General features: G+C 60.1%; 50 protein-coding genes (2 of these 50 only partly in view). 34 read left to right on the top strand and 16 right to left on the bottom strand.

Annotated elements, in window-relative coordinates; translation table 11 throughout:
* Positions 1-613 carry the 5' portion of an arsenosugar biosynthesis radical SAM (seleno)protein ArsS gene (gene arsS / locus JQR87_RS11575; RefSeq protein WP_407297044.1) on the bottom strand. Its footprint begins 356 nt before the window's first position, so only the first 613 of its 969 coding nucleotides appear in the window; its start codon is at positions 611-613; its stop codon lies beyond the left edge, outside the window.
* 323 nt (positions 614-936) lie between these two features.
* Here arsS and JQR87_RS11570 point away from each other — a divergent pair, with 323 nt between their 5' ends.
* On the top strand, positions 937-2,751 hold the full coding sequence (locus tag JQR87_RS11570) for a YbhB/YbcL family Raf kinase inhibitor-like protein (RefSeq protein ID WP_407297046.1): 1,815 nt from the start codon (positions 937-939) through the stop codon (positions 2,749-2,751).
* Positions 2,752-2,898: 147 nt separating this feature from the next.
* Here JQR87_RS11570 and JQR87_RS11565 read toward each other — a convergent pair whose 3' ends face one another.
* Positions 2,899-4,374 (bottom strand): FAD-dependent oxidoreductase, encoded by a 1,476-nt coding sequence (locus JQR87_RS11565; protein WP_407297048.1) that lies wholly within the window; start codon positions 4,372-4,374, stop codon positions 2,899-2,901.
* A 253-nt stretch (positions 4,375-4,627) separates the two neighbouring features.
* Here JQR87_RS11565 and grxB point away from each other — a divergent pair, with 253 nt between their 5' ends.
* The 10 genes from grxB (at position 4,628) to JQR87_RS11515 (ending at position 13,773) form a co-directional block, all read left to right on the top strand.
* Positions 4,628-5,272 (top strand): glutaredoxin 2, encoded by a 645-nt coding sequence (grxB, locus tag JQR87_RS11560; protein WP_407297050.1) that lies wholly within the window; start codon positions 4,628-4,630, stop codon positions 5,270-5,272.
* 248 nt (positions 5,273-5,520) lie between these two features.
* Positions 5,521-6,600 (top strand): endonuclease/exonuclease/phosphatase family protein, encoded by a 1,080-nt coding sequence (locus JQR87_RS11555; protein ID WP_407297052.1) that lies wholly within the window; start codon positions 5,521-5,523, stop codon positions 6,598-6,600.
* A gap of 314 nt (positions 6,601-6,914) precedes the next feature.
* Entirely contained in the window at positions 6,915-8,036 is a 1,122-nt protein-coding gene (locus JQR87_RS11550) for an aldo/keto reductase (protein WP_434157814.1), read from the top strand.
* Positions 8,037-8,157: 121 nt separating this feature from the next.
* Positions 8,158-8,931: an SDR family oxidoreductase gene (locus tag JQR87_RS11545; protein ID WP_407297055.1), complete on the top strand. Its 774-nt coding sequence runs from the start codon at positions 8,158-8,160 to the stop codon at positions 8,929-8,931.
* Positions 8,932-9,020: 89 nt separating this feature from the next.
* Complete coding sequence (locus JQR87_RS11540) at positions 9,021-10,466, top strand: phospholipase D-like domain-containing protein (protein ID WP_407297057.1); 1,446 nt, start codon at positions 9,021-9,023, stop codon at positions 10,464-10,466.
* A gap of 79 nt (positions 10,467-10,545) precedes the next feature.
* Positions 10,546-11,286 carry a ZIP family metal transporter gene (locus JQR87_RS11535; RefSeq protein WP_407297059.1) on the top strand — a complete coding sequence of 247 codons (741 nt, stop codon included), beginning with the start codon at positions 10,546-10,548 and terminating at the stop codon, positions 11,284-11,286.
* A gap of 173 nt (positions 11,287-11,459) precedes the next feature.
* The gene (locus JQR87_RS11530) at positions 11,460-12,005 is read left to right on the top strand and encodes a c-type cytochrome (protein ID WP_407297062.1); all 546 of its coding nucleotides are present in this window, start codon (positions 11,460-11,462) and stop codon (positions 12,003-12,005) included.
* A 13-nt stretch (positions 12,006-12,018) separates the two neighbouring features.
* A complete protein-coding gene (locus tag JQR87_RS11525) occupies positions 12,019-12,474 on the top strand; it encodes a DUF305 domain-containing protein (RefSeq protein ID WP_312342400.1) in 456 nt (151 codons plus the stop codon).
* On the top strand, positions 12,474-13,013 hold the full coding sequence (locus tag JQR87_RS11520) for a hypothetical protein (RefSeq protein WP_407297063.1): 540 nt from the start codon (positions 12,474-12,476) through the stop codon (positions 13,011-13,013). The genes JQR87_RS11525 and JQR87_RS11520 overlap by 1 nt, the downstream gene beginning before the upstream one ends.
* An 85-nt stretch (positions 13,014-13,098) precedes the next feature.
* Complete coding sequence (locus JQR87_RS11515; RefSeq protein ID WP_407297064.1) at positions 13,099-13,773, top strand: haloacid dehalogenase type II; 675 nt, start codon at positions 13,099-13,101, stop codon at positions 13,771-13,773.
* Between the two features lie 19 nt (positions 13,774-13,792).
* On the opposite strand, the gene JQR87_RS11510 is transcribed toward JQR87_RS11515, so the two are convergent.
* Positions 13,793-14,275, bottom strand: coding sequence for a DUF1641 domain-containing protein (locus JQR87_RS11510; RefSeq protein WP_407297066.1), 483 nt, complete (start codon positions 14,273-14,275; stop codon positions 13,793-13,795).
* On the bottom strand, positions 14,275-17,238 hold the full coding sequence (gene fdhF / locus JQR87_RS11505) for a formate dehydrogenase subunit alpha (protein WP_407297068.1): 2,964 nt from the start codon (positions 17,236-17,238) through the stop codon (positions 14,275-14,277). The genes JQR87_RS11510 and fdhF overlap by 1 nt, the downstream gene beginning before the upstream one ends.
* Before the next feature lie 286 nt (positions 17,239-17,524).
* On the opposite strand from fdhF, the gene JQR87_RS11500 reads away from it, so the two are divergent.
* From JQR87_RS11500 to JQR87_RS11445, 12 genes are read left to right on the top strand one after another with little or no spacing between them, the layout of a single operon-like run.
* Positions 17,525-18,181, top strand: a complete 657-nt coding sequence (locus tag JQR87_RS11500; protein ID WP_407297070.1) for a cytochrome c3 family protein — start codon at positions 17,525-17,527, stop codon at positions 18,179-18,181.
* Positions 18,182-18,184: 3 nt separating this feature from the next.
* On the top strand, positions 18,185-21,145 hold the full coding sequence (locus JQR87_RS11495; protein ID WP_407297072.1) for a TAT-variant-translocated molybdopterin oxidoreductase: 2,961 nt from the start codon (positions 18,185-18,187) through the stop codon (positions 21,143-21,145).
* The gene (gene nrfD / locus JQR87_RS11490) at positions 21,142-22,530 is read left to right on the top strand and encodes an NrfD/PsrC family molybdoenzyme membrane anchor subunit (protein ID WP_407297074.1); all 1,389 of its coding nucleotides are present in this window, start codon (positions 21,142-21,144) and stop codon (positions 22,528-22,530) included. Before JQR87_RS11495 ends, nrfD begins: the two co-directional genes overlap by 4 nt.
* Positions 22,523-23,050, top strand: a complete 528-nt coding sequence (locus tag JQR87_RS11485; protein WP_407297075.1) for a DUF3341 domain-containing protein — start codon at positions 22,523-22,525, stop codon at positions 23,048-23,050. Before nrfD ends, JQR87_RS11485 begins: the two co-directional genes overlap by 8 nt.
* The gene (locus JQR87_RS11480) at positions 23,050-23,571 is read left to right on the top strand and encodes a c-type cytochrome (protein WP_407297077.1); all 522 of its coding nucleotides are present in this window, start codon (positions 23,050-23,052) and stop codon (positions 23,569-23,571) included. Before JQR87_RS11485 ends, JQR87_RS11480 begins: the two co-directional genes overlap by 1 nt.
* Positions 23,568-24,578, top strand: coding sequence for a hypothetical protein (locus tag JQR87_RS11475; RefSeq protein WP_407297079.1), 1,011 nt, complete (start codon positions 23,568-23,570; stop codon positions 24,576-24,578). Before JQR87_RS11480 ends, JQR87_RS11475 begins: the two co-directional genes overlap by 4 nt.
* A complete protein-coding gene (locus tag JQR87_RS11470) occupies positions 24,575-25,006 on the top strand; it encodes a hypothetical protein (protein WP_407297080.1) in 432 nt (143 codons plus the stop codon). The genes JQR87_RS11475 and JQR87_RS11470 overlap by 4 nt, the downstream gene beginning before the upstream one ends.
* Complete coding sequence (locus tag JQR87_RS11465; protein WP_407297082.1) at positions 25,006-25,818, top strand: SCO family protein; 813 nt, start codon at positions 25,006-25,008, stop codon at positions 25,816-25,818. The genes JQR87_RS11470 and JQR87_RS11465 overlap by 1 nt, the downstream gene beginning before the upstream one ends.
* Positions 25,808-26,812 (top strand): cytochrome c oxidase subunit II, encoded by a 1,005-nt coding sequence (coxB, locus tag JQR87_RS11460; RefSeq protein ID WP_407297083.1) that lies wholly within the window; start codon positions 25,808-25,810, stop codon positions 26,810-26,812. Before JQR87_RS11465 ends, coxB begins: the two co-directional genes overlap by 11 nt.
* On the top strand, positions 26,809-28,434 hold the full coding sequence (locus tag JQR87_RS11455; protein WP_407297085.1) for a cytochrome c oxidase subunit I: 1,626 nt from the start codon (positions 26,809-26,811) through the stop codon (positions 28,432-28,434). The genes coxB and JQR87_RS11455 overlap by 4 nt, the downstream gene beginning before the upstream one ends.
* Positions 28,421-29,068: a cytochrome c oxidase subunit 3 gene (locus JQR87_RS11450; RefSeq protein WP_407297087.1), complete on the top strand. Its 648-nt coding sequence runs from the start codon at positions 28,421-28,423 to the stop codon at positions 29,066-29,068. The genes JQR87_RS11455 and JQR87_RS11450 overlap by 14 nt, the downstream gene beginning before the upstream one ends.
* Positions 29,065-29,328: a hypothetical protein gene (locus JQR87_RS11445; protein ID WP_407297089.1), complete on the top strand. Its 264-nt coding sequence runs from the start codon at positions 29,065-29,067 to the stop codon at positions 29,326-29,328. Before JQR87_RS11450 ends, JQR87_RS11445 begins: the two co-directional genes overlap by 4 nt.
* Before the next feature lie 22 nt (positions 29,329-29,350).
* On the opposite strand, the gene JQR87_RS11440 is transcribed toward JQR87_RS11445, so the two are convergent.
* From JQR87_RS11440 to JQR87_RS11410, 7 genes are all read right to left on the bottom strand, one after another.
* Positions 29,351-32,428: an error-prone DNA polymerase gene (locus JQR87_RS11440; protein WP_407297091.1), complete on the bottom strand. Its 3,078-nt coding sequence runs from the start codon at positions 32,426-32,428 to the stop codon at positions 29,351-29,353.
* Positions 32,425-33,837 (bottom strand): Y-family DNA polymerase, encoded by a 1,413-nt coding sequence (locus JQR87_RS11435; protein WP_407297734.1) that lies wholly within the window; start codon positions 33,835-33,837, stop codon positions 32,425-32,427. Before JQR87_RS11435 ends, JQR87_RS11440 begins: the two co-directional genes overlap by 4 nt.
* Before the next feature lie 2 nt (positions 33,838-33,839).
* The gene (imuA, locus tag JQR87_RS11430) at positions 33,840-34,457 is read right to left on the bottom strand and encodes a translesion DNA synthesis-associated protein ImuA (RefSeq protein ID WP_407297093.1); all 618 of its coding nucleotides are present in this window, start codon (positions 34,455-34,457) and stop codon (positions 33,840-33,842) included.
* A 110-nt stretch (positions 34,458-34,567) separates the two neighbouring features.
* Entirely contained in the window at positions 34,568-34,891 is a 324-nt protein-coding gene (locus JQR87_RS11425) for a DUF3325 domain-containing protein (RefSeq protein ID WP_407297095.1), read from the bottom strand.
* Positions 34,888-36,402, bottom strand: a complete 1,515-nt coding sequence (locus tag JQR87_RS11420) for a PepSY-associated TM helix domain-containing protein (protein ID WP_407297096.1) — start codon at positions 36,400-36,402, stop codon at positions 34,888-34,890. The genes JQR87_RS11425 and JQR87_RS11420 overlap by 4 nt, the downstream gene beginning before the upstream one ends.
* Entirely contained in the window at positions 36,399-36,695 is a 297-nt protein-coding gene (locus JQR87_RS11415; RefSeq protein WP_407297097.1) for a DUF3649 domain-containing protein, read from the bottom strand. Before JQR87_RS11415 ends, JQR87_RS11420 begins: the two co-directional genes overlap by 4 nt.
* A 13-nt stretch (positions 36,696-36,708) precedes the next feature.
* Positions 36,709-38,868: a TonB-dependent siderophore receptor gene (locus JQR87_RS11410; protein WP_407297099.1), complete on the bottom strand. Its 2,160-nt coding sequence runs from the start codon at positions 38,866-38,868 to the stop codon at positions 36,709-36,711.
* Positions 38,869-39,195: 327 nt separating this feature from the next.
* Between JQR87_RS11410 and mtnA the strand changes: the two genes are divergently transcribed.
* The 8 genes from mtnA (at position 39,196) to rpsA (ending at position 51,511) form a co-directional block, all read left to right on the top strand.
* Positions 39,196-40,272: an S-methyl-5-thioribose-1-phosphate isomerase gene (mtnA, locus tag JQR87_RS11405; RefSeq protein ID WP_407297101.1), complete on the top strand. Its 1,077-nt coding sequence runs from the start codon at positions 39,196-39,198 to the stop codon at positions 40,270-40,272.
* 115 nt (positions 40,273-40,387) lie between these two features.
* Positions 40,388-43,192 (top strand): DNA gyrase subunit A, encoded by a 2,805-nt coding sequence (gyrA, locus tag JQR87_RS11400; RefSeq protein ID WP_407297103.1) that lies wholly within the window; start codon positions 40,388-40,390, stop codon positions 43,190-43,192.
* Between the two features lie 143 nt (positions 43,193-43,335).
* A complete protein-coding gene (serC, locus tag JQR87_RS11395; protein ID WP_407297105.1) occupies positions 43,336-44,421 on the top strand; it encodes a 3-phosphoserine/phosphohydroxythreonine transaminase in 1,086 nt (361 codons plus the stop codon).
* Positions 44,421-45,518: a prephenate dehydratase gene (gene pheA / locus JQR87_RS11390; RefSeq protein WP_407297107.1), complete on the top strand. Its 1,098-nt coding sequence runs from the start codon at positions 44,421-44,423 to the stop codon at positions 45,516-45,518. The genes serC and pheA overlap by 1 nt, the downstream gene beginning before the upstream one ends.
* A 98-nt stretch (positions 45,519-45,616) precedes the next feature.
* Complete coding sequence (gene hisC / locus JQR87_RS11385; RefSeq protein WP_407297109.1) at positions 45,617-46,726, top strand: histidinol-phosphate transaminase; 1,110 nt, start codon at positions 45,617-45,619, stop codon at positions 46,724-46,726.
* A gap of 26 nt (positions 46,727-46,752) precedes the next feature.
* A complete protein-coding gene (locus tag JQR87_RS11380; RefSeq protein ID WP_407297736.1) occupies positions 46,753-48,969 on the top strand; it encodes a bifunctional prephenate dehydrogenase/3-phosphoshikimate 1-carboxyvinyltransferase in 2,217 nt (738 codons plus the stop codon).
* On the top strand, positions 48,966-49,652 hold the full coding sequence (cmk, locus tag JQR87_RS11375) for a (d)CMP kinase (protein ID WP_407297110.1): 687 nt from the start codon (positions 48,966-48,968) through the stop codon (positions 49,650-49,652). Before JQR87_RS11380 ends, cmk begins: the two co-directional genes overlap by 4 nt.
* Before the next feature lie 173 nt (positions 49,653-49,825).
* On the top strand, positions 49,826-51,511 hold the full coding sequence (gene rpsA / locus JQR87_RS11370) for a 30S ribosomal protein S1 (protein WP_083380720.1): 1,686 nt from the start codon (positions 49,826-49,828) through the stop codon (positions 51,509-51,511).
* Positions 51,512-51,665: 154 nt separating this feature from the next.
* On the opposite strand, the gene JQR87_RS11365 is transcribed toward rpsA, so the two are convergent.
* Complete coding sequence (locus JQR87_RS11365; RefSeq protein ID WP_407297112.1) at positions 51,666-52,109, bottom strand: MarR family winged helix-turn-helix transcriptional regulator; 444 nt, start codon at positions 52,107-52,109, stop codon at positions 51,666-51,668.
* A 79-nt stretch (positions 52,110-52,188) separates the two neighbouring features.
* On the opposite strand from JQR87_RS11365, the gene JQR87_RS11360 reads away from it, so the two are divergent.
* Positions 52,189-53,355 (top strand): PLP-dependent aminotransferase family protein, encoded by a 1,167-nt coding sequence (locus JQR87_RS11360; protein ID WP_407297114.1) that lies wholly within the window; start codon positions 52,189-52,191, stop codon positions 53,353-53,355.
* Between the two features lie 87 nt (positions 53,356-53,442).
* Positions 53,443-53,997, top strand: a complete 555-nt coding sequence (locus JQR87_RS11355; RefSeq protein ID WP_407297116.1) for a glutathione S-transferase family protein — start codon at positions 53,443-53,445, stop codon at positions 53,995-53,997.
* A gap of 48 nt (positions 53,998-54,045) precedes the next feature.
* Here JQR87_RS11355 and folE read toward each other — a convergent pair whose 3' ends face one another.
* The 4 genes from folE to JQR87_RS11335 all read right to left on the bottom strand — a co-directional run bounded on the left by folE (position 54,046) and on the right by JQR87_RS11335 (position 56,333).
* On the bottom strand, positions 54,046-54,591 hold the full coding sequence (gene folE / locus JQR87_RS11350; protein ID WP_407297118.1) for a GTP cyclohydrolase I FolE: 546 nt from the start codon (positions 54,589-54,591) through the stop codon (positions 54,046-54,048).
* Positions 54,592-54,702: 111 nt separating this feature from the next.
* Positions 54,703-55,260 carry a Smr/MutS family protein gene (locus JQR87_RS11345; protein ID WP_407297120.1) on the bottom strand — a complete coding sequence of 186 codons (558 nt, stop codon included), beginning with the start codon at positions 55,258-55,260 and terminating at the stop codon, positions 54,703-54,705.
* Positions 55,261-55,338: 78 nt separating this feature from the next.
* Complete coding sequence (locus tag JQR87_RS11340) at positions 55,339-55,656, bottom strand: hypothetical protein (protein WP_407297122.1); 318 nt, start codon at positions 55,654-55,656, stop codon at positions 55,339-55,341.
* Positions 55,657-55,739: 83 nt separating this feature from the next.
* Positions 55,740-56,333, bottom strand: coding sequence for a cysteine hydrolase family protein (locus JQR87_RS11335; protein ID WP_407297124.1), 594 nt, complete (start codon positions 56,331-56,333; stop codon positions 55,740-55,742).
* 187 nt (positions 56,334-56,520) lie between these two features.
* Here JQR87_RS11335 and prmB point away from each other — a divergent pair, with 187 nt between their 5' ends.
* A protein-coding gene (gene prmB / locus JQR87_RS11330; protein WP_407297126.1) for a 50S ribosomal protein L3 N(5)-glutamine methyltransferase crosses the window boundary here: on the top strand, positions 56,521-56,944 show its beginning. 497 nt of this gene lie beyond the right edge of the window; the window shows 424 of its 921 coding nt (coding positions 1-424); its start codon is at positions 56,521-56,523; its stop codon lies off the right edge, out of view.

Raw genomic sequence — 56,944 nt, 5'->3', positions numbered from 1 at the left:
GATGGTTGAAATCAATGCCGAAGTCCTGCTTGAGGCGGCTTTTATAGTCTGCCTCCAGTTTGCTCTGGGGCGGCGGCAGGCTGGGGCCCTGCGGGTTGTAGACGAGATTCAGCACGAGGCCGCTTCCGTCTCGACCGTAGCCGAGCCGATTGAGTGTTTGTAGACCGGTAATGCTGGCCTCGAACACGCCATCGCCACGCTGCTTGTCCACGTTTTCCCTGGAGTAGCAGGGCAGGGAGGCAGTGACCTCGACGGCTTGATTGGCCAGGAAGTCAGCGAGATCTTCATAACCCGGTTCACTCAAGATCGTCAGGTTGCAGCGGTCGATTACCCTCAAGCCCTCCCGTCGCGCATGGATGACGATCTCACGGAAGCGTGGGTGCATTTCAGGCGCGCCGCCGGTGAGGTCGAGCGTCTGCACGGGATGCGCGTCGATAACGCTATGCAGCAGGCTTAGGCTCTCGTCGGTCATCGCTTCCTTGCGAGTCGGCCCGGCGTTCACATGGCAGTGCAGACAACGCTGGTTGCACTGGTATGTGAGATTGACTTGCAAGGCCTCAAGCGACCCGCGACGAAGTGGGGGAAACGTCAAGTCGTTCAAGAGAGGGAGCATGGTACGCATGGTAATGGCTGCCCTGTTTTGTAGTGGTGCGCATTGGAATCGTAAGCCGACGTAGCGTTGCATATTTCTGCTTAACGAAAACTAGCCAGTACATCCAGGGGGCGCGCGGTCGGTTCGTCGGTATGGACCGAGCGTTACCTTCGAGTCGTCTATCCAGCGGCAGCGCTGTCGCCTGTGTTTAACCGTACCGTTTGGCTGGTTAGGCGAGTAAGGCAGCTGGCATCGTGACTTCCGACCAACGGTGGAACTCGTTCGTCAGCAGCGTACTCGCAAATGAACCGCACAATACTTCATCTTCCGATAGAGGTTTCGCCATGCGTTCCGTCCCGTTTGCTCTCGCCATGTTTCTGCTACCTGGGGCAGCCTCGGCTGAAAGCCTCCCGGCACAATTGAAAGACCCAAAGTCCTCCGACGTGAAGATCATTGGGCATATCGTTCAGCCAGAGCCGAAGACCATCCCTGTTTCACAGCTCGACGTGCCGCCGGGCTTCGAGGTCCAGATTTTTGCAGAGGATCTGGTCAACCCGCGAATGTTGGCAGTGCACGACAGCGGCACGGTGTATGTCACCCGGCGCAAGCTTGGCGACGTGCTCATGCTGCGCGACACGGATGGCGATGGGCGCGCGGACGAACGCAGGATCGTGGCCAACCGCCCGAATGCCCATGGCATCGCCATCGACGGCGATACCCTCTATCTGGTAACCATCAAGGAACTCTACAAGACCCGCATCCAGCCCGACGGCAGCCTGGCGCCTTTGCAACGGCTGCTTGCCGACCTGCCCGATGCCGGGCAGCATCCCAACCGCACACTGGTCGTCGGTCCGGATAAACAGCTCTATCTGTCAGTCGGTTCGACCTGCAATGCCTGCGCCGATGACAATCCCGAGAACGCCACGCTGCTGCAGGTCAAGCCCGATGGCTCGAGCCGGAAGATCTATGCGAGCGGTCTGCGCAACACCATCGGTTTCGGTTTCGAACCCTCCAGCGGCGCGCTTTATGGCATGGATCACGGCATGGACTGGCTCGGAGATAACGTTCAGCACGAAGAGCTGAATCTGATCCAGCAGGGCAAGAACTATGGCTGGCCCTACATCTACGAGGAAGATGGGATCAATCCTGCCGATCAGCCCCCCGGCAAGCTCACACATAAGCAATGGGCGGCGCGCAGTGTGGCACCGGTCGGGCTTTATGTACCGCATTCGGCGCCGATGCAAATGGCGTTCTACACGAGCGATCAGTTTCCCGAAGACTATCGCGGCGATGCGTTCGTGGCCATGCGCGGTTCCTGGAATCGTCGCCCTCCGTCGGGTTATGAAGTGCTGCGGATCCGTTTCGAGGACGGCAAGCCGACCGGTTTCGAGCCGCTGGTCAGTGGCTTTCTGGTCGAGGACGGTGATGGCTGGGCACGATCGGCGCGGCTGGCCGGCATCGCGCAAGCGAAGGACGGCGCGTTGCTGGTCTCGGACGACGACAACGGGGTGATCTACCGCGTCAGTTATACCGGACAAGCGACCGCGGATGGCGCCACTTCTGATCGACAACCGACCTATGCCGAGGGCACGCGCGTGGGCATGCTGGAAGGTCCGCAGTCGAAGCTTGAAGCAAAGCCGGAAAAACTGGCGAAGCTCAGCCGGGTGATCCTCGAAGCTCAGGGCTCATCGCTGCAACTCGAGTCCGCAACTTTTCAGGACGGCACTACACTGCCCAGCGAACAGGCGGCCGAGCAGGACAATGTTTCGCCAGCGCTGCGTTGGAAAGCGGGCCCCGACGGCACCCAAAGCTACGCGGTGATCATGGAAGACCCGGACGTATCGAGTGAACCACCCTTCGTCCACTGGCTGCTCTACAACCTGCCGGCAGACACCACTGAGCTGTCGTCTGGCGTGCCTGGTGCGGCCGCCCTGGAAATGCCCGATGGCGCGCTGCAAGGGCGTAACGATCATGGCAGCCTTGGCTATTACGGACCGCGCCCGCCCAAAGGTGCGCCCGCTCATCACTACCATTTCCAAGTGTTCGCGCTCGATCGCCAACTGGATCTGCCACACGCCGCCAGTCGCGCTGAACTGCTCGAGGCCATGCGTGGTCATGTGCTGGCGAGTGACGAGTTGGTCGGGCGGTATTCCCGGTAAGGGTAAGCCCATAGTCGGAGCTAGCGCTGAGGGAAAGGATTCCCTAGCCCTGGCTCCGCGCTCGCTGCCCCTTACCCAATCGCTCGCACATGACAGCAAGCGACCCGCTCAGGCAGGTCGCTTGATCTATAGGTAAGTCGCTGCCGTTCAGAGCGTCTTTGCCGCCAATGGCTGAATGGCCGGGCCGTGAATCACTTCACCATCAGCCTGGAAGATCGAGCCGTGGCAAGGGCAGTCCCAGGTGCGATCGGCGTTGTTCCAGGTCACGCTGCAGCCCATGTGCGTGCAGGCCGCGGAGACGCCGTGCAGCACGCCGGAGTCATCCCGCCACACCGCGATCTGCTCGTCGCCGCGGGTAATCACGCCGCCTTCGCCAGGGCCGATCGCATCCAGATCATCGACCTTCGACTGGCTCTCGCCGCTCTGGTTGAAGTCATCCGGAGACGGCCGCCTGGGGTCGTAGAGCGTTTTCCACGGGCGCCGCCCGGTGATGATCTGACGGGCGATACCGAGGCCCGCAGCGGTGCCGTTGCTGATGCCCCACGCGTTGAAGCCGGTGGCGACGAACAACCCGGGCGCCTGCTCAGGATCCGCCTCGCCGACATAGGCCATGCGGTCTGCGGTGTCGTAGTCCTCATTGCACCATTGCCACACCGCCTCGCCAACGGGGAGGTTGCTGCGTGCCCACTGTTCGAGATCGACAAAGCGCTGCGCCACGTCACCGTCCTGCCCGGTGTTGAAGCGTGGGCCGAGCACGAGCAGCAGCGGGCCCTGGTCGTCGCGGCCCATGCGAATCGAATGGGTCGGGTCTTCGGCGGCGATGAACATCCCCTCGAGGTGCGCGTCGTCCTGGGGACGGAAGGCGATTGCCACATGGCAGCGAGGCTGGGTCGGGCTGACCAAGTCGATGGGCGTCTCTACTGGCATGTGCGTGGCGAGAATCACCTGGTCGGCATTCACCGCGCCGCCATCGAAACTCACCTGCCAGCGCTCGTTGCGCTCGAATTTATGCGCGCGGGTCTGCTGATGGATCTTTCCTCCACGAGCCTGTATCGCCGCCGCCAGGCCGACCAGATAACTGGCCGGGTTGAATTGCGCCTGGTCGGGAAACTCGAGCGCACCCGTGGTCTCGAAGGGCAGCGGCGCGCGGTCGAGCACCCGTGCGGCAAATCCCAGGCAATGCGCCGCCTCGGCTTCACGCTCAATGGCTTCGCGGGCTTCTGCAGAACAGGCATAGACGAAGGCGGATTGGCGTTGGTAGTCGCAGTCGATCGCCAGGTTCTCGACCCAGTGGCGTATGCGGTTCACCGCTTCGCGATTGACGTCGGCGTAGCATTGCGCCAGGTCCTGGCCAAAGGTGTCAATCAGGTGGCGGTAGATTAGGGCGTGCTGAGTGGTGACCTTGGCTGTCGAGCGTCCGGTGACCTGTCGGCCAATTTCACGCGCTTCGAGCACCACGACCTTCTTGCCGGCTTCGCAGAGGGTCATGGCGGCGCTCAGCCCGACGATGCCGGCGCCAACCACGACAACGTCGCATTCGCTGTGGCCGGTCGCGGGCTGGAAGTCGCTACGGGGTGCGCTGGCAGTCCAGCAACAGTCGGGTATGGCGGATAGCGCGGGCATGGGCAGGGTCCTCATCGGCTGAGTCGCATGGTCTGTCGACGTTTCATCCCTCCGGAGCGTTGACGGCATGGCCGGAGTATCACGAAACGTCGGGCACTAGGCAGTAGAGCGGCTCGGTTCGGGCAGGTTCCTGACCATCGGGCAGGACGCAAGCGATGCCGGGCCGGTCCTCCTCTCGTCGGCTTGCGACTGCCGGAGCAAACGGAAGCCCGCTGTGCCTGTCCCCTTTTTAACCCTGTCGCGGAGGTGACCGATGAAGCTCTATTACTATGAACACTGTCCATTCAGCGCCCGCGTACGCATGGTGTTGAATCTGAAAGGGATCGAAGCCGAGCGCGAAGTACTGCCAGCCGATGACGAACAGACCATCAGCCACCTGATCGGCAAACATCAGATCCCTGTGCTGGTATGTGACGACGGGACGCCCATCGCTGACAGTGTCAAGATTGCGAAATACCTCGACGGATTCGATGCCCAACCGATCATCCGTGAGCCGGACACGCCCGCACTGCACGATTGGCTGGAGCCGTTTGTGCCGAACCTGCAATACCTCGGTTACCCTCGCTGGACCCAGATCGGCCTCGAGGAATTCGCCAGCCCCTCGGCTTACGCGCATTTTCGCGAGAAGAAGACCGAATCCATCGGCAACTTCGAAACGGCGCTGGAGAATACCGAAGCCAAAGCGCGCGAGGTTTCTGCGCAATTGCAGCGGCTGACGCAGGTTGCCGACCTGACGCCGACACATGAGCAGCCGCGCTGGGATGATGTCACCCTGTTTCCGATGCTGCGCAGCCTGAGCGTGGTGAAAGCCGTGGAGTGGCCTGAGGATGTTCGTGCCTACACCGTTACTCAGGCGCAGCGTTGCGGGCTCGATACTTATTTTGATCGCGCATGCTGACCGCCTCGTGCCACCTCGGCGCAGCCGCTGATCGCACCGGTGCCAGGCTGGACTGCGCCGCGGGAAGATGCTTACGACGCTTTGTTCAGCTGGCTCGGACGATGCCCAGCAAGGCACAGGTGAAGTGGCGGTCAACCAATGCCTGCTCGATGGCCGCCTCTCCGATCATCTGTCTATGACCGCGCGCAGGGAAAAGGCCAGAAGGCCTAACATCCCATGAACTCGATGCCCGGTGGGGAGGGCCTGCCGTGATCGAAGGCATCCTGGTTGGGGTGACCATGATGTTCGTGGCGATCACGCTCATTCAATACTGGAGTCAGCCAAGCTGGTGGGTGCGCGGTTGGGATTTTCCCAAGTTGCAGCTTGGCGCGCTGTTGTTCGGGCTGCTGCTGATTCAGTTGCTATCGCTGGATTTTTCCAACCGCTGGAACCTGCTGCTGCCATTCGCAACGCTGGCTTGCCTGGCCTACCAGTGTTGGTGGATACGCCCCTACACGCCGTTGGTACCCTGCGAGGTGGACTGGGCCGACCCGACTGACGACGGCCCGCGGATTCGTATCCTTTCTTCCAACGTGCTCACCCCCAACCGTCACGCCGATCGCCTGATCGAGCTGGTCAGGCAATACCGACCGGATGTACTGGTGACGCTTGAGACCGACCAGTGGTGGGATGAGCAATTACAGGTGCTAAGCGCTGACTACCCGTGGTGCATCCGCTGTCCGTTGGACAACCTGTACGGCATGCACGTGTTCTCACGTCTGCCGTTGGAACATCAGCGGCTGAGCTTTCTGGTGCAGGACAACATCCCCTCAATGCATGCTCGACTACGGGTCAATGACGAGCTAGGCGTGCGTATGCACTTCCTGCATCCGGCACCGCCGAGCCCGACGGAAAACGACGAGTCCACCGAACGCGACGTTGAGTTATTGATTGTTGGACGCAGCGTCAAGCAGACCGACGAGCCCATAATCGTCAGTGGTGACTTGAACGATGTTGCCTGGTCGCCAACCACGCGATTGTTTCGCAAGATCAGCGGCCTGCTCGATCCGCGCATCGGCCGCGGCATGTTCAATACCTTTCATGCGCAGTACCGCTTCCTGCGCTGGCCGCTGGATCATTTTTTCCACAGTGCGCACTTTCGCGTCGCTCGCCTCGAGCGCCTCGCGGACATTGGTTCGGATCACTTTCCCATGTTCATCGAACTGCAGTACGACCGTCGCCACGCGAGCGAACAGCAGAGCCTGGAAGTCGATGCTGCTGATCGCGCCCGCATGCGAGAGAAGATTGCGCAGGAACCAGCCAGCAAAGAGGATGTGCCGCGTCCGTGAGTGCAGAACCCGGAACGTCCGGTAACCGATACATGAACCAAAACTAGGGCAGCCCGTAATGCCTGGCGTTCGGTCCGCATCGGGAAGAGCACACCGATGATCTGCGCCAACAGCGGTTCTGCTGGGCAGTTGCCTCAACGGGATCTGGTGGAACTCTCGCAGCCAGGATGCAGGCAGCGCGCAGCCTCGTGACCGCCCGTCCTGCAGAGGGAATGCATCGATCAGCTGATAGTCCTTTTCGTATCGGCCCACCAAGAGGCGTTGCGGAGCGCGACGCAGTGAATTTTCGAGGCCGCACATCATCAGGAGGCTGCATGCAGCGTCGTATATTCCTCTCGACCCTGGCTGCCGGCAGTGCGCTGGCGCTGACTGCGCCGCAACTGTTAGCGCAAACGACTACCTCTCCGTCGGCAAGCCGCTCTCCCGAAACGCTGCCGCGCAACAACGGCGATCACCCACGCTATCGACCAACCCAGCGTTTCGGACTCGGTAGCGCCATCGCTCTGGGCGACATGCGCAGACAGATCAGTGAAGAGCAGGCACGCGCTATTCTCAAGGCGGCCTGGGAGCAGGGGATCCGCTACTACGACACCTCGCCCTGGTACGGGTTGGGTTTGAGTGAGCGGCGGGTCGGCCAATTGCTCTACCCACGCGAACGCGACAGCTACGTCTTGTCGTCGAAGACCGGCCGGCTGCTGGAGCCCGATCCGGGTTACGACCATCCCGGTTGGGAGGGGATCGACAACTTCCGTCCCAAATGGGATTTCTCCGCTTCTGCGACCCGCCGCTCCATCGAAGACAGCTTGCAGCGGCTGGGTGTGCCGCGCCTGGACATGGTGTTCATACACGACCTGTCGCCTGATCACATGGGCGAGCAGTGGCGCGAACACTTTGAAGTTGCGCGTAAAGGTGCCATGCCTGAGCTGGTGAAAATGCGCGAGGAGGGCCTGATCAAAGGCTGGGGCCTGGGCGTAAACACCATCGAACCCTTGCTCAAGACGTTGGAGGTCTCCGATCCGGATATCAGTCTGCTAGCCACCCAGTATTCGCTGCTCAAGCATGAGGACGCCCTGACGCGTGCGTTTCCGGCCTGCAAGAAGCGCAACGTCTCGCTCGTTCTCGGCGCGCCGCTCAATTCCGGTTACTTGGCCGGGGGCGAGTATTACAACTACAACCGCGGCGCTCCAGAGGACATCGCACAGAAGCGTGAGCGCTATCGGGCACTGGCGCAGGAGCACGGTGTCGATCTACGCACCGCGGCGCTTCAGTTCTGCAACGCACCGGATGTGGTCGCCTCGGTGATCCCTGGTGCGAGCAGCCCAGAGCAGGTTCGCGAAAATGTGGCGTCGATGGTCGATGCACGGGTGCCCGATGCGTTCTGGGCCTCGGCCAAGGCTCAGGGATTGATGCACGAAGACGCACCGACGCCGGGCTGAGCGATCTTTTGCCCGTGGACGATGAATGGACGGCGTCACCTGTGATGACACCCGGTCCCAACCATACACCCCCAGCATCCGGCCATTCGCAGCCGGACCCTCACCCGTACAGGAGGCTTCAATGGGCAAGCTCACCGGTAAAATCGCCGTTATCACCGGTTCCGACTCAGGCATGGGTCAAGCCATGGCCGCCGCCTTCGCGCGCGAAGGGGCGGATGTTGCGGTGACGTGGCACACCGACGAACAGGGCGCGCAGACCACCGCCCAGCGGGTGCGTGAGGCCGGAGCGCGCAGCATCGTATGCCAGCTCGACGTCACCAACGAGGCGAGCGTCAAGGCACTGTTCGCCGCAGTGGACGAGCAATTGGGTGTGCCGCACATCCTCGTCAACGACGCCGGCACCGGCAAAAGCAAAGCGTTCACGGAATTGACCTTTGAAGAGTTCGATAAAGTGTTGAAGACCGATCTGTATGGGCCGTTCCTCTGCGCACGCGAGTTCGTTCGTAGACGGCAGAACGAAGGCGGCGGTGGCAAGCTGTTGAATATCACATCGGTGCACGACGCCATTCCGAGCCCAAACAACGTCGCCTATGGCGCGGCCAAGGGTGGATTGTTGCTGATGACCCGAAGCCTGGCGATGGAGCTGGCGCCGATGAAGATCAACGTCAACGCCATTGCCCCCGGCCTGATCCGTACGCCAATGACCATGAAGCGCGTGGACGATCCCCAAAAGCGCGAGGAGGAGATGCCGCGCATTCCCTGGCATCGCCCGGGGCAGCCCGAAGAAGTGGCGGAACTGGCACTTTATCTGGTCAGCCCCGAATCCGATTACGTCACCGGACAGGACTTCGTCATCGACGGCGGGCTGGAGATGAACTGGGGGCAGGGCGCCTGAGCGCGATGCCGCCGTTTGCAGACATCGAGCACTATCGGTCCGCGTCGGCGCGCCATGGACCGTCGCGCGGGGAGGCGCCCGCTTCGGGCGTGAAACAGCATATTCAGTCCCTGGTTCAGGCCGCTACGCCGGGCCAGTCAGGTTTTCGTCTGCTGTTGTCCGGTCAGGATGCCTTCAGCGCACGAGCCGAAGCCATCATCCAGGCCGTCGAGACGGTTGACCTGCAGTACTACATCACCCACGACGGTGTCAGTACGCGACTGTTGCTTGGCGAGTTATTACAGGCGGCCAACCGCGGAGTACGGATTCGGCTCCTGCTCGATGACTTCGCCAGTGATGCGCGCGACCACCGCATTCTGCTCAGCGTTGCCCATCCCAATATCGAAATGAAGGTATTCAACCCACCTCGGCGCGGCCGTAAGCACACCGCCACGCGAAAAGCGGGTCGCCTGATCGAGCTTTCTCAGCAACACCGGCGGATGCACAACAAGCTGCTGTTGGCCGACGGCGAGCTGGTGATCATGGGCGGGCGAAACCTTGGCGATGAGTATTTCGATGCCGATGCCAGCCGCAACTTCGTTGACATTGACCTGTTGGGTATCGGCTGTGTGGCGCAGGAACTGTCTGCCAGTTTCGAGGCGTACTGGCGGCATTCACTGGCCGTGCCCATCGAGCAGTGCCTACGTAAGCCCGGCAGGCGGCTTGGTCAACTTCGGCAACCCAGACCCATGTCACAGGAAATCGACAATGCCTGGACCGACGCGCCGGAGCGATGTGCGCAGCTGGTTGCCTACCGCCAAGCGCCACAGCTTGGCACGTGGCTGGGTCGTCTGGTCTGGGCGCGCGCGACTGTGCTTTGGGATCCGCCAGACAAACTGGCGACACCCGGCATGCCCGACCAGAACCATCTGATGACCCGGTCGCTGCTGCCTGTCGCCCTTGGTGTCCGTCGAGAATTGACGATGGTATCGGCCTACTTCGTCCCCACGGAGGCAGGCCTCGCGTACTTCAAAGCCTGTATAGCCAGGGGCGTATCGGTGCGGGTGCTGACCAACTCGCTCGAGGCGACGGACGTTCCGCTGGTACACGGCGGCTACCAGCTATATCGCGCGGCACTGCTGAAGATGGGCGTCCGGCTGTTCGAAATGCGCAAACGCCCGGCGATTCGCTCGAGCTACAGCCTCCCCGATACGCCAATGAGTCTGCACAGCAAGGCCGCGGTCTTCGATGGCCAGCAGGTGTTCATCGGCCCTCTGAATTTCGATCCTCGCTCGGTACTGTGGAACGCCGAAGTTGGCATCCTGATCGACAGCTCCGCGCTAGCCGATGCGGTAAACCAGTTGCTGGTCGAGGGTTTCTCCAAGCGTGTGAGTTACGAGGTCCAGCTCGACGGCACCGCGCCGGATGCCGGTCTGGCCTGGCACTACGAAGCGGGTCAGGGTCGGCCGTTTTGTTGCAAGAAAGAACCGGCCAATCCCTGGAGGCGCTTCAACGCCTGGCTGGCGCGGGTCTGCAGACTTGAATCGTTTCTATAGGCCCGGCGCCGCTGAGCCTGCTTCCACCAACCTGTCGGACCGATAGGGCAAGGGGTCTAGGGCAAGCAAGGGGAACCCTGTGAATGATATCTGGACGGTACTTGGGCTCGCGTTATTGCCCGCATTGGGTAATTTCGCCGGTGGTCTGCTCGCTGAACGTTTTCCCGTATCGCAGCGACAGCTGAATCTAGCGCTGCATGCGGCCGCAGGGGTAGTGCTGGCGGTGGTTGCTGTCGAACTGGTGCCCGAGGCGTTGGCGGCCATTTCTGGCTGGACGGTAGCCTTGGCCTTCGGCCTGGGTGGTTTGGCTTATGTCGCGATCGAGAGCCTCGTCGACAGGCTGCAGGGTGGCGATCAGCGTCAGGGTGGCGCCTCGCTGGGCATGTGGATGATCTTCGTGGCTGTCTCCGTGGACCTGTTCAGCGATGGCCTGATGATCGGGACCGGTTCCAGTGTCTCGACCGCCCTGGCATTAACCCTGGCCTTGGGGCAGGTGATGGCGGATGTGCCGGAAGGCTATGCCACGATCGCCAACATGAAGGACAAGGGCATCCCACGGAGTCGTCGGCTGCTGTTGTCCGCCTCGTTCGCGCTGCCGGTCCTGGTCGCCGCTGCGCTGGCTTACTACCTGCTGCGTGACCAGGCTGACATATGGAAGATGGGTATGCTTGCCTTGACCGCAGGGTTGCTCACTGTAGCGGCGGTCGAGGACATGCTATCGGAGGCTCACGAAAGCGCGGAGGACCACCGCAGTTCAGTCCTGGCATTCGTCGGCGGCTTCGTGCTTTTCACGCTTGTTTCAGCTGGCCTTGGGTCATGATCAAGCCTGCATTTAATAGTGGCTGGCAATTGGAAAACGATTGAAGCGGATCAATAACATATCGCTGGATCTGCCGAGATTACGTTTTTTATGGTGAGTAATAACAGGCAACTCTGCGCCGTATTGTTTTGTCTATGCCTCTGACGACGGCAATTAATCAGAGGCTAATCAATATGCAAAAAGCTCAGAGCACCTTGCTCAAAGGCTTAGTGGCCGGGGTTGTATTGGCCGCTTTGTTAAGTTTGCTGCTGGTGCTGTTCGTTGCGTATACCGGCGCATACAACATCGCAGCTTCTCAGGATCATTCGCCTTTCGTTCGCTGGGTGTTCTCGACCACGATGCAAAACTCGGTATCGGCCCGGGCGGAAGATCTGGAGGTGCCAGCAGAATTTTCCGAGACGCAAATTGCCGCAGGTGCGGGGCACTACAAGGCGATGTGCGAGCACTGCCACGCAGGCCCAGGCGTGGAACGGGCCGAATGGGCCCGGGGCCTACTGCCGCAACCGCCGCACCTTGTCGAGGAGGCTGCGCATTGGCAGCCGAACGAGGTGTTCTGGCTGGTCAAACATGGCGTGCGGATGTCGGCGATGCCGGCATTCGGCGAAACGCATGGCGATGCTGAGCTTTGGGATATTGCCGCTTTCGTCAAGCAATTACCCGGCATGACCGCCAGCGAGTACGCCGCGCTGGGTCAGCAAACTGGTACGCACGGGCACTAGAAGGAAAACGATGATGCAAATGTCTTACTGGCGCTTCGCCGCCATGATCGCAACTTCTACAGTCGTGATGTTCGGCTTGATGTATTTGAATACTTACGCATTCGAGCATGTGCTCTGGAGCGAAACTCGCGTCTGGATGGCGTTGTTAATGGGGGCCGTCATGGCCATCATCATGCTGAGTTTCATGCTGAGCATGTATCAGAACAAGCGCGTCAATATCGCTATATATATCGGCAGTGTCGTTGTGTTTGCGTTGACGCTCTGGTTGGTCCGTAGCCAGGCCACCGTAGGTGATGCCGAATACATGAAAGCCATGATTCCCCATCATTCGATCGCAATCATGACCAGCGAGCGCGCACAGATTACCGACCCGCGGGTACGCAAATTGGCCGATGAAATCATCGCGGCGCAGCGTCGCGAAATATCGGAAATGAAGTACCTGATAAACGAACTCGAGAGGGTCGACTGATGCGTCTTCATCTGCACCGGAGCGGTTCGCTCGCTTGGAAACTGATCACGCCCCTCGCTGCACTGTTGCTCACCGCCTGTGGTGACCCTGCGCCAGGAGAGGGCGTTGAAAAACCGCTGATGAGCGATCCGCCGCCGGAGGTGGTCGGGGCGCGTGAAGCGGTGAACACACCTGATATTCCGACCATCGATCCGCAGACGCTGGACGCGGCCGAAGTCGAGAAAGTGTTGGGTACAGGGCCGCGGTGCATCTTTGCCTACACCGCAGAAAGCCCACCCGTGGTGGCTCTGCAGATCACCGGCGATAACGCGGGTCAGGGCGTAGTGAAGATTCACGGCCGGCTGGTCAAGCTTGCGGCGCAGCGGGCTGAAGCCGGTGGTTTCGCTCTGAGTGGCGATGGCCTGTCGGTCAAGATCCAGCCGGCGAAGGCAGGCGACGAAGCCCGGCCGACCGAACTACGTGAGGCCGATATGCTGTTCGAGCTGGAGCAGGGCCTGCGCGTCGGCTATCGCGGCTGGTATCGCTGTACCGCGCCATGATCGCCGCGTGGTGACTTGCGATTTGCACCGACGCCGTCGGCTGGGGCCGGCTAACCGTCACGATGAACCGCTTAGGAGATAGATCATGCTTCGCCATCTGGTGTTCGATGTAAACGAGACGTTGCTTGATGTCGCCGCGCTTGATCCGCTGTTTGAGCGCCTGTTCGGTGATTCTAGAAGTCGTGTCGAATGGTTTCTGACACTGGAAGAAGGCTGGATGACTGCGACCATCACCGAGCGCTTCCGGCCTTTCGCGGAATTGGCCCAGGCGGCACTGGTCATGGTCGGGCAACGACGTGGCGTCGAGGTGAGCGAGGCTGAATGTCAGGCATTGGTTGATGGCATGAAGCGGCTGCCAGCGCATGCGGATGTGCACCCCGCGCTGGAACAGCTACGCGGCGCGGGGTTTCATCTGGCTGCATTGAGCAATGGTAGTCTGCAGGCGTTGCGGCAGCAGTTGGCGTCGGCGGGGCTGGGAGATAGCTTCGACGCAGTCCTGTCAGTCGAGGAAACGCAGCGTTACAAGCCAGCACCCCAACCTTACCGGATGGCTGCCGAGCGCCACGGCATCAACCTGGACGAAATGATGATGGTCGCGGCTCATGCCTGGGACATCACCGGCGCGGCGGTGGCCGGCTGCCGGACGGCGTTCATTGCGCGCCCCGGCAAGGTGCTCAATCCAGCCGGTAGCCAGCCGGATCTGCACGGTGACGATCTGCAGGATTTCGCCAGGCAATTGCTTGCCTGGCGTGAGCGGTAACGGTCAGGACCACTTCGCCTCATTGGTCGGTCTGCTTGCCGCTGAAGGCGGTGATCGGCTTTTCCGCTTCTTTGTCCAGGCCGCTGGCGAAGGTCTTCAACCCATCGATAATCGGCATGAGTGCCGCCCACAATTCGTCGTCATGCAGCATCTTGTAGGCACCAGTCACGCCCGGCGCCTCGTCGTGCTTGTCATCCGGCTTGTAGCGCCCGACGGCGCCAAACGCCGATTGGAGCGCAAACACGATCTTGTAGAACTGTGCCGGTTCGATACGTGACAGCGCCATGCCGAGGATCGACAGGTTCTGCATGACATTCAGCGAGCCTTCTTTGCTCAGCCCGTCAATCAGCACCTTGAGCACTTGGTGTTGCGAGCCGGCCAGGTCGTTGGCGAAGCGCAACACTCCGCCCTGGTGCAGCGTTTCCAGCAAGGTGTCGAGCTCTTCCCGAGCTGTGGGGCCGATCGGGGTGGGCTTGACCTCGTAGTTCAATCGTTGGGCCATCAGAATCTCTCCGGATGCGGGGCTTGGGCGGGCGGCGCGACATAGTCGTCGCGGTACCACTTCACCTCTACGGGCACGCCATCGTTCGGGGTGCGCGTGGCGTGGCGGAAGTTGTTCGACGGTAGCGGCGGTTCGCCTTTTTTCGGCAGTACCTCAAGCTTCACCGCCGTTTCCTTGTAGGCCGGCGTGTTCACGTCGGGGTCGTGGTGCTCGCCGGTAAGCAGGTTCAGGCCTGGCTTGCCCTGGTGGATGGGCATGAACAGCGTCTTGCCAGCGACCCGGTCGGTCACGGTGGCGCGTACTTCTACCGAACCGCGCCGTGAGGTCACGCGGACCCAGGTGCCATCTTCAATGCCGCGTTCAGCAGCCAGCTCTGGGCTGACCTCGACGAACCAGTTCGGCGCCTGTGACCAGATGCGTGGCCCGCGACCGGTCTGGTTAGTGCCTTGGAACTGCTCAAGCATCCGGCCGTTGTCGAGCATGATGTCGTACTCGCTGTCGGCCGCCTCGGCTGGCTGCTTCCATTCCAGCGGGAAGAGCACGGCCTTGCCGTCGTCGGTGTGGAAGCGCTCGGTATAGAGCAGCGGCGTGGTGCTACCGTCAGTTTGCATCGGCCAGAACAGCGACTGCCAGCCTTCGAGCCGTTCGTAACTGATGCCCTGAAACATGGTGGCGATGCCGGCCACCTCGTCCATGATCTGGCTCGGGTGGGTGTAACCCCAGTCATGGCCCATACGCTTGGCGAGATCGGTGAGGATCTGCCAGTCAGGTCGGCTATTTCCCAGGGGTGGCAGCACCTGATAGAAGCGCTGAATGCGCCGCTCGGTGTTGGTGAAGGTGCCGTCCTTTTCGACCGACGGAGAAGCGGGCAGCACCACGTCGGCGAACTCGGCGGTACGGCTCATGAAGATGTCTTGCACCACCATGAAATCGAGGCTTTCGAAGCCGCTATGCACGTTTCGGCTGTCGGCATCGGAGAATGCGGTCTCCTCGCCGATGATGAACATCGCTTTGACCGAACCTTCATCGGCGCCTTGGACCATGGTGAAGTTGTCGTTGCCTTTTTCCAGAGACAATTTCTCCCTCGGCACGCCCCAGGCCTTGGCCCACTTGTCGCGGTTCTTTTCCTCGGTGACCTTTTCGTAGCCGGGGTACATGTTTTTCAAACACCCGAAATCGCTGGCGCCCTGCACGTTGTTGTGGCCACGCATCGGGTAGCCGCCAGTGCCGGGGCGTCCGTAGTTGCCGGTGACCAACAGGAGGTTCGACAGCGCTGTACTGGTGTCCGAGCCGTGGCTGTGCTGGGTGATACCCATGGCCCAGAGCAGGCACACGCTTTTTGCCTGCCCGATCAGCTCGGCGGCCTCGATCAATTTTTCTTTCGCAATACCGGTGACCTCAGCCGCGAACTCCATGGTGAAGGGAGCGAGCGACTGCTTGTATTCCTCGATCTGGTTGACCCGCGCGTTGAGGAATTCGATGTCGGCGTAGCCGTGCTCGAACATGTAGCGCGACAGGGCCGAGGCCCAGACCATGTCGGTGCTGGAGTTCGGTCGCAGGTGAATGTCGGCGCGCTCGGCCATTTCGTGTTTGCGCGGATCGAAGACCACCCACTTCTGGCCTCGGTGTTTCTTCTGCGCCTTTAGTTTGGAGGCGATCACCGGGTGGTTCTCGGATAGGTTGCTGCCCACGATGACAATCAGATCGGCTTTTTCCATGTCCTCGATGGTGCCGGCATCGCCGCCGTAGCCAACCGTGCGGAACAGGCCCTTGGTCGCCGGGTTCTGACAGTAGCGCGAGGAGTTGTCGACGCTGTTCGTGCCGATGATCGCGCGGGCGATCTTCTGCGTGAGGTAGGCCTCTTCGTTGCTGGCCTTGCTTGAGCCGATGAAACCGATTGCGTCCGGCCCGTGCGTATCGCGGATCTGCAGTAGGCGATGGGCCACCAGGTCAAGCGCCTCGTCCCAGCTGGCCTCGCGAAACTTGCCGTTGTCGCGGATCAACGGGGTGGTTAGACGCTTGGGATCGTTGACGAAATCCCAGGCGAACTTGCCTTTGATGCAGGTGGAGATGCCATTGGCCGGCGCATCGACCACCGGCTGCACCTTGAGGATGTGTCGATCACGGGTCCACATCTCGAACGAACAGCCCACGCCGCAATAGGTGCACACCGTCTTGGTGCGCTTGATCTCCGGCTGCCGCCAATGCATGTCCATCTTTGAGATGGCGGTGATCGGCCGCGCACCGATGGTTTCCTCGAGCTTCTTGACCATGTCGATCATTGGCCGCTTGACGTCTTGCGGAATCGCCGTGAACGGGCCGGCGTCTGGCTGCATGGTTTTTTCCAGCAGGGCGTTGCAGGGGCAGACGGTGACGCAATGGCCACAACTCACGCAGCTCGAATCGTCGATCGGCTTGCCACCGTCCCAGAGCACGCGCGGGTGCTCCATGTTGAAGTCGATCGACAATGTTTCGTTGACCTCGACGTTCTGGCAGGCCTCGACACAACGACCGCAGAGAATGCACTGGTCCGGATCGTAGGTATAGAACGGGTTCGAATGGTCTTTCTCGTAGGGCTTGCGCTTGAACTCGTAGCGCTGGATCGGCGGATTGATCTGCGCGTAGGTATTGTGCAGCGTGCAGTCCCCGGTGTTGTGCTCGCAGAGCGTGCAATACAGCTCGTGCTTGGCCACCAGCCGGTCCATGCCTTCCTCGCGTGCCGCCTTGGCTTCGGCTATCTGGCTGGTGATCTCCAGCCCGTCGTGCGCCTTCAACGTGCAGCCGCGCACCAGTTCGCCGTCGACCTGCACCCAGCAGACATCGCAGGTTTGCGGCGAGCCCAGCGCGCGGTGATAGCAGACGTGAGGAAGGTCTATGTCATGGCTGGCCAGGAAGTCGATCAGCGGGGTATCGGCTTCACCGTTCAGCGGCGTGCCGTCGAAGTGGATCGTGCAGTTGGTCATCAGGCCTCCGTTGTTGGTATCGGATGGGTATTGGCGTCCTGGCCTGGCGCCGGCACGGTCCGGCAGCTCCAGCCGAATCGTCGTCCTCAGCGTCTATTTCCGAGGGTACGTCCGGCAAATGATTGTCCATAGCTGACTGACAGGCCTGCGCAAATGTTCCCTTCCGATTTGTGTGGATTCCCTGACGGCCGCTTCAATAGATTGCCGTTTCGATTGAACTCATCTAGCGATGGGCGGCCAGAAACATAACGTCACAAACAGATCCAGCCAGGATGCGCCTTACCGGATGGCCCAGCTTTTCCCCCGCACCGCCGACATGTGGTTACGTCTGGTATTGCTCCTTTTGTCACTGGGGCTTGTCGGGATTTTCGTCGTGTTCGTCATGCTCTCGCGGTCTTCCTATGTCACAGACCAGGGCTGGACGGTCCACCAGCCGGTGCCGTTCAGCCATGAACATCACGCGGGTGCGCTGCAGATCGACTGTCGCTACTGCCATGACAACGTCGAGACCAGCGCAGTGGCAGGCCTGCCACCTACGCATACCTGCATGAGCTGCCATTCGCAGATATGGACCGGTGCGCAAATGCTCGCACCGGTCCGTCAGAGCCTGGTGGAGGGCGAACCGTTGCGCTGGAACCGTGTGTCCGAGCTGCCGGATTACGTGTTCTTCCACCACGGGGTACACGTGAATGCCGGTGTGGGCTGCGTCGAATGCCATGGGCAGGTCGACCGCATGCCGCTGATGTACAAGGCCGAGCCATTCACCATGAGCTGGTGTCTCGATTGTCATCAGAACCCTGCGCCGCGCCTGCGTCCGCGGGACGCGGTGACCGACATGAGCTGGCAATACGAGGGCAACCGCCAGGAACTCGGCGAGACGCTGATGCGCAAATACCACATCGGCGATGGCGACCTGACCCACTGCTACATATGCCATAGGTAGGCCATGCATATTCGAGATGACACCGACCCGCGGCACCCTGCGCCCCTCGACTGGACGGCGATTCGCGAGCGTCTGGCAGGCGAGCGTGGCGCCGGGTACTGGCGTAGCCTCGAGCAGCTGGCGGACGAACCGGCGTTCGCTGAGTTCGTCGAGGCCGAGTTTCCGTCGATTGCACCGCAGATGGACCGTCGACGCTTTCTGCAAGTGATGGGCGCCTCGATGGCGATGGCCGGGCTGGCCGGCTGCAGTGAGCCGGAAAAGGGTGTGCCTTATGTGGTCCAGCCAGAAAAGATCATCCCCGGCGAGGCTCAGTGGTATGCGACAACGGTGACCTTCGCCGGCTATGCCCAGCCGGTGCTTGGCCGCACGCATGTTGGCCGTCCGACCAAGCTCGAAGGCAATCCCGATCATCCGGTCAGCCGTGGGGCCAGCACAGCCACCATCCAGGCGGCGGTTCTGCAACTCTATGACCCTGATCGTTCGCAGGCGCCGCGCTTCAAGGGTGTCGATGCGACCTGGGACAGCTTTCAACTCGAGGCGAGCCGCCTGGCCGAACGACTCGACGGGCAACGTGGCCGCGGGCTGCATATGCTGCTCGGGGCCTCCAGCTCACCGACTTTGCAGCGGCAGTTCGCCGAGATGCTGCAGCGCTGGCCCGAAGCTCGGCTGTATCGGCACGAGCCTTTCGAAGGTGACCACTACCTAGCAGCCGAGCGAACGTTCGGCCGGGCCGTCGATACGCACTACCGCTTCGAGAAAGCCGAATGGGTGCTGAGTTTTGAGCACGACTGGCTTGGCCTCGGGCCCCGAGAGCTACCGAATGCCGTTCGCTGGGGCGAGCGCAAGCGAGAGGCGGCGCGCGGAGACGGCGAAGCTCGATTGCTGGTGGTTGAGTCCGTGCCAACACTTACCGGTGCCAAGGCTAGCGAGCGCAAACGAATCGAGCCGGAAATGCTGCAAGCCTATGTGCAGGCGTTGTCAGCCGCATTGGGGGAGGGCGACGGGCCTGTTCAACCGTTGGCGGCCGAACGTCAACGCTGGATCGAGGCTGTAGCGAACGGATTGAAGGCCCGCGCCGGGCGCTGTCTGATCACCGCCAGCGAGCGCACGCCCGTGGCGGTACAGGCCGCTGTGCATCGGCTTAACCAGCGGCTGGGCAACGTCGGCAAAACGCTGATCTATAGTGAGCCGGTCGTGTGGCTGGAAGCGGGAGGCCAGCGTCTGGGTGATCTGCCTGGTCTGGTCGAGGCGATCCGCAGCGATCAGGTGGATACGTTGCTGATGCTCGAATGCAACCCCGTCGACACAGCGCCAGCGGACCTCGAGCTTGACGAAGTGCTGAATCAGGTTCCGTTGCGCATTCATGCCGGGCTCTACTATGACGAGACGGCGGCCTACTGCCACTGGCACCTGCCGCTGACTCACGACCTCGACGGCTGGCAGGACGCACGTGCCGCCGATGGCAGCGTCTGCCTTGGTCAGCCGCTGGTGCGTACGTTCTACAGCAGCCGCACCTTGTCCGAGGTGCTGGCGCTGATGCAGGGCGACCTCAACCCCAGTGGGCGTGCCGAGGTACGAAAGACCTGGCAGCAGCTGGATGAAACCGCCTGGCGGCAGGCACTGGAGCGCGGTTTCATCACCGATACGGTGTTCCCTGCGCTGGCGGTCGAGGCAGGTCCCGTCACTTGGGAGAACGATCCAGCCGCTGAAGAAGGGCTGACACTGCGCTTTCTGCCTGACCCTAGCGTGTGGGACGGCCGACTGGCGAACCTCGGCTGGCTGCAGGAACTACCGAAGCCGATTACCAAACTCACCTGGGACAACGTGGTTGGGGTCGCGCCGAAGCTGGCCGAAGAATACGGGCTGTCGAACGGTGACCTGGTAAAGGTCACGATCGGCCATCGGGTGGTGATTGGCCCGGCCTGGATCATGCCTGGCCACGCCGAACGCACCCTCAGCCTGTACGCCGGATACGGCCGCACCCGCGCCGGGCGCGTCGCTGACCGTCAGGGCTATGACATTGCACCGTTACGCACGGCCGGCGATCCCTGGTTGCGTCGCGGCGCGAAGCTGGAAAAGACAGGCGAATTCCTGCCGCTGGCCACGACGCAATCGCATCACATTCCTCACGGAAAGGAAGCCATCAAGAGCGAGCCGCGCGATGAGGCCTACCGCAAGGTCTCGACGGAGCCGCTTTACCGCTTCGAGCAGACGAAAACGCTCTACCCACCGACCCCTCCGAACGAGCCGGTCTGGGGCATGACCATCGACCTCGATCAGTGCATCGGCTGCAATGCCTGCGTGGTCGCTTGCCAGGCGGAGAACAACATCCCGGTGGTGGGCAAGGAACAGGTCGCCATGGGGCGAAACATGCACTGGCTGCGGGTCGATCACTATTACAAGGGTGATCCTGACGAGCCCGAGTCGTCGGCGTTCCAGCCCGTGCCGTGCATGCACTGCGAGCAGGCGCCTTGCGAGGTCGGCTGCCCGGTCAACGCCACGGTGCACGGCCCGGATGGGCTCAACGAGCAAATCTACAACCGTTGCATAGGCACTCGCACCTGCTCGTCCTACTGCCCATACAAGGTTCGCCGCTTCAATTGGTTCGACTGGACGGAGGACGATGAGCCGTCGATCCAGCATCAACGCAACCCCAACGTCACGGTGCGCTCGCGCGGTGTCATGGAGAAGTGCACCTACTGCGTTCAGCGAATCAGTGAGGCGCGCATCGCGGCGCGTATCGAGAATCGCCCTATAGCGGACGGCGAGGTGCAGACCGCTTGCCAGCAGAGCTGTCCAACCCAGGCGATCGTGTTCGGTGATCTATCCGATCCCGCTGCGCGCGTGCGCGAAGGGCGTGACACCCAGCGTCACTACGGACTGTTGGAAGAGCTGGGCACCCGGCCGAAGACAACCTATCTGGGCGTGGTCGAGCTGCCAAAGGTCATCGAGGACGAGTCATGAGCGAAGCCGGCTCCCGTGACCAGCACATCGGCGCCGATACGCCGCATTTCCTGCCGAGACAGATGCCGCTCGGCGAAGTGTCAGATCGGGTGCTGACCATCCCTGTCGATTTCGCGCCGTACCGCCGCGCCTGGTGGGCACTGTTTATTTTCAGTTGTCTGCTGCTGGGGTTGTTCATCGCCTCGGCGATCGTAGTGATTTGGAAGGGCGTGGGTGTGTTCGGCAATAACATTCCGGTGAACTGGGGTTTCCCTATCCTCAACTACATGTGGTGGCTGGGCATCGGCCATGCTGGAACCTTCATCTCGGCCATGTTGCTGTTGCTCAACCGGCCGTGGCGCAACTCGCTCAACCGAATGGCCGAGCTGATGACGCTGATGGCTGTGGTGTGTGCGGGTATTTATCCGATTCTGCATCTGGGACGGCCCTGGCTGTTTTACTGGAGCGCTCCGTACCCCAACACGATGGAGTTGTGGCCACAGTTCAAGAGCCCGACGTCCTGGGATTTTTTTGCGGTGCTCGGCTACCTGTTCGTCTCGCTGATATTCTTCTATATCGGCTCGATTCCGGACTTCGCCTCCGCCCGCGATCACGCCCGCAAGCGGCGTTACAAGATTTTCTACGGGCTGCTGGCGTTTGGCTGGCGTGGCGCATCTTCGCACTGGGCTCACTGGCGCAGGGCCTACCGTTTCATTGCGCTGCTGGCGATTCCGCTCGTGTTTGCGGTGTCCAGCGGCTACTCGTTCCTTCTCGATCTGGCGCCGGAAACCGGCTGGCACTCGACGGTGTTCCCGCCGTATTTCGTCGCTGGCGCGATTTTCTCCGGTTTCGCGCTGGTGATCGTCATTGCGCTGGGGCTTCGCCGCTTCTTCGGCTGGCAGCTGCTGATCACGGTCAAGCACCTGGACATCTTGGGCGTATTGCTGCTTGCCAGCGGCTGGATGACTGCCTACGGCTATTTCGCCGACATCTTCATTGCGTTTTATTCGGGCAAGGAACACGAGATTACCGTCACCATGGCGCGCCTGACCGGGCCGATGGCCTGGAGCTACTGGACGGCAATCTTCTTCAATCTGATGTGCCTGCAGGCGCTCTGGTGGCCGCAGGTGCGGCGCAACGGCAAGGCGTTGCTGGCGATTGCCGTCGGCGTGCTGATCGGTATGTGGTGCGAGCGTTGGATGCTGATCATCGTACCTGCCACCCGCGATTACCTCACGTCGATGTGGCAAAGCTATAGCCCGACCTTTTGGGACTGGTCGCTGTTTATTGGGACCTTCGGGCTCTTTCTGATGCCGTTTTGCCTGTTTATGCGCCTGCTTCCGATGGTGTCCACTTTCGAACTCAAAGAGGCCTTGCACAGCTATCGGGGAGGGGCCGATGACTGAGCGCTGCTACGGATTTCTGGCCGATTTCACCCATCCTGAGCCGCTGATCGAAGCTGCCCGCGCTGCCCGCAAAGCAGGCTACACGCGGATGGAGGCTTATAGCCCGTTCATGCTGCCGGAACTGGAACCGGTGCTAGGCCAGCGCAACAATCGCGCCTACTGGGCCGGTATCCTCGGTGCGCTGATCGGTGGCGGGCTGGGATTGGGCATGCAGATATACGCCAATCTCAGCTACCCGCTGGATATTGGCGGTCGGCCGCTGATCGCTTTGCAGGGCTTCGCCGTCATCACGTTCCTGATGACCATTACCGGCGGTGCGCTTGGCGCATTGTTCGGCCTGTTTTGCCTGTGCCGACTGCCTCTGCTGCATCATCCGCTGTTCGAAACCGAGGCGTTCCAGCGCGCTTCCGACGACCGCTTTCTGCTTTGTATCCGCGCTGACGATCCGCTGTTCAACGAGACGGGCACTGCGCTGTGGCTGGCGGAGCGGGCCGTATCGGTCAGCAAGGTGCCTGCCTGATGCGTTGGCTTTTCGTCTTCATCGTGCTGCTCAGTGGCTGCGATCAGATGGCCCAGCAGCCGCGTGCTGACGCGCAGGAGTCCAGCCTGTTTTTTCCGGACGGCAAGGTGAACCAGGCGCCGCCCTTGGGCACCGTAGCCCGTGGCGAACTGTCATGGGAGGCGGTGCTCGCCGAGCGTCCACCGCTGACCGAAGAGCTGCTGGCCCGCGGCGAGGAGCGCTACCGCATCAATTGTGTGCCTTGTCACGGCTTGGCCGGTGATGGCCTGGGGACGGTCGTCAATCGGGGCTTTCCGCAACCGCCAGACTTCGCCGATCCACGTCTGGTGCAAGCACCGGATCGCCATTTCCTTCAGGTCATCGCCGATGGCTATGGCGTGATGTACAGCTACGCGGCGCGCGTGAAGCCAGCGGATCGCTGGGCGATCGTCGCGCACATCCGTGCCCTGCAACTGGCACGAGCGTCTGAGGTCGGCACGCTTCCCGAGGCTGATCGCCGTCAGCTGGAGGCGCTGCCATGAAGGCCGCACGACTCATGAAAGCACGCAGCGCTGCGTGGGTGGCGTTGGCTGTTGGTGTGATCGGAGTTGGCATCGGTCTACTGATGGCGCCGCGCGACACGCTGGCCGCTTGTGTGGCGAGCCTGTTGGGCTTGGCCGGGATTCCGCTTGGGGCGCTGTCTCTGGGGCTTGCTTTGGCGCTGGTCCGCGGCAGCGTTCGCGATCAGCTCTGGCCCTGGACGCTGGTTGCCAGCCAAGCCATGCCGGCGTTGGCCATACTGGTGCTTCCGGGGCTGCTCGGAGCCGGGGTGATATACGAGTGGACGCAGCACCACAACAACGGCTTTCGCGGGTTCTGGCTCTGGTGGCCCAGTTTCGTCGTGCGTGGGCTGCTCTATGTTGGGCTGTGGTGGGTGCTGGCCCGCTGGCTGCTGCCATCTGCGCTGCGTAACCCGGCGGGGGCGGGGTTGGGACTGATCGCCGTGGTATTGAGTGTGTCGCTGGCGGCTTTTGACTGGGCGCAGTCGATGGAGCCGCATTTCGCGTCCAGCATCTTCGGGCTGTTATGGCTGGGCCGACTGATGCTGTCTGGCATCGCTGTCTGCATTCTGTGCAGCCTGTTCGCTGGCGCCTCCCGCCCGGGAGTGTTGCGCGGCTTGCTGTCCGCCGCCGCGTTGGCCTGGATCTACCTGCATTTCATGCAGTATCTGATCGTCTGGTACGGCAACCTGCCCGAGGAGGTTCGCTGGTATGAAGTTCGCGCCCGCGAATGGCCATTGCTGACCTGGCTGGTGGCGCTGCAGAGCCTGGTATTCGTTGCGACCTGGTGGCCATTTTCAGCGCGTCGCATACCCCTGGCGATACTGGCTGGCGGCACCCTGCTGCTGGGGCTGGCTGAAGGCGCCTGGCTGAGCATGGCCAGCTTGTCGGGCTTGAGTGGGCTGGCAAGCGCGTTGGCGCTGTTCGCAGCCGCCGTTGCGGGTGCTGGGTTGATGGCGCTACTGACTTTGCCGTGGAGGTCCGCATGAGCGTCCCGGTCGATCCGCGCTCGAAGGAAGACGGCTTCGAGCATCACGATGCCAAGGTCCGGGTATTGCTGATGATCGGCTTCGGTCTGGTGATTACTCTGGCGGTCTCGCTGGCTGCTGTTGGCCTGTTGCTCAGCTATTACCACGCAACGCCGGAACCGCCAGTGTCGGGGCTTGAGCGCGAAAGAATCATTCCGCCCCAGCCGCGCCTGGAAAGCAATGCGTTGGGCAACGGCCGGCAGATCGTTCATGAGGCCGAGCAGCGACTGGAAAGCTATGCCTGGACCGACCGCGACGCGGGCGTGGCACGGATTCCGCTCCGACGGGCACGCGAGCTGTTGCTCGAACGCGGCTGGCCGGCTCCGGTAGAGGCCAGTGGCAAACGGGATGTACGCCTGCAACAGGCCAGACAGAGGGCGGAACCTTGATGAGCCGCCTCCTGCTGATCCTGACTGCGGCGCTGTCGTTCGCGTTGACAGCTACGGTGCGCGCCGCCGAGCCGTTCGATCCCTTCGCCGCCGCTGGCATCGATTCACAACCCGGTGCGCAGGTGCCACTCGATGCGCGTTTCACTGACGACAGCGGTGAGTCGGTCACGCTCGCCCAATTGCTCGACGGCCGGCCAGCGGTGCTGGTGCCGCTCTATTTCCGCTGCCCGAACGTGTGCGGGTCGCAACTGGCGAGCCTGTTCAACCTGCTCGGCGCTGTGCCCTTCGAACTTGGTAAGGACTATGTGGTGATCACCTATAGCTTCAATCCATACGAGACGCCAGCCGATGCCCGTGCTGAACGCGACAAGCTGATCCGGCGATGGCCAGAGCTGGCGGGGTCTGCATCGGTTCATTTGCTCACCGGACCGGAGTCGGCCAGCCGCAGAGTCAGCGACGCGCTGGGATTTCATTACCGCTGGGATGCGGGCATTCAGGAATACGCGCACGCCTCTGCAATTGCCACGCTGAGTCCATCCGGCAAGCTGGTGCAGTGGCTTTACGGGCTTGGCTACCAGCCCACCGATCTGCGGCTGGCTTTGACCGATGCCGGCCAAGGGCGGGTCGGGAGTTTCAGCGATCAGTTACTGCTGCTCTGTTACCACTACAATCCGCGCACCGGCGGTTACGACAGCTGGATCATCGGTGCGCTGCAGGTGGGCGGCACCGGGACGGCATTGGCGTTGCTCGGTTTCATCGGGCTATCGCTGTGGCGGGAACGTCACAGGCGGGAGGGCGGCGATGAACGATGACTTCCTGCGCTTGTGGCCTCAGACTGCATCCGAGCACGCGAGCAGCATCGACTGGCTGATCTGGTCATTTACCGGAATGATGACGATCTTCGTCGTTCCGGTGTTCGTGCTCACCATTCTGTTCGCGATACGTTACCGCAAGGGCACCAAAGTGCCACGCGACCACCGCCCGCGCGGCAGTATGAAGATCGAAATGACCTGGATTGTGCTGCCCTTCATCGGCTCGATGATCATCTACCTGGTCTCGGCGAAGCTGTATTACGAGGTTCGCACGCCACCGGTCGATGCCATGGAAATCCAGGTCGTGGCCAAGCAATGGATGTGGAAATTCCAGCATCCCGGTGGCCAACGCGAGATCAATACCCTGCATGTGCCAGTAGGGCGCCCGGTGCGGCTTAACATGATCTCTCAGGACGTCATCCACAGCCTGTATTTCCCGGCCTTGCGCATCAAGCAGGACCTGCTGCCTGGGCGCTATACAGAGCTATGGTTCAACGCCACCGAAGCCGGTCGCTACGAAGTGTTCTGTGCCGAGTATTGCGGCACGGACCATTCGAAAATGCTCGCCACGCTGATCGTTCAGCCGCCTCAGGAGTACGAGCGCTGGCTCTCTCAAGCGGGCGCCAGCGAGTCCCTGGCCGAACAGGGCGAGGTGCTGTTTCGCCAGTTCGGTTGCAGTGGTTGTCATGGCCCCGCAGCCGTGGCCAAAGCGCCTAATCTCGAGGGGCTCTATGGCCGTCGGGTGGCGTTGGAAGACGGCAGTTTTGTCGTGGCCGATCAGGCCTATATACGCGACAGCATTCTGCTGCCGCACAAGCAGATCGTAGCCGGTTACGAATCGATCATGCCGAGCTTTGCCAATGTGATCGATGAAGAGGGCGTGTTGCGCCTGACTGCTTACATCCAGTCGCTGAGCAAGGTCGGGGAGGGTGGCCAAGGTGAGCCGCATGCCGACAGCCCGCGCAGCCCGACGCCAGAGGAGACGATACCTTGAGTCAGAAGAACCCGGCGGCTGACCGTGCGCCCAGTTACCTAGCCGACGAGCATGGCTTACGCACCTGGCTGCTGACCACGGACCACAAGCGCATCGCGATCCTCTACCTGATCGGTGTCACGGCATTCTTCTTTCTAGGTAGCCTGGCGGCCGCGCTGGTGCGTATCGAGCTGGTCACCCCGGACGGGGATCTATTGAGCCCCGACGGTTACAACCGCACCTTTACGCTACACGGTGTGGTCATGGTGTGGTTCTTCCTGATCCCATCTATTCCGGCTGTGTTCGGCAATTTCCTCATTCCGATCATGATCGGCGCCAAGGACATGGCGTTTCCCAAACTCAACCTGTTCAGCTGGTACCTGCTGGTGGGCGGCGGCCTGTTCACCCTGTATTCGCTGCTGGCCGGAGGCGTGGATACGGGGTGGACCTTTTACACGCCTCTGTCGACGATGTTCAGCAACGGACATGTGGTCGCGGTGATTCTAGGGGTGTTCATCGTCGGCTTCTCGTCGATCCTGACGGGGCTGAACATCATCGTCACGGTTCATACACTGCGCGCGCCGGGTATGACCTGGTTCCGAATGCCGCTGTTCTGTTGGTCGCTGTATGCCACCTCGGTCATTCTGGTACTGGCTACGCCGGTGCTGGCTATTACGTTGCTGTTGGTGGCGGCGGAGTACCTGTTCGGCATCGGCGTGTTCGACCCCAGTCTGGGCGGCGACCCGCTGCTGTTTCAGCACCTGTTCTGGTTCTACAGCCATCCGGCGGTTTACATCATGATCCTACCGGCGATGGGCGTGATGAGTGAGCTGATCACCGCAGCGGCGCACAAGCGCATTTTTGGCTATTCGTTCGTGGCGTATTCCAGCCTTGCGATTGCGGTCATCGGCTTTATGGTGTGGGGACACCATATGTTCGTCGCCGGGCAGTCGATGTACGCAAGCATGGTCTTTTCGCTGCTCAGCTTTTTGGTCGCCATTCCTTCGGCGATCAAGGTCTACAACTGGACCGCGACCCTCTACAAAAGCAATCTGACCATCGACGCGCATTTCCTTTATGCGCTGACCTTTATCGGGCTGTTCGTCATCGGTGGCATCACCGGGTTGTTCCTAGCGCTGCTGGCGGCCGACGTACATGTGCACGACACCTATTTCGTCGTCGCGCACTTCCACTACATCATGGTGGGTGCCGCGGTGGCTGGATTCTTCGGCGCGCTGCACTTCTGGTGGCCGAAAATGACCGGGCGGATGTACTCGCAGCTGTGGGGCAAGATCGCGGCAGTGATGATCTTCTGCGGCTTCAACCTGACTTTTTTTCCGCAGTTCCTGCTCGGCTATCTCGGCATGCCGCGCCGCTACCACAGTTATCCGGAAGACTTTCAGTTCCTCCATGTGCTGTCGTCTGCGGGGGCTGGGGTGCTGGCGGTGGGGTACATCATGCCGTTCTGCTATTTACTCTGGTCGTTGCGTTACGGTCCGTTGGCCGATGACGACCCATGGGATGCGGCAGGGCTGGAGTGGCGCACCTCGTCGCCGCCGCCCAAGCACAACTTCATCGAAACCCCGATCGTAGACTTTGAAGCGTACGACTATCCACCTGAGGCAACCCATGGCCGATCGTGACGGGTATTTGGCCGAGCCATACAAGACAGCCGCCCAGCAACGCGAAGCAAGCTTTTTGGGGATGTGGTTGTTCCTCGCGACCGAGATCATGATGTTCGGCGCGCTGTTTCTGGTGATCTACTACTACCGCCTGCAACACCCCGCAGCAGTCAATGAGGCGGTGCATCATCTGCATTCGATTCTGGCGGGTTTCAACAGCGCGCTGCTGCTCACCGGCAGCCTGTGCATGAGCCTGATGGTGCAGGCTTCGCGCTTGGGTAACTACCGTCGCGTGCAACAGTTTCTCTTGCTTAGCGCGTTCTTCGGTCTGGCATTCCTGGCAGTGAAATTCTTCGAATACGGCTGGGAATACCATGAAGGGCTGCTGCCCGGTATAGGCCCCGAGTCGCCGCTCGAGAATCCCGCTGCGCGGCTGTTCATGAATATCTATTTCTTCGCCACAGCGCTGCATGCGGTACACGTGACGATTGCGGTCGTGATCGTGCTCGGCATGGTCGGGCGCATTCATTTCGCCCATATGAAACTACCGGAGCGTGCGATCACCCTCGAAATGGTCGGTCTCTACTGGCACATGGTCGATGTGATCTGGATATTCCTGTATCCCTCGCTGTATCTGGTCGGGAGGGCAGCATGAAGGCGGGAAAGCTGGCACTGATCTATGTCGGGCTGCTGGCGCTACTGGCGATCAGCGTCACGATAGCCATCCAATATCCACACTGGGCGATGGTCTCTCTACTTTGTGCGGCCGGACAGGCCATGCTAGTGCTGTTTGGTCTGGCCCAGCTCGGCACCCATTCGCCTCTGGTGCGCTTCTTCGCGTTGGGCGCAGGGTTCTGGCTTGTGTTCATGTTCACCCTTTCGATCGCTGATCTGCTGACGCGTGGTGTGAGTTGATCTCCGTGTTGCCTGCGTTTGATCACTGAAAGTCCCGGCTGCGCACGTCGAGGCCGGTGAGCATTGGGGTGAGATCGGTGAGACGCCCGGCGATAACGTGCCGTACGCCGTTTGCCGATTCCAGACGTCCATCGATTCGAAGCATCTGCGATTGGATCAGCACGCGTCGTTGCCGCTCTGCCAGGTCGTGCCAGACCACTACGTTGATCATGCCGAACTCGTCTTCCAGGGTGACGAAGATGACCCCGCTGGCCGTCTGTGGGCGCTGGCGACCAATGACCAGTCCGGCCACGCTGACCAGGCGACCATGCTCCACTTCCGTCAACTCTCGCGAACTGCGGCAACGTCGGTTTCGTAGCTGATCACGCAGCAATGCCAGCGGGTGGGGGCCAAGCGTGGTGCCCAGGGTGGCGTAATCGGTCATCAGCTCTTCCCCAACCGAGGGTAACGGCAATGGGATCGGCGCCTCCTGGGTCGTGACCTGCTGAGCGAACAGGGGCAGTTGGGGCTCGAAGCCGGCCACGGCCCAACGAGCCTGATGTCGGTGTCCGACAAGTTCTTTCAGGGCCCCGGCGTCGGCCAGCTGTTCACGCGCACGAGCATCCAGTCGGGCTCGTATGCACAGGTCGTCGATACCGGCGAAGGCTTGCTGCTCCCGAGCTGCCTCGATGCGATTCGCATCCACCTGACGAAAGCCACGCACCAGGCGCAGCCCCAGACGAATTGCTGGTTGCTCGGTGTCGGTCGGCTCGAGGCTGCAATCCCAGCCGCTGAAACGAACATCCAATGCACGGATTTCAAGGCCGTGACGACGGGCGTCCTGGAGAATCTGATCGGGATTGTAAAAGCCCATCGGCCAGCTGTTGATCAAGGCGCAGGCGAAGGCGGCCGGCTCATGACATTTGAGCCAGCAGCTGGCATAGGTGAGCAGGGCGAAGCTGGCCGCATGGGATTCGGGGAAGCCGTAACTGCTGAATCCTTTGATCTGTTCGAATATCCGCGCGATGAATTCCGGGGTGTAGCCACGGGCAAGCATGCGCTCACTCAGCCGCACGCGGTGCGGCTCGAGGCTGCCGTGGCGCTTCCAGGCGGCCATGGCGCGGCGCAGCTTGTCGGCTTCATCGGCGGTGTATTCGGCGGCGACAATTGCCAGCTCCATCACCTGTTCTTGAAACAGGGGTACGCCAAGGGTGCGCTCGAACACCGGTTTCAGCTCTTCTGACGGATACTCCACCGGCTCTTCGTTATTGCGCCGGCGCAGGTAAGGATGAACCATATCGCCCTGAATCGGCCCGGGTCGCACGATGGCGACCTGAATGACCAGGTCGTAGAACGTCCTTGGTCGCAGCCGGGGCAGCATGGCCATTTGTGCTCGCGATTCGATTTGAAAAACGCCGATGGTGTCGGCGCGGCTGATCATCTCGTAGGTCGGCCGGTCTTCCTTGGGCAGCGTGGCAATGGTCCACTGCGTGCCGCGATAGCGAGCAATAAGATCGAAGCAACGGCGCAACGCACTGAGCATGCCGAGCGCCAGTACATCGACCTTGAGCAGGCCGACCACATCGAGATCGTCCTTGTCCCACTGGATCACGGTGCGATCGGCCATGCTGGCGTTCTCCACCGGCACCAGTGTATCCAGTGGATACTCGGAAATGACGAATCCCCCCGGGTGCTGTGAAAGGTGACGGGGAAAGCCAATCAATTCACCAGTGAGCACCAGAGCCCGACGCAGCACAGGGCTGTCTGGATCGAATCCGGCCTCCTTGAGCCGGGCGTCGTCGGGCACATGCTCACTCCAACGTCCACAGCAGTCGGCCAGTGCATTGACCTGATCCGGCGGCAGGCCAAGTGCCTTGGCTACGTCACGCAGTGCGCCTGTGGCGCGGTAGGAGCTGGCCACCGCAGTCAGTGCGGCGCGGTTGCGGCCGTAGCGACGAAACACATACTGAATCACTTCCTCGCGACGCTCATGCTCGAAGTCCACGTCAATGTCCGGCGGCTCGTTGCGCTCGCGTGAGAGGAAACGCTCGAACAGCAGCCGGCTATGCGAGGGGTCGAGTTCGGTGATACCCAGTACGAAACACACCGTCGAATTTGCTGCTGAACCACGACCCTGGCAGAGGATGTGGCGGTCCCGGGCAAAACGGACTATGTCGTGAACGGTGAGAAAATAGCTTTCGTAGTGCAACTCGGTGATCAGCTGCAGTTCATGCTCAACCAATGCACGGGCTTTTTCCGTCACGCCCCCCGGCCATCGCCATTTCATCCCGTCTTCGACCAGCTTGCGCAGCCAGGAGCTGGCATCGTAGCCGTTGGGTACCAGCTCATGTGGATACTGATATTTCAGTTCTTTGAGGTCGAATTGGCAGCGATCGGCGATACGCAATGTCTCGGCAAGCAACTCGGGCGGATACAGTTGGGCCAGTTCTGCGCGCCTGCGCAGGTGACGTTCGCCGTTGGGGAATAGATAGCGTCCGGCCTCGGCCACAGGTAGGTGATGGCGGATCGCGGTCATGCAATCCTGCAGGGCGCGACGACCTCGGGCATGCATATGCACATCCCCACAGGCTACTGCCGGTATACAAACGCGAGTGGCCAACGCCTGCAATTGGTGCCGGTGCGATTCATCATCCGGCCCGCGATGCAGCTCGATACCCAACCAGAGACGTGCCGGAAAGCGCTCTCGCAGCCAGTGACCTTCGGCATCAGAATTTGGGTTGTGGGTGAGCCAGATGCCCAACAGTCCATCCAAAGGCTCGCTCAGATCATCGGGCAGCAACTGGTATTGACCTTTTTCGGCGCGACGTCTTGCACAGGTAATGAGGCGGCACAAGCGCTGATACCCGAGCAAGTTCTCGACCAGCATCAGCAGCTTAGGGCCGTTCTCGATCTGCATCTCACTGCCAACTATCAACGGCAGGCCTGTTTCTTTGGATGCCTGCCAGGCACGAACGATGCCCGCCAGGGTGCATTCATCAGTAATTGCCAGGGCTCGATAGCCCTGGCGTGAGGCGCGTTCGAACAGTTCTTTGGCACTGGAGGCGCCCCGTTGAAAGCTGAAGTTGGAGAGACAGTGCAGCTCGGCGTAAGCGGACATCATGCGAACCAGCCGTGCAGCATCAGCGGCCCTCCCGTCACTGAGCGGAAGGCCCAGCCGCGTTGGCCCGTGCGGGTTTCCACAAGGTAGTAGTCGCGGCGAACGTCACCTCCGTCCCACCAGCCCGACTCAATACGCTCGGGGCCAGAAAGAATGCGCAGCGAGGTTTCGTTGAGCGGTTTCGACTCGTCCAGAAGCCAGCCGGGGCGAGGTGCTGTATTCAATGACGGCTCGAGGTGAGTGGCATGCTGCGGTCGCCAGGCACATTCGGGGCGATGGTCGGCGCGAGCAGCAAGCCCCTGTACGGCATCGTCACCCAAGCGAGCTCGCAATCGCTCGCGAAGTTGCTCCCACGGCAATGACTGCTGCGGTCGTTCATCGAAGAGTTCACGATGCTCCGGGACGAATGCTGGCAGCTGGTGCGCAATCAGTCGTATTGCTAGTACCGGTGCGGGCAGTTGCAAGTGCTCGAGGCGACCCCGGGTCAGCTCGAACAGCATGGCCGGGTCGCGCTCCGCACCGAGCAAACCGACCGGTAGCAGGCTTTCGGGCAGGCTGCGGTGCTCAAGGTGCAAGGTGAAACGTTGAACCCCACTGTCTCGGCCAGCCAGGTATGCCGCGAGATCTGCAGTCAGACGGCGTAGCGGGAATAATAAAGCCTGATGCGATTCGACTTCGAAGTTCAGCTCGATACGTGCTTCGAAACGGTCAGGCGGACGATAGAAATTCATGCCCAGCGGGCGATGTTCCAGCAGGGTGTCGAGGGGTCTCAGTGCCTCTGGCGGGAACCGCTTCGCCAGACCATCCCGAGGCAGTGCCAGCAGTTGATTGAAGACCCGTAACCCCATTCGACCCAATGCATTCGAGACATCGCGGGGCAAGCCGAGGCGATCGACTGGCGTATCGGCCAGTACCTGATGCAGCGTCCGGGTGTCTGTTACCGCCAATCCGTCGTGCACGTTGGCCAGTACGCGGGCGGCTGCAGGGTTGGGTGCCAGCGTGATGCGGTGACGAAAGCCCAGCGCGTTAAGCTCTGTGCGCAAGCGTGCCTCCAGACGAGGCCAGGGACCGAACAGTCCGAGACTGGACTGTACTTCCATGAGCAGACAGCGCGGGTAGTGCAGGCTGACCTGTGAACTGAAACCGTAGGCCCAGGCAGCGAGGAACTGCTCCCAGCGCTCGATAGAGGCCTGGTCATACTCGGCAGTCTCGAATTCTCGGGTCAGCGCGTGGGCTGCAACCAATGTTTGACCAGGCTTCAGCCCGAGTGCCCGCCCCGCCGGGTTTACAGCCTGGAGTACCCGGCGCTGCGGCGTACCGCTCAGCAATGCCAGTGGCGCTTCGGCATCGGAGCGGTTACGCAACACCCCGTCCATGGCCAGTTGCGGCAGCAGGATGCAGGCCCAGAGCATACTCACTGCCACCCAACTGCTGAAATCGGCTGGACGGGCGCCAGCCCGCCACGGCACTTGAGTACACGTACTTGAGCCGGCTGAGCTTCGACTGCCAAGCGCAGTGCCGCGGGTGATGGGTTTACCGCTTCGCGGAGAGAGCGATAGGCGAATGCCAGCGTCTGCCCGGTTTCTGCGGCCACTTGCAGGCGACGTAATGCCCGATCATCCGCTTTCTGAGGCCAGCACAGCACGGCGCCACAGCTGCCCGAACGCAGGCATTGTTCCGCAGCCCACAAGACGTCACGTCCTTGCGCCTGAACGATGCTGAGTTGGCGCAGGTCGACGCCAGCAGCGAGCCAGGCATGAGGGAAGGGCAAGTGAGGCGGGGCGATCAGCACTACTCGTTCACCGGCACTGGTCAGGCGCGCCAGGGTGGGCCAGACCAGCCGTAATTCGCCGATACCGGAGGTGGCGATCAGCAGCTCACTCAGAGCCGAGTCCGGCCACCCTCCGCCGGGCAATGCGGCGTCGAGGAAGGGGTGTCCGGTTGGCTGGTTACTCGTCGAGACGACGCTGGGCTGGCCGCGCCATAGCCGGCGTGCATCGAGCAATCGATCAAGGGAGACAACGGAGGACATGATGAACAGCAAATCCAGAATACTGTATATAGATACAGTATTCTGCTTTGCCTGAGTGCGGGTCAAGTCGATGTGATGAACGTCATCGGCTTGGGGTTATGAAACCCTGTTTACATCAGGGCGTTGAGTGCTCCCACCAAACTGAGTGCGGCGCCCATAGGCAGTGCCATGCGCTCACGCCAGGCGAGCATCAGGCCTACCAGCAGCCCAGCGCACATCAACTGGCCCAGACAAACCACCAGGCCTATCGATACACCCAGCGCTGCCACGTCCAGCATGACGATTGCGATCAATGCCCCACCTGCCAGCAGGCGCAGCCCACGTTGCCGAAGGGAACTCGGTGCGTGATCGAACAATTGACGATGATGGCGGGGCATAGCCAGGCACAGCGCAAGCATGGCCACGTAAGCCAATGCAAAAGCGAATAGCGTCATGGCGATACCTCCTGCATGCGCCTGTCACGGGCCGGTCGCGCCTCGGGGCGAGCAACCGCCCGCCAGGCACACACCAACCCGACTGCAAGCAATACCAGGTCAATGCCCAAGAGTGTCATGTCACCTCGTGCCAGGCTCGCAACAAGGTTGCCCTGCGGCGCTACGATGCCGTTCAGCGCAGGCAGGCCAAGGGCGAGAATAGCCAGCACAGCAAACAACTGACGGCTGGTGCGGGCGGGTTGGCTGGGCCTGATGCAAGCGAAAGCCGCCACTGCCAGCCAGCTCAAGGCGAAGCTCCAGCCTTCGGCTGCCGCCCGGTCAGGCAGGGCGTCCGGCAATAGACGGTTGGCCCAGAGCAGCGTCAACGTCGCGATGGGTAACCCGAAAAAAACCGCTCCGTTAAGCGCTCGAACCACTGTCAGTCCTTTGAGCTGCCGAGCCTCACGCTTGCGCAACCAGACCGCTGAACCTGCAACCAGCATGGCGCAGCCTGCCAGTCCCATCAGGCCATAGAACACTCGAACGATCTGCCCACCGAATTGAGCCATGTGCAACCCGACCATCCACATATAGGCCTCGTAACTGGTAGGTGCCTGCTGTTGCTGGAGCAATTCGCCAGTGGTTGCGTCGAAAATGAGGGTGTCCTGGGGTGAAGCGATGCGTGAGGAATCAAGCCGACGAATGCTGACCACTGCCGAGGCGTCGAAGGGGTGCTCGACGATCAGCCAGCCCGGTTCGCCGCCATCCCAGCGATGACGAGCATCATTGATCAAACCGTCCAGGGAGGTTTGCTCACCTGCTGGCTTGTCCATTTCGTTGCGGTGATAGCCGCCCTGAACCTCCTCGAAAAAGGCCAGCGGATCTCCGTCATAAGCCACCATTGCGCCGGCCGGCATATAGGTGGCCACGAAAATGGCGACCCCGGTATAGGCCAAGACCAAATGGAAGGGCAGGCCGATCACACCGAACAGGTTGTGGGCATCAAGCCAGGCACGTTGGCCGTTGGCCTGTGGCCGCAGGGTAAAGAAGTCCTTGAAGATGCGCCTGTGAACGATGATTCCGGACACCAGCGCGACCAACATGAACATGCCTGCGAGACCGACGATATACATGCCGATCGTACCTGCCTGCAGGTTGTAGTGCAGGGTGAAGAAGAACTCGCCGCCCAGCGTTTCCGGCATTGGCTTGCCAGTTGAGGGGTCGAACGCAGCTCGGCCTCGTTCGCCCGTACCGTCTTTTTCCCAACCCAGCCTCCAGTAAGGTTCGCGTTCGGTGGGGCCGTGCAGCCAGTAGGCATGTAGAGGGCCTTCAACATTGGCATCCAACCACTGCCGGACGTTGTCAGCACTGATATTGCTGGTTGCAGGCACGTGCAACGCCGGGCGCATCCAGCGCTCGATTTCCTTGTCGAAACAGGCCAGCGTGCCGGCAAACAGAATGACAAATAGCAACCAGCTGGGCAGGAGTCCGCCCCAGGTATGCAGCCCTGCCATCGATTGACGTAAGGTCACGGTCGGGTCCTCCATTCAACAGGCAGATAAGCGGCCAGGCACAACAGTACCGTCAACGCTCCCAGCCAAAGCCAGGCCCGCAAGGCGCTGCGGGCCGCAAAGGTATAGATGGCAGCAGCCACCCAGACGGCAAAACAGAGCAGGCTTGCCGTGACCACTCGATCCGCGCGCCCCAACGGCAAGTAAACGGATAGGAAGGCAGTAACGCCGAATGCCAGCGCATAACCCCCGAACAGTGCAGCCGTGATGCGTCCGGCTAGATCCAGCCATCGCCGCGTTAAGGTTGCGTTCATTGAAGACCCTTCATCAGAAGCTGTAACTGACGGTGCCGACGACAGTACGACGATTGCCGACGAAGCAGTCGCCACGTGCCAGGCAGGTGGTGTAATAGGTTTCGTCTTCCAGATTGGTAGCGTTGAGCCTGAAAGCCCAGTCCTGATAGCGATAGCCGAGCATGGCATCGAATAGGGTAGTCGAAGGAGTTTTCAGAGTGTCGCGTCCGTCCCAACTTGCGCCAACGTAGCGCGCACCGACACCCGCCTCGAAGCCAGAAACGCCGAACAGCGAGAAGCGATGCTGCGACCACAGTGATGCCATGTGCTCGGGTATCGACGCGATGCGGGCTCCTTCTTCGGCTGGCGAACCTTCGGTGATTTCGGTGTCGAGGTGGGTGTAGGTGGCGATCAGATCCCACATCGGGGTGATGGCCGTCAGCGCTTCGAGCTCAAGGCCGCGTATACGAACCTCGCCTGTTTGCACGGTGTTGTTAGGGCGAATCGGGTCGGGCATCTGCCGATTCAGTTCGCGTAGATCGAACATGGCGGCGGTATAAAGGCTTTGGCTATCCGCCGGCTGATATTTGATCCCCAGCTCCCATTGTTCGCCTTCCCTGGGTTTGAAGGATTGGCGGTCTACATCCAAGCCGATAGTAGGCAGGAATGACTCGCTGTAGCTGAGGTATGGCGCTACGCCGTTGTCGAACAGGTAGGTGAGCCCGACGCGTCCGGTAACCGCGTCATCCTTTTGCCGTGTGCCGCCTTCGGTGCGGTTGTCTGCCCAGTCCTTGCGCAAGCCCAAAGTCAATAACCAACGCTCGTACTTGAGCTGGTCTTGAACATAGAGGCCCTGTTGGGCGATGGTCTGATCCGGCATGTCGGAGTAGGTCACAATTGAAGGGTCGAAGGTGCCGTAGACCGGGGCGTAGAGATCGAGCGGAGTCGCTGCGCCACCTGCGCGCTTCTGGCGAGAATCCGCGTGCTGATAATCACTGCCAATCAGTAGGGTATGTTGGATCGGGCCCGTATCGAATAATGCTTGGGCATTGTGGTCGGCAACCCAGGCATCGACCTCGGTCTTGGCACCGTAGTAAATGCGATTCAAGGTGCGATCATCAGCATTGAGTTCAAGGGGCCTGAAGCTACCGTAGATCTGCTGATAACTGACTTCGCTTTCCTGGTAGCGCAGGTTCTGCCGTAGCGTCCAGACATCATCCAGGCGCCAGCTAAGTTGTGAGGTCAGGGCGAGCTGTTCGGTGTCGTATTCGTCATAGTCAGGTTCACCAACGAACAGGTCAGTGTCGAACCGGCCATAGGGCGCATCCAGAACAGTTCCGCGGTGGGGCAGAAACATGGAGCTGGGGACGCTATCGTCGCGTTGGACGTTCGCCAATAGCGTCCACTCGATGCTATCGGTGGGTCGCCAAGTGATCGAAGGCATCAGAACCAGTCGCTCGCTATCGACGTAATTGCCCTGGCTGCCACTCTCCCCAGCGATGGTGACGACGCGATAGAGCAGGCTGCCGTCCTCTGTGAGTGGGCCGGTGGTATCCACTGCGATTTGCTTGTGGTCGTTATTGCCGTATTGAAGCTGCAGATGAGTTTTCTGGGCTTCGCGAGGCCGTTTGCTGACCTGATTGACCAGGCCGCCGACCGGGCTTTGCCCATAGAGCATCGATGACGGTCCCTTGAGTACTTCAATTCTTTCCAGCGTAAAGGGATCCGTGCGTACGTTTGTGTAGCTGCCGAAGCTCTGTTGTAAGCCGTCCAGGAACAGGACCGGCGATGCACCGCGTATGAGAGCGAAGTCGCCGCGGCTATCGAGTCCGTAAGCCTCGCCGCGCACGCCAGCGGTATAGCGCAAGGCATCCTGTAGCGTCAGAGCACCCTGGTCACGCATGCGGTCTGCTGTAATCACGCTGATCGACTGGGGGATTTGCAAAATTGGGGTGTCGGTCTTCGTGCCAGTTTGCGTCCGTGTCGCAACGTAGCCATCGACCGGCCCGTCGCCGCGCTCGGCCTCGCTCGCCACGACACTTTGGGCGGGAAGCTCATAAGCTGCAGTGTCCGCTCCGGTTTTTTCTTCCAGAGCTTGCGCGAAAACAGCTGTACTGAGCGAGACTGCAGGAATGGCGAGCGTGGCGGTGCGTACCGCTTCAAACAACAGGCGCAAGGAAGGATGACTACTCATGCTAATCGGTCCTGAGGGGAATAGATGCGCATGTTAATGCGAATACTTAGTGTTTGTAATCAGTCTATGGTTTGTAGTGTCCGTGCTGCTATAGCTGAGCTCGGTTTTCTGGACTTCGATGACCATCCGCCTCTGCTTGTGCTAGTAAAATCAGTGGATTAGGATTCGCGACCGGGTACACGGTGCAGGCGAGAAATCGGTTCGCCGTCCCGATCTTTTGAAGCGAAGAAGCCCGGCCTCGAAACGACCGGGCTTCTTTGTTTTTCGGCCCTGATGGCGCCTCGAGCGCTCGTCAGCCAGGCCGCAGCCAACCAGGAGAGTCATGCCATGCGCGAACGTTTGTTGGCCACGGAGAAGGTAAAGGCCATCGAATGGGAGGGCGGGCAGCTTCACCTGCTCGACCAGCGCAAGCTGCCGCAAAATGAGCACTGGTACACCTGCGAATCCGTTGCGGCCGTATCCATGGCCATCCGTGAACTGATTGTGCGCGGTGCGCCGGCCGTTGGTATCAGTGCCGCCTACGGTGTCGTAATCGGCCTCAGGGCCCGTCTTGCGGAAGGCGGCGACTGGCGTGAGGCCCTCGAGTCCGATTTCGCAGCGCTGGCTGAGGCGCGCCCCACCGCTGTCAATCTGCACTGGGCGTTGAACCAGATGCGTGAGCGGCTCGCTCGTCTCAAGCCTGGCGAGGATCCGCTGACCGCCGCTGAGGCGCAGGCTGCTTCGATTCACGCCAGCGATCGTGAAGCCAATCTGACCATGGCGCAATTAGGTGTCGATCTGATTCGCAAGCATCAAGGTAACTCTCAAAACGTCCTCACTCATTGCAATACCGGTGCATTGGCTACCGGAGGATTCGGCACTGCGCTCGGCGTGATTCGCGCGGCGCACCTCGAAGGGCTGGTCGAATGTGTCTATGTCGATGAAACCCGTCCTTGGTTGCAGGGCTCCAGGCTGACCGCTTGGGAGCTGGCTGGGGAGGGGGTGCCGGTCATGGTCAATACCGACTCGGCGGCGGCGCACCTGATGAAGACGAGAGGGATCACCTGGGTAATCGTTGGGGCCGATCAGATCGCCGCCAACGGTGACGTAGCCAGCACGATCGGTACCTATCAGCTTTCCGTCTTGGCCATGCATCATGGCGTGCGGTTCATGGTGGTCGCGCCCAGTTCCTCGATAGACATGCAAGTGGAGACGGGCGATGACATCGTCATCGAAGAACGCGCTGCTCATGAACTGCTTGAAGTGAGCGGCCACCGGTTCTCGGCTGATGTCGAGGCATTCAATCCAGTGTTCGATGTGACGCCCGCTGACCTGATCGATGCCATCATCACCGAAAAAGGCATCGTGGAGCGGCCTAATGCAGCCAAGCTCGCGACACTGATGAGCCGAAAACGACTTCATTGATCAGTCAGGCCGAAGCTTATGGCGGATGCGCTTCCTGAAGCCTCCGGCTTGCCAGCTGTGATACCATTCCGCGCTTAATCGCAGGACCCTGCTGACTAAAAGGAACCAGGCTTCCATGGGCGAACTGGCCAAAGAAATCCTCCCGGTCAATATCGAAGACGAACTCAAGCAGTCCTATCTCGATTACGCAATGAGCGTAATCGTAGGTCGTGCGCTGCCGGATGCGCGCGACGGATTGAAGCCTGTGCATCGCCGTGTGCTTTACGCCATGAGCGAGCTGGGTAATGACTGGAACAAGCCGTACAAGAAATCCGCCCGTGTGGTCGGTGACGTAATCGGTAAATACCATCCTCACGGCGACTCGGCTGTCTACGACACCATCGTGCGGATGGCGCAGCCCTTCTCGCTGCGCTACATGCTGGTTGACGGCCAGGGCAACTTCGGTTCGGTGGACGGCGATAACGCTGCGGCCATGCGATACACCGAAGTGCGGATGGCCAAGCTGGCGCACGAACTGCTGGCGGACCTGGACAAGGAAACCGTCGACTGGGTGCCCAACTACGATGGCACCGAGCAGATTCCGGCGGTCATGCCGACCAAGATTCCGAACCTGCTGGTCAACGGTTCCAGCGGTATTGCCGTCGGCATGGCGACCAACATCCCCCCGCACAACCTGGGTGAGGTCATCGACGGTTGCCTGGCGCTGATCGAGAACGCCGATATCACGGTCGATGAACTCATGCAGTTCATCCCTGGGCCGGACTTCCCCACCGCGGGCATCATCAACGGCCGCGCCGGTATCATTGAAGCCTACCGCACGGGTCGCGGGCGTATTTACATGCGCGCCCGCTCGATCATCGAAGACATTGACAAGGTCGGTGGCCGTCAGCAGATCGTCATCACCGAGTTGCCTTATCAGTTGAACAAGGCACGCCTGATCGAAAAGATCGCCGAGCTGGTCAAGGAAAAGAAGCTCGAAGGCATCACTGAACTACGCGACGAATCCGACAAGGACGGCATGCGCGTGGTTATTGAACTGCGTCGTGGTGAAGTGCCGGAGGTCGTTCTCAACAACCTCTATGCCCAAACCCAGCTGCAAAGCGTGTTCGGCATCAACGTGGTAGCGCTCATAGACGGCCAGCCACGTACGCTCAATCTCAAAGAGCTACTTGAGGCTTTCGTTCGCCATCGCCGCGAAGTAGTGACCCGGCGGACCGTCTATGAGCTGCGCAAGGCGCGTGAGCGTGGGCATATCCTTGAAGGTCAAGCGGTCGCGTTGTCCAACATTGACCCGGTTATCGCCCTGATCAAGGCGTCGCCAACCCCGGCTGAAGCCAAAGAAGCATTGATTGCCGAGGCCTGGGAGTCCAGCGCTGTCGAGTCGATGGTCGAGCGCGCCGGTGCCGATTCCTGCCGTCCAGAAGGTCTCGATCCTCAATACGGTTTGCGCGATGGCAAATACTACCTCTCACCGGAACAGGCCCAGGCCATTCTCGACCTGCGCCTGCATCGCCTGACTGGTCTCGAGCACGAAAAGCTGCTCAGCGAATATCAGGAAATTCTGACCCAGATCGGCGAGTTGATCCGCATTCTGACGAATCCGGTGCGCCTGATGGAGGTCATCCGCGAGGAGCTCGAAGGCGTCAAGCGTGACTTCGGCGACGCGCGCCGCACCGAAATTCTCGAGGCGCGCCTGGACCTGACCCTGGCTGACCTGATCACCGAAGAAGAACGTGTCGTCACCATTTCACATGGCGGCTACGCCAAGTCACAACCGCTTGCTGCCTACCAGGCGCAGCGCCGTGGTGGGCGTGGCAAGGCTGCCACCGGGGTGAAAGAAGAGGACTACGTCGAGCACTTGCTGGTCGCCAACAGCCACACCACACTTTTGCTGTTCTCCAGCAAGGGCAAAGTGTACTGGCTCAAGACCTATGAGATCCCCGAGGCGTCGCGTACCTCGCGCGGGCGACCGCTGGTCAATCTATTACCGCTTTCCGAAGGTGAGCACATCACCGCGATGTTGCAGGTCGATATCGAGGCGGCACGTCAGCAGCAGCTGAACGGCGATGATGATATCGAAGACGCCGAAATCATCAGCGAGAGCGACGAAATCGAAGAATCCATTGAGGGTGACGAGACCGACGAGTCGGTAGATGAGCCTACGGGCACCTACATCTTCATGGCGACTGCCAAGGGCACCGTGAAGAAGACGCCGCTCTCGCAGTTCTGCCGCCCGCGTAGTGTGGGTCTGATCGCGCTCAGCCTGGAAGAGGGCGACACCCTTATCGCAGCCGCCGTTACCGACGGTGCCCGTGAAGTGATGCTGTTCTCCGATGGCGGCAAGGTTATTCGGTTCAAGGAAAAGCACGTCCGCACGATGGGCCGTACTGCTCGCGGCGTGCGCGGCATGCGCCTTCCTGAGGGCCAGCGATTGATTTCGATGCTGATTCCCGAGCCGAATGCCCAGATTCTTACCGCCAGCCTCAACGGCTACGGCAAGCGCACCGTACTGGCTGAATTCCCGCGTCGCGGTCGTGGCGGTCAGGGTGTCATTGCCATGGTGTCCAATGAGCGCAACGGGCCTTTGGTTGGTGCTGTTCAGGTGCAGTCCGGTGAGGAAATCATGCTGATTTCCGATCAGGGCACCTTGGTACGTACTCGTGTAGATGAAGTCTCCTCGCTGGGTCGAAATACCCAGGGTGTGACCTTGATCAAGCTGGGCAAGAACGAGCATCTGGTCGGTCTGGAAAGGGTTCAGGAGCCATCCGAAGAGGACGTCCTTGAAGATATCGAGGCCGTTCTCGACGGCGAGGCGCTGGACAAGGAAATGCCTGTCGTCAGCACCGAGCCAAGTGAGGATGAGTTGCTGGGTGGCGGCGGAGATGTTCCGCCAGATGTTGTACCAACCGACGACGACTAGTCATGGCGGCGGCGAGCTTGAAAGCTTAGCCGCCGTTTCGTTGTAGGCTTTCCCGTTTCGAGCGAAGCAAGGCAAGCACTGCATCATGGCAAAGGCTATGGGCGGAGCGAGCAAGGTATCGACCGTTTTTGAGAGAACGAAAGATGAGCAAACGCGCCTTTAATTTCTGTGCAGGCCCGGCCGCGCTTCCTGAAGCCGTACTGCAGCGTGCCCAGGCAGAGCTTCTCGACTGGCGAGGCCGTGGTTTGTCAGTGATGGAAATGAGCCATCGCAGCGACGAGTACACGGCCATCGCGGAAAAAGCTGAGCAGGACCTGCGCGATCTGCTGAGTATTCCCTCGAATTACAAGGTGCTCTTTCTGCAAGGTGGTGCAAGCCAGCAATTTGCAGAGATTCCGCTGAATTTGCTGCCAGAAGATGGCGTAGCTGATTACATAGATACTGGCATCTGGTCACGTAAGAGCATTGAAGAAGCCAGGCGCTTCGGTCATATCAATGTCGCAGCCAGTGCCAAACCCTATGACTATCTCGCTCTTCCGGGCCAGAACGAGTGGACGCTGAGCCCCAACGCCTCGTACCTGCACTACGCAAGCAACGAAACCATTGGCGGGCTGCAGTTCGACTGGGTTCCTGATGTTGGCGATACACCGCTGGTGGTGGATATGTCCTCGGATATTCTCTCGCGCCAGTTGGACGTTTCCCGTTTCGGCCTGATCTACGCCGGTGCGCAGAAGAACATCGGCCCGTCAGGTCTGGTCGTGGTGATTGTCCGCGAGGACCTTCTTGGTCGCGCGCGATCCAGTTGCCCGACCATGCTCAATTACCAGATCGCAGCTGATAACGGCTCCATGTACAACACGCCTGCGACCTTCTCGTGGTACCTCTCGGGTCTGGTGTTCGAATGGCTGAAGGAGCAGGGTGGTGTCGAGGCTATGGAGCAACGCAACCGTGCGAAGAAGGACCTTCTCTACGGCGTTATCGATTCCAGTGACTTTTATTCAAACCCGATCGCAACCAATGCCCGGTCCTGGATGAATGTCCCGTTCAGGCTCGCCGATGAGAAACTGGATAAGGTCTTCCTGGCCGGTGCAGATGCGCGTGGCCTGCTCAACCTCAAGGGCCACCGGTCGGTGGGCGGTATGCGTGCTTCCATCTATAACGCGGTCGGTCTGGATGCGGTCGAGGCCCTGGTTGCCTATATGCGCGAATTCGAGAAGGAGCACGGCTGATGAGCGATGTCGACCGGCTGAAGGCGCTGCGTTTACGCATCGACAGTCTCGACGAGAGGATTCTCGAGCTGATCAGTGAGCGGGCTCGTTGCGCTCAGGACGTTGCACGGGTCAAGACGGCGTCTTTGGCTGAAGGCGAGGAGGCGGTGTTTTACCGCCCCGAGCGCGAAGCCTGGGTGCTCAAGCACATCATGGAACTGAACAAAGGGCCGCTCGACAACGAAGAGATGGCACGTCTGTTCCGCGAGATCATGTCGTCTTGCCTGGCGCTGGAGCAGCCGCTGCGCGTTGCCTACCTGGGGCCAGAAGGCACTTTCTCCCAAGCCGCGGCGCTCAAGCATTTTGGCCAGGCCGTTATCAGCAAGCCCATGGCAGCGATCGACGAAGTCTTTCGCGAGGTGGTTGCTGGCGCGGTCAATTTCGGGGTGGTGCCGGTGGAGAACTCTACCGAAGGCGCGGTCAACCACACCCTCGACAGTTTTCTCGAGCATGACATCGTTATCTGTGGTGAAGTCGAGTTGCGCATTCACCATCACTTGCTGGTGGGTGAAACGACCAAGACCGATCGCATCACGCGCATCTATTCGCATGCTCAATCGCTGGCGCAGTGCCGCAAGTGGCTCGATGCGCATTACCCCAACGTCGAGCGCGTTGCGGTATCCAGCAATGCCGACGCTGCGAAGCGGGTCAAGAGCGAGTGGAATTCCGCGGCGATCGCCGGAGACATGGCGGCTCAGCTCTACAGCTTGACCAAACTCGCCGAAAAAATCGAGGATCGCCCGGATAATTCAACGCGATTCCTCATCATTGGCAGTCAGGAAGTGCCGCCTACTGGCGACGACAAGACCTCGATCATCGTTTCCATGCGCAACAAGCCGGGCGCGCTGCACGATCTGCTGATGCCATTTCATTCCAACGGTATCGATCTCACCCGTATCGAAACGCGCCCATCACGCAGTGGCAAGTGGACGTACGTATTCTTCATCGACTGCATCGGCCATCACCAGGATCCTCTTATCAAGGATGTCTTGGAAAAAATCGGACACGAAGCGGTAGCGCTGAAGGTGCTGGGGTCTTATCCGAAAGCGGTTCTCTAATAAAGCGGCTGGAAGCCAGAAGTCCGAAGCTGTGAGTCGACGCAACACCGTTGCTCTCAAGCCCACGCTCCACGCTTTCAGTCCAGCGGAGCTGAATTATGTCGTGTGATTTCCTTGCCCTGGCTCAGCCAGGCGTGCAAAAGCTGTCGCCCTACGTGCCGGGCAAGCCAGTTGATGAGCTGGCTAGAGAGCTTGATCTCGACCCCGCCACAATCGTCAAGCTTGCCAGTAATGAGAACCCGCTGGGTCCCAGCCCGAAAGTTGTCGATGCCCTGAAGGCGCAGCTCGATGAACTTACCCGTTATCCTGATGGCAACGGCTTCGTGCTGAAACAGAAGCTGGCGGAGCGATGCGGCGTCAGCATCGACCAAGTTACGCTTGGTAATGGCTCCAACGATATCCTGGAACTGGTCGCACGTGCCTATCTCGCGCCGGGCCTCAATGCGGTTTTCAGCGAACATGCCTTTGCCGTCTATCCCATTGCCACCCAGGCGGTCGGCGCCCAGGCAAAGGAAGTGCCTGCCAAGCAATGGGGGCATGACCTGGACGCGATGCAGGCTGCCATCGATGAAAATACCCGGGTCGTCTTCATTGCAAATCCCAACAATCCCACCGGGACCTGGTTTGGAGCCGATGCTCTGGAGAGGTTTTTGGGTGCCGTGCCCGATCATGTACTGGTGGTCCTCGACGAAGCCTATATCGAGTATGCCGCTAACGGTGAGCTGCCGGATGGCCTGTCTTTCCTGAGCGCGCACCCGAACCTGCTGGTTTCCAGAACGTTTTCCAAAGCCTATGGGTTGGCGGCGCTGCGGGTCGGCTATGCGATTTGTTCGGCGCCGATTGCAGATGTTCTCAACCGTGTCCGCCAGCCATTCAACGTAAACAGCCTGGCGCTGGCCGCGGCTTGTGCCGCCCTGGATGATGTCGACTACCTGGCCAAAAGCCGGGCCATCAATACTGCTGGCATGGCACAGCTCGAGGCCGGCTTCGAGCAGTTGGGGCTTGAGTGGATACCTTCCAGAGGTAACTTCATAGCAGTCGATTTCCACCGTGATGCGGCACCGATCAATCAGGCGCTGCTGCGCGAGGGTGTGATCGTGCGACCCGTGGCTGGCTATGGCATGCCCACCTTTCTGCGGGTATCCATTGGCACCGAGGCCGAAAATTCAAGGTTTCTCGATGTCCTTCGCAAGGCGCTCGGGCGTTGAGCGCAAACAATGATCTGTTGCCCGGCATGACGAGACGTCCTCGCCTGGCCGTTATCGGCCTGGGCCTGATTGGCGGCTCGTTTGCCAAGGGCCTCCGCGAAAGCGGTCATTGCGCTGAAGTGGTCGGGTTCGATCTGGACCAGCGATCCCGAGAACTCGCCGTAGACCTCGGCGTGGTCGATCGGTGTGCGAGCAGTCTCGCGGAAGCCTGTCAGGGTGCAGACGTTATTCAGCTGGCTGTCCCAATCCTGGCGATGGAGCGTTTGCTGAGCGAGCTTGCACGGCTCGATCTCGGTGCGTCAGTGCTCACGGATGTCGGCAGCGCGAAGGGTAACGTTGTGCGCTGCGCCCGCGAGCAGTTTGGGCGAGTCCCCCCTCGTTTCGTGCCGGGGCATCCGATAGCCGGTTCGGAACAGAGTGGCGTCACGGCTGCCCAAAGCACGCTTTTTCGGCGGCACAAGGTGATCCTCACACCTTTGCCAGATACCGACCCAGCAGCGCTTGCGCTGGTCGACATGCTGTGGCGTGCGTTGGGTGCCGACGTCGAACACATGGACGTTCAGCATCACGACGAAGTATTGGCAGCCACCAGTCATCTACCGCATCTGTTGGCGTTTGGTCTGGTGGATTCGTTGGCTAAACGCAACGAAAATCTCGAGATTTTTCGTTACGCCGCCGGCGGGTTCCGCGACTTCACCCGCATTGCGGGCAGCGACCCTGTGATGTGGCACGACATTTTTCTCGCCAATCGCAAGGCGGTGCTGCATACACTCGATGATTTTCGTGCCGACCTCGACGCCATACGCGCGGCGGTCGATGAAGGAGACGGGCATACCTTGCTGGGCGTGTTTACTCGCGCCAAAGCAGCCCGCGAACATTTCAGCAAAATACTGGCTCGCAGAGCCTATGTGGACGTTATGCATTCCAAAGATCTGATCTTCCTCGCCAATCCTGGTGGCAGCCTCAGCGGCCAGATTCGCGTGCCAGGCGACAAATCCATTTCCCATCGCTCGATCATGCTCGGTTCGCTTGCAGAAGGGACTACCGAGGTTGAAGGCTTTCTCGAGGGTGAGGACGCCCTTGCAACCATCCAGGCCTTCCGCGACATGGGTGTAGTCATCGAGGGGCCCAACCAGGGGCGCGTTACGGTTCATGGTGTAGGTCTGCATGGTTTGAAGCCGCCACCAGGTCCGATCTATCTCGGTAACTCGGGTACCTCGATGCGTTTGTTGTCTGGCCTTCTGGCGGCGCAGCCGTTCGATACGACCCTTACCGGCGATGCCTCGCTGACCAAACGACCCATGAACCGCGTCGCCAAGCCCTTGCGTGAAATGGGTGCGGTAATCGAAACGGCCGCTGAAGGGCGCCCACCTTTGACCATTCGTGGCGGTCAGAAGCTTTCCGGTATGCACTACGACATGCCGATGGCCAGTGCCCAGGTGAAATCCTGCCTGCTCCTGGCTGGGCTGTACGCTGCAGAAAAAACATCGGTTACCGAGCCCGCGCCTACCCGAGACCATACCGAGCGGATGTTGCAAGGCTTCGGCTATCCGGTGCACGTCAAAGGCAGCACCGCTACGGTGGAATCCGGCCACAAGCTGCGCTCGGCTCAGATTGAAGTGCCAGCTGATATCTCGTCTTCGGCTTTCTTCATGGTCGCGGCCAGCATCGCACCCGGCTCCGATATCACGCTTGAGCATGTGGGGGTCAATCCCACCCGTACCGGCGTCATCGACATCCTCCAGCTGATGGGCGCCAACATCGAGTTGAGCAATCTGCGTGAGGTGGGTGGTGAGCCGGTTGCCGATATCCGAGTGCGTGCCGCGCAGTTGAAGGGGGTCGATATCCCTGAAGATCTCGTTCCGTTGGCCATCGATGAGTTCCCGGTTCTTTTTGTGGCCGCGTCCTGTGCGCAAGGACGGACCACACTGCGTGGCGCTGAGGAGTTGCGAGTCAAGGAGTCCGATCGGATCCAGGTGATGGCCGACGGTCTGCGCGCGTTGGGTGTGGATGCTACGCCGACGCCGGATGGGATTATCATCGAAGGCGGCGGCGCCTTTGGCGGCGGAGAGGTATGGGCGCATGGCGATCACCGTATCGCCATGTCCTTCAGTGTGGCCGCGCTGAGGGCCAGTGCGCCGATTCGTATCCATGATTGCGCCAATGTGGCGACTTCGTTTCCCAACTTCCTGGCGCTGGCCGAACGGGCTGGCATGCGGGTAGGCGTGGAGGATAATTCATGAACAGGCAGGTCCCGGTCATCACCATTGATGGTCCGAGCGGTTCCGGAAAGGGTACGGTTGCAGCGCTGCTGGCTGCCAAACTTGGCTGGAACTTTCTGGATTCCGGCGCGCTTTACCGTTTGCTTGCGTTTGCAGCCCGAAATCATGGCGTGGACCTAACCAACGAGGAGGCGCTCAAGCTGTTGGCGGCTCATTTGGATGTGCAGTTTGGCGCGGCCAAGGGTGGCGACGGAATGCAGATCATTCTTGAAGGTGAAGATGTAACCCAGGCGATCCGCAACGAGCACGTTGGGGCCGGCGCCTCACAGGTCGCTGCGCTACCGGTCGTGCGTGAGGCGTTGCTGCAGCGTCAGAAAGCTTTTCGTGAGCCGCCGGGGCTCGTAGCAGACGGGAGAGATATGGGTACGGTGGTATTTCCCGACGCGCCGTTGAAGATTTACCTCACTGCAAGCGCTGAAGAACGTGCCCGCCGGCGTTACCTCCAGTTGAATGGCAAAGGCGATGATGTTAATCTCGCGAGTCTTCTCGATGAGATACGGGCGCGCGACGAGCGCGACACCCAGCGTGAAGTGGCTCCGCTGAAGCCCGCTGACGATGCGGTACGGCTGGACTCCACCGATTTATCGATCGAGCAGGTACTAGGACAGATTCTAAGCGAAGTTGCTAAGCGCGATTTCGTCTGAAGAGTGACCGCCGAGAGGCGGCCGGACGGTCTCTCGATTTCGAGGGCCGTTAACAAGGAGGCATGTGGGAGACCAGATCTAGTCCCGCAGGCCTTTTTTTATATGAATGAACCCACTTCTATCTGGGATGTGGAGATTGGGCGGATCCTCGCCCGAAAACAGCAGGAATAAACATGAGCGAAAGCTTTGCAGAACTTTTTGAAGAAAGCCTAAAAACCCTCGACATGCAGCCGGGTGCAATCATCACCGGCATCGTGGTCGACATCGATGGTGACTGGGTCACTGTTCATGCCGGTCTGAAGTCCGAGGGCGTCATCCCGGTCGAGCAGTTCTACAACGAGCAGGGCGAGCTGACCATCAGCGTGGGTGACGAAGTTCACGTTGCGCTGGACGCGGTTGAAGATGGCTTCGGTGAAACCAAGCTGTCCCGCGAAAAAGCCAAGCGTGCCGAGTGCTGGATTGTTCTGGAAGCGGCTTTCGCAGCTGAGGAAGTGGTCAAGGGCGTTATCAACGGTAAGGTTAAGGGCGGCTTCACTGTCGACGTTAACGGCATCCGTGCGTTCCTGCCAGGTTCCCTGGTTGATGTCCGTCCAGTGCGTGATACCACTCACCTGGAAGGCAAGGAACTCGAGTTCAAGGTCATCAAGCTCGACCAGAAGCGCAACAACGTTGTTGTTTCCCGTCGTAGCGTTCTGGAAGCCGAGAACAGTGCTGAGCGCGAAGCGCTGCTGGAATCGCTGCAGGAAGGCCAGCAGGTCAAGGGTATCGTCAAGAACCTCACCGACTACGGCGCGTTCGTCGACCTGGGCGGCGTGGACGGCCTGCTGCACATCACCGACATGGCCTGGAAGCGCATCAAGCATCCGTCGGAAATCGTCAACGTTGGCGACGAGATCGATGTCAAGGTGCTGAAATTCGATCGCGAGCGTAACCGCGTATCCCTGGGTCTGAAGCAGCTGGGTGAAGACCCATGGGTTGCTATCAAGGCTCGTTACCCAGAGAACACTCGTGTTGTGGCCCGTGTCACCAACCTCACCGATTACGGCTGCTTCGCTGAGCTGGAAGAGGGTGTCGAGGGTCTGGTACACGTTTCCGAAATGGATTGGACCAACAAGAACATCCACCCGTCGAAGGTTGTACAGGTCGGCGACGAAGTGGAAGTTATGGTTCTGGACATCGACGAAGAGCGTCGTCGTATCTCCCTGGGTATCAAGCAGTGCAAGTCGAACCCATGGGAAGACTTCTCTGGCCAGTTCAACAAGGGCGACCGCATCTCCGGCACCATCAAGTCGATCACCGATTTCGGTATCTTCATTGGTCTGGACGGCGGCATCGACGGTCTGGTTCATCTGTCCGACATCTCCTGGAACGAAGCTGGCGAAGAAGCCGTACGTCGCTTCAAGAAAGGCGATGAGCTGGACACCGTCATCCTGTCGGTTGATCCGGAGCGTGAGCGCATCTCCCTGGGCATCAAACAGCTGGAAGACGATCCGTTCTCCAACTACGCAGCCGTCAATGACAAGGGCAGCATCGTTCGCGGTACCGTGAAAGAAGTTGACGCCAAAGGCGCCATCATCGACCTGGGTAACGATATCGAAGCTACGCTGAAGGCCTCCGAAATCAGCCGTGACCGCGTTGAAGACGCGCGCAACGTCCTGAAAGAAGGCGAAGAAGTCGAAGCCAAGATCATCAGCATCGACCGCAAGAGCCGCGTCATCAGCTTGTCCATCAAGTCGAAAGATGTTGAAGACGAGAAGGACGCGATGAAGGAACTGCGTACCAAGCAGGACGTAGAACCGACTGCCGGTCCGACCACCATCGGTGATCTGATCCGTGCACAGATGGAAAACCAGAACTAAGTTCTGCAATCCATTAAAAAGGGCGACTTCGGTCGCCCTTTTTTGTGTCTGCGTTCCGGCCGAAAAACGCTTCAAGCCTATTGATAGCCGTCAATCCAGATAGCGTTCGGACTCTGTTGGCAGCCTGTGCCTACCGCCTACCGCCTACCCGCGTTCAGAAGCGTGGTGTGCCTGTCGCCAAAGCCTGATTCACGGCCATCCATCCACTTACCGCTTCCTCTCCTGCTTGTTGGAATGCGCGCTCGAGCAGGCGCACCTGTTCGCGCCGTAGCGCCTGCTCCAGTTTGGCGCCATCGGCAGTAAAGCACAGCAAACGCTTTCGCTTATCGTCGTCGGCTGTCCTGCTTTCTACGAGATGCATTTCGATGAGTTGTCGCAAGGGCGTATTCAGAGCTTGCTTGCTGACGCCTAGATAACCGAGCAGCTCTTTAACGCTGAGGTCGGGGTAGCTGGCTATGAAAAAGAGGATGCGGTGATGTACCCGAGACAGTCCGCGTCGGGCAAGCATTTCGTCTGGCTTGGCCGTGAAGGCTTGGTATCCCAGAAAAAAGCGCTCCATGATCTGACGTTGAACGGTGCTTTTATTTAGGTCAGGCATATTGACGTATCTGTCTGTCAGTATTAATTTCGGTCAAGTAGTTTGACTTATTTTATCTAGCCTTGCATCTGGTGCCTCCATGGCCTTTTCCGAACGCGTTGACCGACTAAAAAGCTCATTGATCCGTGAAATTCTCGCCGCAGCACAGCGTCCCGAGGTGATGTCGTTCGCTGGCGGGCTACCGGCTGAGTCGATGCTGCCGAAAGTCGACTGGGCGCCGATGCCGGTTAGCCTGGGTCAATACGGTATGAGCGAAGGAGAGCCTGCGTTGCGTGAGGCGATCGCGGCCGAAGCGCGATCCCTCGGTGTGCCGTGCTCAGCGAGTCAGGTGCTGATCGTAAGCGGCTCCCAGCAGACCCTGGATCTCGCATCCAAGTTGTTCATAGATAAAGGGACTGAGGTTTTGCTTGAAGCGCCAACTTACCTAGCCGCTCTTCAGGCATTTCAGCTGTTCGGCGCCGATTGCCTTGCTGTCGAGCAAGAGGCGGACGGGCCTTCACTGTCAGCGCTTCGCCAGCGCCTGGAGCGGCATAAGCCGGCGTTTGCCTACCTTATTCCAACCTTTCAAAATCCGTCTGCGGTTCGCTACAGCGAAGAAAAGCGTGCGGCTGTGGCTGCGCTGCTCGATGAGTTCGAGGTCACGCTGATTGAAGACGAACCCTATCGTGAGCTGGTATTCGATGAAGAGCGTGCGCTGCCTATCGTCAGCCGCCTGCGAAGCGCGAGCTGGATCTATACGGGAACGGTCTCCAAAACGCTGCTGCCGGGGCTTCGTGTCGGCTATTTGATAGCGACACCAGACCTGTTTCCATACCTGCTTCGGCTAAAGCAATCGGCCGATCTCCATACCAATCGTGTCGGTCAGTGGCAGGCGCTGCAGTGGCTTGGCAGTGACCAGTACCGCTCCCACCTAGATGAGTTGCGTAATTTTTACCGACTGCGTCGCGATGCAATGCAGGCGGCTCTCACCGAGCATTTCGCTGATCTGGCGGATTGGCAGCTGCCTCAGGGTGGGCTGTTTTTCTGGTTGCAACTGAAGAGACCCATTGATACCCGGACGCTGCTCGATTGTGCTCTGGCTCGCGACGTCGTGTTCATGCCGGGGGAGCCGTTTTTTGTCGATCCGGAGCAAAACCCTGGATATTTGCGGCTGAACTTCAGTCATGTTGCGCCAGCCCGCCTACGTGAAGGTGTCAGCCGACTGGCTGGCGTGATCCGTGAAGCGTTATTGAGCAACGCGGCCTAGTACGAAACGGCATCTGTCCCAGGAGGGATTATGAGCTACAAGGTTTATGGCGATCACCGATCCGGCAACTGCTACTAGGTGAAGCTCATGCTGCACTTGTTGGGTCATGACTACCAATGGATTCCGGTGGATATTCTTCGCGGTGAAAGCCGAGAGGAGGCGTTTCTGCAGAAGAATCCCAACGGCAAGATCCCGGTCTTAGAGCTTGATGACGGTGCCTGCCTGTGGGAGTCGAATGCCATCCTGAACTTCCTTGCAGAGGGAAGCGATTACCTGCCGGCAGATGCCCGTTTACGTACTCAAGTTTTGCAGTGGCAATTCTTCGAGCAGTACAGTCACGAGCCGTTCGTCGCCGTTGCGCGCTTCATCAAGCTCTATCTAGGAATGCCTAGTGATCGATTGGATGAGTACGCCGCCAAACTGTTGGACGGCTATCGAGCACTCGATGTGATGGAGCAGCAATTGGACCGCACCCAGTACCTGGTGGGAGATCGCTATACAATCGCTGATGTCGCGCTGTACGCCTACACTCATGTAGCAGAGGAGGGTGGCTTCAGTTTAGCCGATTACCCAGCGATTCAGGCCTGGCTCATGAGGGTGGAGGCCCACCCCCGACATGTTGCTATGTATCAGGATCAATAAGGGGAGTTGCCGTGGAAGGAGAGGCTTTTGCAGCCACTCCTCAGGCGATCACTTGACCAAGCCGAGAAACTCGCTGCGAGTCGCAGCGTTCTCACGGAACTGTCCAAGCATTACAGAGGTAACCATAGACGAGTTCTGCTTTTCGACACCCCGCATCATCATGCACATGTGCTGGGCTTCGATGACGACAGCTACACCCCAGGCGCCCGTAACCTGATTGATGGCTTCGGCGATCTCGCGAGTAAGATTCTCCTGAATCTGCAGTCGCCGTGCGTACATCTCGACGATGCGCGCAACTTTCGAGAGGCCAAGCACCTTACCGTTGGGCAGGTAGGCGACATGTGCCTTACCGATGAAGGGCAGCATGTGATGCTCACAAAGCGAATAGAGCTCTATGTTCTTGACCAGCACCATCTCGCTATTACTGGAGCTGAACAGTGCGCCGTTTGTGACTTCCTCGAGCGTCTGCTGGTAACCCTTACACAGGTACTGCATGGCTTTTGCTGCGCGCTTGGGCGTGTCGAGCAGGCCCTCGCGGTTAACGTCCTCGCCCAGTTGGCCAAGGATCGCGGTGTAATGTGTTTCCAGTGACATGAGACTACCTGCAGGCTTGCAATATAAAGCGCGAATGCGAAGGTTAGGGGGTCGATGGCTCAGCTGCAAGCAGCAAGCGTTTCGCTAGAGGTTTGGATGAGAAGCACCCCATTATTCATCGCGGCCTTCGAGCATGGTCCGCTTGAGCATCACATACACGGCACCAGTACCGCCGTGTCTTGGCACGCAAGACGTGAAACCCAGCACCTGGGGGTGCTGGCGTAGCCATGTGTTGACATGGCTCTTGATCATCGGCCGCTTACCGTCTTTCCGCGCGGCTTTTCCATGGGTCACGCGCGTACAGCGAATCTCGAATTTGCAGGCTTCAGCAAGAAAATCCCAGAGCAGCTCGCGTGCTTTTTCGACACTGAGGCCATGCAGATCCAGGCTACCCTCGAAAGGGATCTGGCCGGCTTTCAGCTTGCGCATCTGGCTGTCCTGAACGCCGTCTCGCACCCAGTACAATTCGTCCTCAGCGGACACATCTATTACAAACTGATCTGAGAGCCCATCTATTCGAGTCTCACCGTCATTAATCGAGGCATTGGCGCGCCGGGTAGCCAGCTGTGCCTTGTTGCTCCTCGGTTTGCCGGTATCCGCTCGGTCATGCTCAATCGGCTTGACTCCGCGAACGGCCGATTTGAACAGGGAAAAATCGTCGTCTTGCATAGCGCCTCCGCAGTTGCCCGCGATTTTACCCCAAAGCCTCAGCCTGGACTGCTCATCAGAAGGAGGTTGGAGAAGTCTTCAGCGCTTCTTTTTCAGCCGCGGCGACATGCTCAGCCCGCTGGGTTCGCGCAGCCGGCGATGCACGCTGCGCCGAATCAGCGTGCCAACTAGCATCAGCACCATGCCTAAAATCAGCAACGTCATTGCAGCTTGACGATCGAGCCGCAGGCTGGCGAAAGCTTCAAGGCCGTCAAACAGCGACGCCACTCCAACAACACTGAAAAGAACCCCCGAGACGATCAAGACCAGACCGAGCGCAGCAGCGAGCCGCGAGCCCCAGCTGCGCTGTCGTTTGGGGCGGAGACGGCGAGCGTCGAAACCATCGGTTCGTTTCATTCCGGTTGCCTCTTGCGACAGCTATGGCCGGGAGGTTGCGGTCAGGGAATTCGATACGTGCGGCGCGCTGAGGTTTGGCCGGCTTATGCCAATGCCTTGGCGTCTGACACGCAGACTGCGAAGTTATCGGCGAGAATCGTCATCTCCATACGATGCACCTCGGCGGCGGCGATGGCCCCTTCGGCCATCGGTAGATCGCGGGTGGCGCAGGCCTTGTCAACGATAGTGCAGCGATATCCGTAATCCTTGGCAGCACGGATCGTTGTACTCACGCTTGAATGGGTCATGAATCCGCAGACGATGAGATCGAGACGACCATGCTGTTGCAGCAGTTCGTGCAGCTTCGTGCCGGCAAACGCGTTGGGCAGTGTCTTGCCTATCACGGTTTCGCCTGGAAGCGGTGCCGCTTCCGGCATTATCTGACCGCGCAATCCCTGAGGATCGAACAGTCCGCCCGGAATGCCCAGGTGGTGCACATGCACGATGGGCGCGCCAGCCGCGCGGGCAGCGGCCAACAGCGTGCTGATCTGTTCAAGTGCCGAGCCAAGATTCGGTAATGCGAGGGTCCCTGTCCGGTACTCTTCCTGAACGTCGATAACGATAAGCGTCGCGTTGGCCAGAGTCGCCGGTGCATAACTGCGGCCACTGAGCTGAAGCATGGTCTGTGGCTTGGACATGACTGACTCCTTGTTCTGAGAGGGGCATGATTGTGGCGCCAGTGGCGCGAGATGTGAACAGCCAATAGATCATGAATTCGTCATATAGATTGCTGGCCGAATGTTATTTCGCCGCGCAAAGCTGCATCGCCCACGATACATGCGTGGTCATCAGCTAAACTGCCGCCCTTTTTAGAGGAGATGCCCCGTGACTGCTTCGCCTTCCCAATTGCGTACCTTGCGTGATCATATCCGCTGGGCTGTCAGCCGCTTTCATGCCGAACATTTGTTCTTCGGCCATGGTACCGACAACGCATGGGATGAGGCCCGCCAACTGGTACTTGGTGCTTTGCATCTACCTTGGGAGATCGCAGATAGCTACCTGGATTGCCGACTGGAAAAGGATGAGCGTGAGCATTTGCAGGGCTTGTTGCGGCGGCGAATCGAGCAACGCATTCCCACCGCCTACCTGCTTGGCCAGGCCTGGTTCTGCGGTCTTCCCTTCATTGTCAACGACCAGGTATTGATTCCCCGCTCCCCGATCGGGCAGTTGATCGAGCGTCGCTTCGAGCCGTGGTTAGCAAAGGAGCCGGCGCGAATCCTCGATCTTTGTACGGGTTCGGGTTGCATAG

The sequence above is a fragment of the Stutzerimonas stutzeri genome (assembly GCF_051028275.1).
Taxonomy (GTDB): Bacteria; Pseudomonadota; Gammaproteobacteria; order Pseudomonadales; family Pseudomonadaceae; genus Stutzerimonas; species Stutzerimonas stutzeri_AS.
The sequence above is the reverse complement of the archived record's forward strand: the minus strand, read 5'-3'. Positions and strand labels throughout refer to the sequence as shown.

What these genes read in the sequence shown, in the direction of transcription:
- JQR87_RS11570 (WP_407297046.1), top strand. Translation starts at nt 937, where the DNA reads ATGCGTTCCGTCCCGTTTGCTCTCGCCATGTTTCTGCTACCTGGGGCA.
- JQR87_RS11565 (WP_407297048.1), bottom strand. Translation starts at nt 4,374, where the DNA reads ATGCCCGCGCTATCCGCCATACCCGACTGTTGCTGGACTGCCAGCGCA.
- grxB (WP_407297050.1), top strand. Translation starts at nt 4,628, where the DNA reads ATGAAGCTCTATTACTATGAACACTGTCCATTCAGCGCCCGCGTACGC.
- JQR87_RS11550 (WP_434157814.1), top strand. Translation starts at nt 6,915, where the DNA reads ATGCAGCGTCGTATATTCCTCTCGACCCTGGCTGCCGGCAGTGCGCTG.
- JQR87_RS11545 (WP_407297055.1), top strand. Translation starts at nt 8,158, where the DNA reads ATGGGCAAGCTCACCGGTAAAATCGCCGTTATCACCGGTTCCGACTCA.
- JQR87_RS11530 (WP_407297062.1), top strand. Translation starts at nt 11,460, where the DNA reads ATGCAAAAAGCTCAGAGCACCTTGCTCAAAGGCTTAGTGGCCGGGGTT.
- JQR87_RS11525 (WP_312342400.1), top strand. Translation starts at nt 12,019, where the DNA reads ATGCAAATGTCTTACTGGCGCTTCGCCGCCATGATCGCAACTTCTACA.
- JQR87_RS11520 (WP_407297063.1), top strand. Translation starts at nt 12,474, where the DNA reads ATGCGTCTTCATCTGCACCGGAGCGGTTCGCTCGCTTGGAAACTGATC.
- JQR87_RS11515 (WP_407297064.1), top strand. Translation starts at nt 13,099, where the DNA reads ATGCTTCGCCATCTGGTGTTCGATGTAAACGAGACGTTGCTTGATGTC.
- JQR87_RS11510 (WP_407297066.1), bottom strand. Translation starts at nt 14,275, where the DNA reads ATGGCCCAACGATTGAACTACGAGGTCAAGCCCACCCCGATCGGCCCC.
- fdhF (WP_407297068.1), bottom strand. Translation starts at nt 17,238, where the DNA reads ATGACCAACTGCACGATCCACTTCGACGGCACGCCGCTGAACGGTGAA.
- JQR87_RS11500 (WP_407297070.1), top strand. Translation starts at nt 17,525, where the DNA reads ATGGCCCAGCTTTTCCCCCGCACCGCCGACATGTGGTTACGTCTGGTA.
- JQR87_RS11495 (WP_407297072.1), top strand. Translation starts at nt 18,185, where the DNA reads ATGCATATTCGAGATGACACCGACCCGCGGCACCCTGCGCCCCTCGAC.
- nrfD (WP_407297074.1), top strand. Translation starts at nt 21,142, where the DNA reads ATGAGCGAAGCCGGCTCCCGTGACCAGCACATCGGCGCCGATACGCCG.
- JQR87_RS11485 (WP_407297075.1), top strand. Translation starts at nt 22,523, where the DNA reads ATGACTGAGCGCTGCTACGGATTTCTGGCCGATTTCACCCATCCTGAG.
- JQR87_RS11480 (WP_407297077.1), top strand. Translation starts at nt 23,050, where the DNA reads ATGCGTTGGCTTTTCGTCTTCATCGTGCTGCTCAGTGGCTGCGATCAG.
- JQR87_RS11475 (WP_407297079.1), top strand. Translation starts at nt 23,568, where the DNA reads ATGAAGGCCGCACGACTCATGAAAGCACGCAGCGCTGCGTGGGTGGCG.
- JQR87_RS11470 (WP_407297080.1), top strand. Translation starts at nt 24,575, where the DNA reads ATGAGCGTCCCGGTCGATCCGCGCTCGAAGGAAGACGGCTTCGAGCAT.
- JQR87_RS11465 (WP_407297082.1), top strand. Translation starts at nt 25,006, where the DNA reads ATGAGCCGCCTCCTGCTGATCCTGACTGCGGCGCTGTCGTTCGCGTTG.
- coxB (WP_407297083.1), top strand. Translation starts at nt 25,808, where the DNA reads ATGAACGATGACTTCCTGCGCTTGTGGCCTCAGACTGCATCCGAGCAC.
- JQR87_RS11450 (WP_407297087.1), top strand. Translation starts at nt 28,421, where the DNA reads ATGGCCGATCGTGACGGGTATTTGGCCGAGCCATACAAGACAGCCGCC.
- JQR87_RS11445 (WP_407297089.1), top strand. Translation starts at nt 29,065, where the DNA reads ATGAAGGCGGGAAAGCTGGCACTGATCTATGTCGGGCTGCTGGCGCTA.
- JQR87_RS11440 (WP_407297091.1), bottom strand. Translation starts at nt 32,428, where the DNA reads ATGATGTCCGCTTACGCCGAGCTGCACTGTCTCTCCAACTTCAGCTTT.
- JQR87_RS11435 (WP_407297734.1), bottom strand. Translation starts at nt 33,837, where the DNA reads ATGCTCTGGGCCTGCATCCTGCTGCCGCAACTGGCCATGGACGGGGTG.
- imuA (WP_407297093.1), bottom strand. Translation starts at nt 34,457, where the DNA reads ATGTCCTCCGTTGTCTCCCTTGATCGATTGCTCGATGCACGCCGGCTA.
- JQR87_RS11425 (WP_407297095.1), bottom strand. Translation starts at nt 34,891, where the DNA reads ATGACGCTATTCGCTTTTGCATTGGCTTACGTGGCCATGCTTGCGCTG.
- JQR87_RS11415 (WP_407297097.1), bottom strand. Translation starts at nt 36,695, where the DNA reads ATGAACGCAACCTTAACGCGGCGATGGCTGGATCTAGCCGGACGCATC.
- JQR87_RS11410 (WP_407297099.1), bottom strand. Translation starts at nt 38,868, where the DNA reads ATGAGTAGTCATCCTTCCTTGCGCCTGTTGTTTGAAGCGGTACGCACC.
- mtnA (WP_407297101.1), top strand. Translation starts at nt 39,196, where the DNA reads ATGCGCGAACGTTTGTTGGCCACGGAGAAGGTAAAGGCCATCGAATGG.
- gyrA (WP_407297103.1), top strand. Translation starts at nt 40,388, where the DNA reads ATGGGCGAACTGGCCAAAGAAATCCTCCCGGTCAATATCGAAGACGAA.
- serC (WP_407297105.1), top strand. Translation starts at nt 43,336, where the DNA reads ATGAGCAAACGCGCCTTTAATTTCTGTGCAGGCCCGGCCGCGCTTCCT.
- pheA (WP_407297107.1), top strand. Translation starts at nt 44,421, where the DNA reads ATGAGCGATGTCGACCGGCTGAAGGCGCTGCGTTTACGCATCGACAGT.
- hisC (WP_407297109.1), top strand. Translation starts at nt 45,617, where the DNA reads ATGTCGTGTGATTTCCTTGCCCTGGCTCAGCCAGGCGTGCAAAAGCTG.
- JQR87_RS11380 (WP_407297736.1), top strand. Translation starts at nt 46,753, where the DNA reads ATGACGAGACGTCCTCGCCTGGCCGTTATCGGCCTGGGCCTGATTGGC.
- cmk (WP_407297110.1), top strand. Translation starts at nt 48,966, where the DNA reads ATGAACAGGCAGGTCCCGGTCATCACCATTGATGGTCCGAGCGGTTCC.
- rpsA (WP_083380720.1), top strand. Translation starts at nt 49,826, where the DNA reads ATGAGCGAAAGCTTTGCAGAACTTTTTGAAGAAAGCCTAAAAACCCTC.
- JQR87_RS11365 (WP_407297112.1), bottom strand. Translation starts at nt 52,109, where the DNA reads ATGCCTGACCTAAATAAAAGCACCGTTCAACGTCAGATCATGGAGCGC.
- JQR87_RS11360 (WP_407297114.1), top strand. Translation starts at nt 52,189, where the DNA reads ATGGCCTTTTCCGAACGCGTTGACCGACTAAAAAGCTCATTGATCCGT.
- JQR87_RS11355 (WP_407297116.1), top strand. Translation starts at nt 53,443, where the DNA reads ATGCTGCACTTGTTGGGTCATGACTACCAATGGATTCCGGTGGATATT.
- folE (WP_407297118.1), bottom strand. Translation starts at nt 54,591, where the DNA reads ATGTCACTGGAAACACATTACACCGCGATCCTTGGCCAACTGGGCGAG.
- JQR87_RS11345 (WP_407297120.1), bottom strand. Translation starts at nt 55,260, where the DNA reads ATGCAAGACGACGATTTTTCCCTGTTCAAATCGGCCGTTCGCGGAGTC.
- JQR87_RS11340 (WP_407297122.1), bottom strand. Translation starts at nt 55,656, where the DNA reads ATGAAACGAACCGATGGTTTCGACGCTCGCCGTCTCCGCCCCAAACGA.
- JQR87_RS11335 (WP_407297124.1), bottom strand. Translation starts at nt 56,333, where the DNA reads ATGTCCAAGCCACAGACCATGCTTCAGCTCAGTGGCCGCAGTTATGCA.